The organism is Runella sp. CRIBMP (genome assembly GCF_009905605.1).
GTDB lineage: Bacteria > Bacteroidota > Bacteroidia > Cytophagales > Spirosomataceae > Runella.
Genome location: NZ_JAAAKZ010000003.1, coordinates 115344 through 173014, shown reverse-complemented (window position 1 = coordinate 173014; position 57671 = coordinate 115344). Strand labels below are relative to the sequence as shown.

Sequence of the window (57671 nt, the reverse complement as noted above, 5' to 3'; positions counted from 1 at the left end):
TCTTTGAAATAAAACACAAAAATCCCTTCTACCACAATGATGGGCGTAGGTCTAAAGGTAAGCATCTGCGGAATAATGGCAGGATTGTTAAAGGTATATTCCATCTGCTCAACGGTCTTGCCCTCCCGAAGGTCGATGATGTGCTCGGCGTACTTGCGGTGGTTGATAGCGGAGGGTAAGTCGAAATTATGTACGCCGTTTTCGTCGACCGGCACTTCATTACGAGAACGGTAATAATGGTCTTGCGAAATCAGACAGATTTCATCTTCGCCAAAAGCGCCCATCAGGCTGTTAAGAAAATAGGTCTTTCCCGATGCACTCCCGCCCGTGATTCCGACGATAAAAGGTTTTTTCATGCGGTAAAGTTACGTGGCCCCGTCTAAATACCGAACTTCTGGCACCGAAATTGTAAAAGAACCCGCAACAAATTGTTAGTTTTGCATTTAAATTACATTTTCTCCTGCTATGTTTTTGAAAAATTTTAGGGTTGACCTCTTTCGATGTTGCTGATACTGCGTTTCAGGAAATCAATTTCATAAACGAGTATTTAGTATTCTCTTATCATGACACAACCACTCAAAATCTATAATTCTCTCACCCGCCAAAAAGAACTTTTTCAACCCCTTAGCCCTCCTCACGTAGGGCTATATGTATGCGGGCCAACGGTTTATAATTACGTACACTTGGGCAATGTTCGTACGTTTCTGACTTTCGATATTCTTTTTCGCTACCTGACACACATTGGTTACAAGGTCCGTTATGTGCGCAATATCACGGATGTAGGCCACCTTGTTGGCGATGGCGACGAAGGTGAAGATAAAATTGGACGGATGGCCAAATTAGAAAAGCTGGAGCCGATGGAAATTGTGCAGCGCTACACCAACGATTTTCATCAGGTGCTGGAGCAACTTAATTTTCGCACGCCCAGCATTGAGCCCACCGCTACTGGACATTTGATTGAACAGATAGAAGCCGTCAAAGACCTGATTGACAAGGGACTGGCTTATGAATCCAATGGCTCGGTTTATTTTGACATCAATCAATACAACGCAAACGGCAATAATTACGGCAAACTTTCTGGCCGGGTATTGGAAGACCTGTTGACCGAGACTCGCGAGTTAGAGGGTACTTCGGAGAAGCGAAATCCGCTGGATTTTGCCATTTGGAAGAAAGCCGCCCCCGAGCATATAATGCAGTGGGAATCGCCTTGGGGCAAAGGTTTTCCAGGCTGGCACTTGGAATGTACTTGCATGAGTACCAAATACTTAGGAAAACAATTTGATATTCATGGCGGTGGCATGGACTTAAAATTCCCTCACCACGAATGCGAAATTGCGCAGGGGACAGGATTGAACGGAACGGAGCCCGTACGCTATTGGATGCATTCTAATATGTTGACGGTCAACGGACAAAAAATGTCAAAATCATTAGGCAATTCATTTTTGCCCGTTGAGTTGTTTTCTGGCAATCATCCGTTGCTTGAACAGGCCTACAGCCCCATGACGTCTCGATTCTTTATGCTCCAGAGTCAATACCGAAGCACGCTTGATTTCTCAAACGATGCGCTGAAAGGTTCTCAAAAAGCGTACAAGCGAATCATCAATGGCCTTAAAGCCATCAAAGCATTGACCTACATCCCCGCAGAGGTCGAAAGTTATTCCAATGAAGCAGGCTTGAAGGTTTCAACCCCTGGTGTTACGATTGATGAAAAGAAAGTAGCCGACATTCAAAAAACCGTGCAGGCGTTTTATGATGCCATGAACGACGACCTCAACACCGCCGTTGCGATTGCGCAGTTGTTTAACCTCTTAAAATACGTCAACATGATTTACCTCAACCAATTAAATCCTGCGGCGTTGGGGAAAGAAGGTTTTGCCCTGTTGAAAGAAAAATACATCACCTTTACCGAAGAAATTCTGGGTCTGAAGGAAGAAACAACGGAAAACAACGCCGTATTGAGCGGAATGCTAGATTTATATCGCGAATACAAGTCGGCCCAGCAATACGACAAAGTTAACCAAATTCGTTCTTATTTTAAGGCACAAAATTTAGTAATTCGGGACATGAAACACCAGATTGATTGGGCTTACGAAGAATAATTTCAACCAACCCGATATTCATTGCATTATTTCATCAAGGTATTTTATGGAGAAGAGTCGTTCATATATAAGTTATATTTTATTAGCAGTTTTTGTGCTAGCGGGGGCTTTGTATCTTTTAAGACCCCTGCTAGTTTCCAACAGCAGCGCCTCGGTTTCGGCCGAAACTGAGGCGCCCGCTTCTTCGTCAGCGGCACCCGCAGCCCCCACGAGCGGCATTACAAAAGAGGGTGAAGTAACGTTTTTAAAAGGCGGCAAAACCTTTCGGAAGATTGACGTTGAAATCGCCGAAAACGACGCCGATCGCCAAAAAGGGCTGATGTTCCGGCCCTATCTTTCCGATTCGGTGGGAATGCTGTTTGTTTTTGAAGAACCGACTCCGCAAAGTTTTTGGATGAAAAATACCATGATTTCGTTGGATATCATCTACGTTGACCAAAACAAAAAAATTGTTTCTATCCAGAAAAAAGCCAAACCCTATTCCGAAGAAAGCCTCCCATCCTTTGGTGACGCACAATACGTAGTAGAAGTAAACGGCGGTTACTGTGATAAATACGGCATTCAGGTAGGCGACACTATCGTTTTTTAAGGCTTCTTTCATTTTGGAACAATAGTTGTAAAGGATTAAGAAAAAGAACCTTACATGAAGTGGTGGATAACGTGCGGGCTATTGTTGATGTGGAATGCGGTGGCATGGGCCAATCACATTATTGGGGGAGATATTGCGCTTACTAAACAAAATGGCTCCTCTACCAGCTACCTCATTACTTTAACCCTGATATACGACGGCGTACTGGGTAGTACAAACGACAAAGCATTTGTTTCTTCTTTTCGCAAAAGTACCAACGCCCGCATTGAAGATTTTACGCTGACCCGCGCTGCACTGGAGGAAATCCCCTATTCCAACCCTCGCTGCGTTCCCAATCCCCGAGAATCTCGCATTACGTTGGCTCGCTACACGGCCACCATTTCTTTTCCTACGACTACCTACAACGACCCAGAAGGCTATTATTTTTCGTGGGAAGAATGTTGCCGCAACGGCGAAATTGTCAATATTCAAACACCCAATAGGGTAGGCTTAGCCTTTTATGCTGAAATTCCGCTCAACAACATTTCAGCCGGTTTGCCCCAATTTAAAACTCCCGAAGTCAAATATGTGTGTGTAGGAAAAAATTTCGAAGCTGATTTTGGAGCAACAAGTTCTTCGGGAAATGAACTACGCTACAGCATTGTCACGCCTCTCATTGGCTCCACCGACCAAGGCGGCACTTTTCCCGATAAATCCAAAGCAGGCCCTTATAGTCGGGCAGTTTGGAGCGCAGGTTTTGACAGTACGAAAGCTATTCTAGGCGCTAATCCATTGAGAATTGACTCAAAAACGGGCAAAATAACGCTTAATGCTTCTAAGATTGGTTTTTTTGCCTTTGCGGTTCGTTGTGAAGAATGGCGGCAAAACGTAAAAGTAGGAGAAATACGACGCGAATTTGTGTTTAACGTTGTGGATTGTATTTCTTCAGTCCCCTCCCCTGTTTTTATTGAAATCTTGACGGCATCGCCTTCAGTTACTTACCAATCCTCTGCAGGCAATATCTCTTCGGTAGAAATGTGTCAAGGCGATTCTGTAGTTCTGAAAGCCAACGATGAAAACCCGCAATGGGCATATCAATGGCTAAAAGACGACCAACCCATCGCTAATGCCAACCAATCTTATTTGGGCATTTATCAGCCCGGAAACTATAGCCTTGTCAAACGTTTTGCCGAAAGCTGCGGAACGGAGGAGTCCACCTTAAACTTCACCCGCGTCAATGTAAAAAACGCCAACCCAGTCCGGATTTCTTCTAGTCGCCCGCTGCCATTGTGCTCCAACGACAGCACCAATCTAAGCATTGATTTACCCTCAAACGCTACCATCAGCTGGCAGCAAAACGGGGTCACTACCGACAATCCAGGTCAGGTTTTTTCCAACGTAAAACAACCGGGTGTTTACAGTGTGTTTGTAACCGAAAAAACGACCAAATGCGTAAGTAAAGACAGTGTAATCATAAAGCTTATTTCGGCCCCAACGGCCCCCCTGACGATTGACGGTACGCCTATTTTCTGCGCCAACGATTCCATAAAACTCATTACTCCCCACAATAATGCGTACGATTATGCGTGGTATCAGGAAGATACCCCCTTGTTTGCTTCGTTCGGAAACGTGTTTTCTCCAACGCAAACTGGCCGGTATTCCGTAGCCGTGTCTGATACTGTCACTAAATGTACCACCCGGTCTGTTTCAGTCAATGTTATCGTAAAACCCTCCCCTACGGTCACTATTGCTCCCATACAGGCATTGTGTACCTCTGCTTTACAGGCAGTTACCTTAGAAGGCTCACCCGCAGGAGGCACTTTTAGCGGGCAGGGTGTGGTAGGAAATCGGTTTGTAACGCAGGACCTATCGGCAGGTACGTATCCGATTACCTACACCTACACCAACAGCCAAGGATGTTCGGGAAAAGATACTAAACCTGCCTACATCGCCCCGCCTCCGCGCTTAGAAGTACCAAGAAAACTGGTAGTTGTACGCGGTGATAGCATTCAAATTAAAACCACGGTACCCCTCAACGCAACCGCCGCCTGGTTCCCGAGCATTGGGCTCAACAATTCAACCGCCACCAGCCCAACCGTAAGTCCCGACCGAACCACTACCTATACCGTAACCGTGACCACTACGGAAGGGTGTATTGTAAAGGGCGAAGTGCTCATTACCGTTATTGACCTCTCGATCCCCAACGGCTTTACGCCTAACAATGACGGTGCCAACGATACTTGGGAAATTGCAGGCATTCGGGATTTCCCCAATTGCACCATCGAAATTTTCAACCGTTGGGGCAACCTAATTTTTACCACCAAAGGCTACGAAACTCCGTGGGACGGCCGTTGGAACGGCGACTTTGTACCCGTCGGAACCTACTATTATCACATCTACCTGCGCGAGGTGGAGTATAAATTGACGGGAAGTTTGAACGTGATTCGGTAATATTGTTGTAAAATCGCACCAACAAACCCCATCATATTCCATGCAAACTTTTCTACGGCCATTCTTTCTGGCTTTTCTCGTGGTACAAACCGCTTTTGCTCAATCTCCCAACAGTGATTATACCCAATACGTCAACCCATTGATGGGGACCGATTCTCGGCATGAACTTTCGGCTGGCAACACCTATCCCGCCATCGCCACGCCCTGGGGAATGAATTTTTGGTGCCCCCAAACGGGCAAAAATGGCGACGGATGGATGTACATGTATACCGCCAACAAAATCCGTGGCTTTAAACAAACCCACCAGCCCAGCCCCTGGATTAATGACTACGGGATGTTTTCGATTATGCCCGTGACAGGCAAATTGAAATTTACGGAAGACGAACGCCAAAGCTGGTTTTCGCACAAAGCCGAGGTGGTAAAGCCGCATTATTACAGCGTTTATCTAGCCGACCACGACACCCAAGTTGAAATCGCACCCACCGAGCGCGCCGCGCAATTTCGACTGACGTTCCCCAAAACCGACAGCGCGTTTGTGGTCATTGATGCCTTTGCCAAAGGCTCATACATCAAGATTATTCCCGAACAACAAAAAATAATTGGTTATAGTACCCAAAACAGCGGCGGTGTTCCGCTCAATTTTCGCAATTATTTTGAATTGCATTTCGACAAACCCTTTACTTATAACGCCACTTGGTCAGGCAAAAAACTATCCAAGGGAAATCTGGAACAAAAAGACGAGCACGTAGGAGCCGTGATTGGTTTCAAAACCAAAAAAGGGGAAGTGGTTCACATCAGAGTAGCCTCTTCGTTTATCAGCGCCGAGCAAGCCGCCTTGAATCTTTCGCGGGAATTGGGAAATGACACCTTCACCACCACGATGCAAAAAGGCCAAAAAGCTTGGAATCAAGAACTGGGCAGATTGGCAGTAGAAGGCGGCACCGACGCCCAACTCCGCACGTTTTATTCGTGCTTGTATCGTGCGTTGTTGTTTCCCCGCAAGTTTTATGAGTACAACGCCCAAAACAAAGTCGTTCACTACAGTCCTTACAACGGACAAGTATTGCCTGGATACATGTTTACCGACAATGGTTTTTGGGATACCTTCCGCTCAGCCATTCCGTTTTTCACGTTGATGTACCCCACCCTCAACAGCCAAATCATGGAAGGATTGGTCAACGCGTATAAAGAGAGCGGATTTTTGCCAGAATGGGCCAGCCCAGGTCACCGCGATTGTATGATTGGCTCCAACTCCGCATCGTTGATTGCTGATTCGTACATCAAAGGTATTCGCGGGTATGACATCAATACGCTATACGAAGCCATTTTGAAAAATACCGAAAATGCAGGGCCCGTCAACTCCGTTGGGCGCTTTGGTCACGAATATTACAACGAACTCGGCTACGTGCCCTACGACGTCAAAATCAACGAAAATGCGGCCCGTACGCTCGAATATGCTTATGCTGATTTCTGTATTTGGGAATTGGCCAAAGCGCTGAAACGTCCTGAAAGTGAAATTGCGCTGTTTGCCAAACGCAACCAAAACTACCGCAACCTGTTTGACCCCGAAACCAAACTCATGCGTGGCAAAAACAAAGCAGGCGATTTTCAGAAACCGTTTAATCCCTTCAAATGGGGTGATGCCTTTACGGAAGGAAACAGCTGGCATTATACTTGGTCCGTGTTCCACGACATCCACGGTCTTTCCAACCTCATGGGCGGCAAAGCGGCCTTTGCGCAAAAACTCGATAGCGTGTTTGTCTTACCACCGGTATACGATGAGTCGTACTATGGATTTGTAATTCACGAAATCCGCGAAATGCAAATCATGAACATGGGTCAGTACGCCCACGGCAACCAGCCGATTCAGCACATGCCGTATCTGTACAACTACGCCGGACAGCCGTGGAAATCGCAGTATTGGATTCGTCAAATCATGGACAAACTCTACCAACCCACTCCTGATGGCTATTGCGGCGACGAAGACAACGGCCAAACCTCGGCATGGTATGTATTCAGTGCCTTGGGTTTTTATCCCGTTTGCCCTGGCACCACGCAGTACGTTATCGGAAGTCCACTGTTCAAACGCATGACCATGACCTTTGAAAACGGCAAAAAACTCACTATCAATGCCCCCAACAACGGCGCGCAACAAGTGTACGTGGACCAAGTAACCCTCAACGGCAAACCGCACAACCTTAACTACTTAGAGCACAACACGCTCCAACAGGGCGGCACCTTGGACTTTAAAATGTCGGCGCAGCCCAACCAAACGCGCGGCACGCAGGCAAGCAGTTTTCCGTATTCGTTTTCGGGGAAATAGGGGGATAAATATTATGGCTCCGTTGGTGGAAAAATACCATCAACGGAGTAGTTTATTAGATTATAACTCTCTCTAAAACGACGCCGAAGCATTTTTCCAACCTTTCATCCTTCGAAAACGTCTTTGTAATAAACCATCCTCAAAGGCCATGAAAAGTGCAATCCTTATTTTATTCTTCCTGCTTATCACTGGTGCCTGTACCAAAGAAAGTATACCCGCCGATACTCCTGCTTGTATCAAAGAGAAGATTGAGCAAATGGAAAAAGCATCTGTCTCAAACCCTCCGTCAAGCGTCTGGCAATACACATTCAATAACCAAACCGTCTATTATATTCCGCCTGTTTGCTGTGATGTATTTAGCAATCTTTATGATGACAAATGCAACCTCATCTGCCATCCCGATGGCGGGCTGTCAGGAATGGGCGACGGAAAATGTCCTAATTTCTTTGAAAAGCGGAAGAATGAGAAGCTTATTTGGCGCGATGACAGAAAATAAACTATCGTATTAACAGCTTCCTGACTAAAATTACAACTAATCCGAAAATGCTGTACCACGCAAAGAAAGGCAGTATCATTTCTGGTAGTCTCAAGCAAAGAAACACGCAGATAACCAACAGCTGAAAGCCTAAACCCAACAACGAAATAAGGCTCATAAACCATTGAGGAAAAGTCCGAACGAAGAGGGCTTGCTTGTCTAAATAAAGCACCACCACATCAAAAATGAGGTATAAACTCAAAAAAATGGCGTGCAAAACATTAACGACTTTTTGGCTTTCGTAGTGGTAAGCGATGGGTTTTCGGTATTCGATGATTCGGCTGGTTTCTTCGTTGTTCAGCCTTCTTCTCAGAATAACGTAATAATAGTTGTAAATAGAGCACTGAAATTCAATTCCTAAAAACGCCCACAATAACAGCGAGTTGGAAGCCGCCCCCGTAAGAAACAGTATACTGAAAATGAGGAGATTGATGATAAAATCAAACACCGAATCCAGATAACGGCCAATCAGGGAAGGGTGTTGGGTGATTCGCGCGATTTCGCCATCTACCGCATCCAGAATGTTTTTTATCATCAAAAACACCGCCGCCCAAACCAATTCATTGATGTAGATGCAATAGGCGCACAAAAGCCCCGCCAACAAAAACACAATCGTAACCTGAACCGCCGTGATTTTTATGCGAGACAAGTGATGGGCCAGAAAAGTAGCAACAGGACGTCCATAATCAGAAAAATCAATAAAGCTATCTTCTTTCGAAAGTTTCGGCATTTTAAAATAAGTCAGTTTACATCTGTAATAACTATCAACTCAAACGCCCTTCGGTTGTTCAAATAAGCACCACCATACCATACCCGTTTTTTTCCATTAATACACTTTTATCGTACTTTTCAAACGCAAGCCATCAACAAACAACCCGTTTTTTTATAACTTACTGCATCTAAAACATACACTATGCTTTGCTATTTAGGTCTTGGCGGACAGGAAGTGATTTTCATATTTCTCCTTTTGGGGCTAACGATTGTACCACAAATCATCGCTATCGTACACATTGTACGGAGTACGTTAGAAAATACGTTAAAACTGATTTGGGTATTGGTTACCCTTTTTATCCCTTTTGGGTGGCTGGTTTATTTTTTGGCGGGAAGGCCCAAAGAATAGGATTATACATATTGATGCGCCCACCAAATAAGCACCAATTGAAGTGGCAAACGTAAAACGAGAAGAATTTGGGGAATTCGGTAAAACTTTCCCGACGTCAGCATGTAGACGTTGGCGGGAAAAATGGCAATCAATAATAAGATAATTCCCCAGGCCGATGGCGAACGGGTGGCAGCGAATAACAAGCCGATGGCAAAAGCCATCTCCAATACGCCCGAAACTAGCACAGCGGCCAGTGGCATTGGCACCCACGGCGGCATCATGCGCAGGTATATGCGGGGCTTGAGCAAGTGAACTACTCCCGCCGCAAAATACAACGCCGCCATGAGGTATAACCCAAAGTTATTCATTTTTTTCGCGGTTGGCCAATTGCCCACAGGCCGCATCAATGTCTTTCCCACGACTGCGCCGTACGTTGACAATCACCCCTTTGCTATCTAAAAACCGAGCAAATTGCTCTAATTTATCCACGCCCGTATTTTTGAAGTCAGCCTCTGCAATGGGGTTATATTCAATGATATTGACCTTGGCGGGCACTTTTTTGGTAAACTCCCACAACTCTTTCGCGTCTTGCAGTGTATCGTTGAAGTTGTTAAAGACAATGTACTCAAACGTAATCCGATTCTTGGTTTTACGGTAGAAATACTGCAATGCTTCTGCCAGATTTTCCAACGAGTTAGACTCGTTGATGGGCATGATTTGGTTGCGCTTTAAGTCATTGGCTGCGTGAAGCGAGAGCGCCAGATTGAATTTCACCTCATCGTCGCCCAGTTTTTTAATCATTTTGGCAATGCCCGCTGTCGAAACCGTAATCCTTTTAGGCGACATACCCAATCCCTCGGGCGAAGTGATTTTTTCAATGGATTCAAGCACGTTGGCGTAGTTGAGCAACGGCTCGCCCATGCCCATATACACAATATTGGTCAGCGGCACGCTGAAATTTTCTTTTGCTTGCCGGTCTATCGCCACTACTTGGTCGTACATTTCGGCGGCATCTAAGTTGCGCTTACGGTCCATGTAGCCCGTGGCGCAAAACTTACACGTAAGCGAGCAACCCACTTGGCTAGATACGCAGGCCGTCATGCGGTCGTCGGCAGGAATCAACACGCCCTCAATGAGGTGGCCGTCGTGGAGTTTAAACGCCGATTTGACGGTTCCGTCGTTGCTTTTTTGCGATTTGGCGTTGGAAATAGCCCGAATTTCAAAGTGTTCGGTCAACAACTCACGCGTTTTGAGCGAGAGATTGCTCATTTCATCAAAGGAGGTGGCAGATTTTTTCCACAACCATTCTACAATTTGTTTGGCTCGAAAGCCCTGTTCGCCGTGTTGCGTCAACCAATCTTTGAGTTGAACAACGGTGAGTTTACGAATATCCTGCTTGGAAAGAGAGATTGTTTCTGTCATTAGTAAGAGAAACCTGACGGCTTATAGCCAGTCAGGTTATATTGTCAAGCACAAAATTACTGATTTACAGGTGGATTACCCAATCTTCAACACAATCTTCCCAAACTGCGTTCCGTTGTCCATACGTCGCAGCGCCATTTCGGTATCATCGAGCGCAAAGGTCTCATCCAGAATCGGTTGAATTTGTTTTTCTTCGATAAACTGAATCATTGCTTCAAACTCCGCTTCGGTTCCCATAGTAGAGCCGTAGATATTAAGTTGTTTAAAGAATACTTTTCCAGGAATAATATCGGTGATGTTGCCCGTGGTTCCCCCAAAAAAACAAATGCGGCCCCCAGCGGTGGCAACGTCGATGAGTTTGGCAAAATGTGGGCCGCCCGCACTATCGATGATAACATCAAAATAACCACTACGGTCGCCGCCCGTGGCAGCAATCAAGTTTTTGGTCCAATTTGGATCTTTGTAGTTCACCCCACCTTTGGCACCTAATGCAATGGCCTTCTCAATTTTTTCATCCGAGCCCGACGTTACCCATACTTCAGCCCCCGACGCCACGGCAAATTGCAGCACAAACAGTGCCACGCCCCCACCGATGCCTGTCACCAAGACGCGCTCGCTGGGTTTCATGCCTGCCCTTGTCATCAGCGCCCGCCACGCCGTAAGCCCGCCGAGCGGAATCGCGGCCGCCGCTTCAAAACTCAAATGCTGGGGCTTTGGGTGCAAATACTTCGCTTCTACTTTAAGGTATTCGGCAAAAGTACCGTTGTCGGGCATTCCCAAAATTTTGAAGGATTTGCTGTAAAAACGGTCGTCGGGACCCCAATTATGCGACGGATTGATGATTACTTCTTTGCCCAACCATTCTTCAGAAACCCCTTCTCCAATTTCTGACACCACTCCCGCGCCGTCGGAACCGATGATGACCGGCAGCTTCATGCCGGGGTATTTTCCCTGCTGTACAAAAACATCTCGGTGATTGAGCGCGGCAGCTTTGAGCTGAACAATGACTTCGCCCGGACCCGCCTGCGGTTTTTCTACTTCCTGAACATAAACGGGTTGATTGACTTCCTGAATGATTGCGGCCTTCATTGGTTGATTTTTGGTTGAATGATGTACTTTAATAAGTAAAGAAGTAAACACAAATTCCTCCTGCTTGGTTGAAGCAGGTGCCATTTTTATTGGTAAATTACGTACAAAAAATCACGACGTAACGTTATGATTGAGCCAGAAAATCGTAATGCCATGAAACAAATACATTTACTCCTACCTTTATTGATTTTCATACTATACGGCTGTGCAAGAGGAGAAAAAGCCTTACAAAAGGGTAAATACGACCAAGCATTACGGGTTTCGGCCAATCGCCTAAAGCGACACTCAAGTGACACAAAAGCCCAAAAAGTATTTATGGCCGCTCACAAAGAAACTGAACGAATATACCAAAGCAACATTCAACGGTACATAGCCGAAAATCAGCCCTTCAAATGGGAAAGTGTTTTGTATCAGTACCAGCAACTACAAAAAAATCAAGAGGCCTTAACAAAATGTAAAGCTTGCCTTGAATTGCTCAATTCACCCCCAAATTCCTACGCAGAGATTATTGAAAAAGTAAAAACACTGGCTGCCGACGAGCGCTATCAAGCAGGCTTAGAAGCTTTTAAACACAAAGACAATCGGGCATTTGCCGAGGAAGCCTTCGATCATTTTTTGAAGGTAAAACAGCTTTCTAAAAGCTACAAAGACGTTGACGACAACCTCATTTCGGCCAAGGAATACGCCGTTTTGCGAATAGTAATTGAGCCATTAACTGAAGACGAACGCCTGTCTGACGCTGAATATGAGTATTTACAGAAACAAATGGACGAAGAATTCTTCGAGAACCGCTCCCCGCACGAATTAGTCCGTTTTCAAAATCCAGCCGCTGCTCAGGAGGACAGTCTTCCCTCCCATCATGTACTTCGGATTTATTTTACGGGCCAATCCTCCCTGAGAGAGTCGACTGGAAGCACGGACGTTACTGTTGAAAGTAGCACTAAATACAAAGTCGGCACGAAAAAAATCAACGATACCACCTTGGTAGACGTCATGGAACCCGTCAAAGGAACGCTCACAACAAACTATCGAAAGCGGGAGAAAAATGCGGAGCTAGAATATGAAATCATCGACTTGGACAATGATTGTGTGATTCATCGGGATGGCTTTCGGGGCAGTGCGGAATGGAAAGAAGAATGGGAAACATTTAGCGGCGATGAACGGGCCTTAAACGGAAAAGTACTTACGTCATCACCTACTTTGTTTCCAGCTTCCGATTGGGATCTTTTTAAAGACATAAGTCGCTCGGCGGCTCGCCAAATTTATTACCGAATACACTACTTTTACAAAAAACCGTTGCCTGTATATACTTGCCTACCAAAAAACTCGCGGTGACGAATAATGGCTACTGCTTCCTAACGTAAGCCCCAGCGTAATTTCGTGCGAGCCTTGAGCACGAGATTGAAGGGAAGAAAGGACATATTCGTAGGTGTAGCTGACCGTAAATTTCTGCGCCACGCGCGTGCCCACCCACCCCAAAAACGCATCGCTTTTCCGATAAGACATGCCAAACCACAGCTGATTTAAGTAGCTGAATTTGAAATTCAAATCCCAAGACATGGGTGCTTTGGCCGATTTTTTAAACAGCACCGAAGGCGTAAAGTCCCAGTCATCGGTGATGGGTAGTCGATAGCCTGCCGTGAGGAAATAATGTGGAACGAGTTGTCCCTGCCAATCGTAACTCGTAGAACGAAATCGCAATTTTCCACCCAATACTTGCTGCACCGAAAAACCCGCAAAAAAGTCGGTGGAATAAACCCACAGCCCCGCGTGCAAATCGGGCCGAAATGTATTGACTTTGCCCACCGACACAACAGGGTCCAAAGGGTTGGCCAAGCGAATGCGGTCAAAATCAAGCGTGTGCTGGGTAACGCCCGCTGCAAGACCAGCACTTACCTGCCACTCATCGTTCAATGGATAATGATACGCCCCGGCAACACTCATCGAAAACCGCGTCCAAGGGCCTGTTTGGTCACGAATGAGCGAAACACCCGCCCCACCATGCGCATCTGGCAAAATCGGCCCTCGCTGACGCCCGTAGCTGAATCGCGGCGAAGCAGGCGCCACTTCAAAATCAGGATTTCCGATGGGCAAATGCGCCGTCATGTATAAGGTTCGCGGCGCATCCTCCAAGCCCGCCCATTGCTGCCGATAACCTATTTTGGCATCGGCATAGCTTTCAATGCCCGCCAGGGCTGGATTGAGCAAAAAGTTGTTTTGGAGGTATTGAGAATACTGCGTCAGTTGTTGCCCCCGAATAATGGTTGAATAGCAAACCACGGAGAAACAGAGGCACACGGGGAGCATTTTCGTGTATCTCATCTCTCTTATTTTTTTGTGTAAAAAATCTTTTAAAAGGTAACCTTGCCGCATTTATTTTAGAATCAAAACACCCCCTCTGTGTCACTCAGTTTCTCTATGGTTAATTGAAAATCACCCTTGCTTTCACTAGCAAAAACCGCACCTAAAATAGATTAACTCTAAGAATCAATCAAATCTGTCGCAATCTTTGCCGATAGGATGGCCAGCGGAATGCCGCCACCGGGATGCACGCTACCTCCGACAAAGTAAAGGTTTTTAAATTCCCGAGAAAAATTGGCATGACGCAAAAACGCCGCAAAGCGGTTGTTGGAACTGTTGCCATATAACGCTCCCTGCGAACTTGACGTTTTGGATTCAATGCTGCGCGGGTCTAGGATTTCTTCACATTCGATAAAATCTGCGATGTTTACACCTAAATTGTGTGATACTTTCCTGAGTACATCTTGGCGACTTTGTTCAATCAGCGCTTCCCAGTCTTGCCCTTCATTGTTGGGCGCATTGACCAGAATAAACCAGTTTTCGCCTCCTTCAGGGGCATCATCGGGTTTGTGTTTTGATGTAATATTTATATAAACGGTTGGGTCAGAATACAACGTTTTTTGTCGGAACAAATACTCAAATTCGGCGCGATAATCATTCGAAAAAAAGATATTATGCAAGCCCAATTCAGCAAAGCTTTTCTTAACGCCCCAATAAAAAATCAGCGCCGAACTTGACTTGGGTTGCCGCAAAATACGCTCGGGCTGTTTGGCTTCGGGGAGCAATTTGCGGAAGGTATTTACCACGTCCATGTTGGAAACAACAATGTCGTAAGAGTCAGGTGCGGGAGTATTTGCGTCAAAAATCAGTTTAGTAACCCAATTTTCCTGCGTTTCCAGTTTCGTAATTTTCGTATTATAATAGAATTTCACCCCTAGTTCTTCGGCCAATTTAACCAAACTTTCCGTGATATCCACCATTCCTTTTTTGGGAAAGAACGCGCCGATATTGTACTCCAAATGCGGAATAATATTCATCGTGGCGGGGGTTTGGTAGGGATCTGAGCCGTTGTAAGTAGCATATCGGTTGAAAAGCTGCACCACACGCGGATTTTGGAAACGCCGTTCGTTGGAGCTGTTCATGGTCGTAAAAGCATCCAAGCGGTGCATATTGGCGTAACCTTTGAAGGCATCGCGATTGAAATAGGTGCTAATTTTGTGTAACGAACGGTGCAGAAACAGTTTTTCGGTGACGTTGTATTTGACGGCACTATCTTTTAAATGGGCCAAAACATGCGCCGACGGTTCGCCCAATTTTTCTTCTATCTCTTGCGCAAACGCCCGTTGACTGGCGTGGGCGGTAAGGCGAACACCGTCGTCCCAGAAATAGCGACAGGCTTCGTCTAAGCGAATATAGTCAAAATACGCTTTCGGAGTTTTGCCCGAAATCTCAAACAACTCTTCCACCAAATGAGGTAAAGTAAACAATGATGGTCCTGCGTCGAATCGGTAGCCTTTCACTTCAAAACTAGACAATTTTCCACCTGGATAGCTGTTGGCTTCAAAAACGTGAACGTCGTAGCCTTTGTTGGCCAAACGAATGGCGGAGGCGATGCCTGCAATGCCTGCCCCGATAATGGCTGCTGTTTTTTTCATACTTTTCGTTACATGGGGTTCTGAGAAACCCCTCAGTCGATTTCTCAAAACCGACTACACCTTTACTTCAAAACCTTCTGCTTTTTTTTATTCACTCATCGTTTGCCGTGATTTGCGGCTCACTACTTGTATCTCGTCACCAATCTTTAAAACTCCACTCTGATTGGTCATTACATTTTGTCCAAAGAAAATCTTGTTGTTAAGCTTGCGGTACGTCGAAAGCGTTTTGAGCGGTTCTTTGCCCACAATTTCACCTTTTTCTGGGTCAACGGTGGTCAGAATACAACGTGCGCAGGGTTTTACCCCAAAAAATGTCAACTTACCAATCGTAAACTCGTACCATTGGTCTTCGTCATAAGGCATTCCACCTTCAAAAACCAGATTGGGACGAAACCGTATCATAGAAACTGGTTCGGGCAGGCGAGTGTTTAAATCATCTAAGGACGATTGGCCAATTATCAAAAACGGAAACCCATCCGCAAAGCTCACATTTGCATCGAAAGGGGCATAATTGGAATCAGCAAGGCGAGGCGAAGTATCGGGTAGATACACCAACCGCGCCGAAAAACCGAGCGCTTCACTCAACCAACGGTTTGAGGCATCATTGACGATGACGGCCTCCATTTGGTCGTCCCACACGGTCACCGTTACCAAATCAAAAGTTTCGGGCTGAAAAGGAACAATTAGCGCACTCAAATCCCGCGAGCGATGGCGTAACTGCAAACCCATGTCCGTCATAGTTACCTCAATTAGCGCCATGTTTGGGTAGCTGCGCTGGGTTACAAAGCGGTTGTTATCGTCAATAATCAACCAGCGGCGGTCGTAGCGCAGGCCGCGCTCTTCCACCTGAGCGTGCGTGAGGCGGATCGCCCCCAACGATTTTATAGGATAAATGAAGATTTCGGAGAGGATGAGAGCAGACGTCATTCTTGTTTGTAGATTTGCACAAAACTCGTTATTCAATGCCAAAATACAAACACCTATTTTTTGATCTTGACCACACGCTGTGGGATTTTGAGCGCAATTCGGCCGAATCATTGACCGATATTTACCACGGCTTTGAACTCATCAATCACGGGGTGATGTCGCTGGGGGATTTTGTGCGGGCATTCCTCGAAATCAACACAAAACTGTGGGACGATTTTGATCATGGCCGTATTGCCCATAGTTATATTCGTGAGCACCGCTTCCGGCTCGTTTTTGAAGCTCTGAACGTTAAAAATGTAGCTTTTGGCAGCGCTTTGGGCGAAGAATATTTAAAATTACTTCCGCAAAAATCGCACTTGCTCGACGGAGCCGTTGAGCTGTTGGAGTATTGTGCAAGCAAAGATTACCAACTCCACATCGTTACAAACGGTTTTGATTCAATTCAGGCGTCTAAAATGCAAAGTTCGGGCATTCATCATTATTTTCAACAGGTGGTGACCAATGAAAAAGCGGGAGCAAAAAAACCTGACGCACAGATTTTTGCGTATGCATTACAAGCCGCTAACGCCCAACCCCACGAAAGTCTGATGATTGGTGACAATTGGCAAGCGGACATTCTAGGTGCATTACGTTTTGGGATGGACGCCGCCTTTTATAACCCCAAGAAATTGGTTTTTGACCAACAAGCTACCTACGACGTACAGCATCTGGATGAACTGAAATCAGTTTTGTGAAACGACGGTCGAAGGAGTGCAAAAATCACCCACACATTTTTTGCCGCTCCCAATCAACACATTTTTCTCGGCCTCTGATAGCTTTCGCACTTTAGCCCCAATGTTCTGAAAATCAATCGAAATGGTCCGTTTCAAATCTTCGGGGCGAAAATTGTAGCGGTTGGCCGCCTCAGACACCAAGGTATAGAAGGCACCCATGTAAGTTTTGAAACTTCGAATGGGATAAGACGCCAACTCAAAATTTTGGGAATCTGCTTTGATTTGCTCGGCACTTTCAAGCCTCAACCCCAAGGTTTCGGCGTTGAAAACGGGCGTTTCGGGCATCAGATTAGGCTGCGGGGTGCTTAAATAACGATTTTGGTCAAAAAGCCCGATGGGATAATTCATCAACAAGCCGCCATCGACCAACACATCGGCTGGAATCGTGCGCGGCGGGCGTTGATGAAATCGACCCGTACTATCCATAAAAACGGCGCAATAATACAACGGAATCGACATAGAGGCCCGCACGGCATCGGCAATGGCTAAGTCGGGGAATTTCTCGTACGAAAGCACCATCGACTTTTGTTTGGTCAGGTTCGTTACCGTCACATACAAGTCTTTGTAGCAACTATCTCGTTGGGTAAGCGCGTGCAATTGACCAAAAGTCAAATGGGTAACACCCGTTTTTTGTTCTATCTTCTGGGCTATCCACTTACGAAAAGCGTCTCCCTTATACCAACCAAAACGTTCAATCAAACGCTGTGTGCCACCCACAAAAATGTATTGCCCATCGTTAAAGGATTGAATTTTCATTTCCGAAACCAACTCAGTCAGCTCCGCCGCCGAATAGCCCACCGCTAGCAACGACGCCTGAATAGCTCCTGCCGACGTGCCGCCCACACGGCGAATATCTTTCAAAAAGCCGCGCTGTTCCAATTCTTGAATCGCTCCGCAGTAGGCAATCCCGCGAATACCACCGCCTTCCAAGACCAGATTATGGTATTTTTGTTGGGCAACAGAAGAATATGAAAGGAGAAAAAATACGCAAACAAGCCCTGTTTTGACCCACAGGACGAACACTTTTTGGAACATAAAAACGTTTTTTGTTTAGAACGGTTTATTATAGAAAAAATTGAATGCGAATGAGGCAGATTATACATCCTAAGATGATTTTACGTGGTTTTCTGCGCTGGTCTGTGCCGCTGAGCCTTTGCTCCATTTGCGTGCTGATTGGGTTTAAATCGTTTGGTCAAACGTTTTCATTTCGTTGGGATAACTCCGCTAAAGTTCTCAAAAACAACGCCCCCATCGTCAACCCTTGGGCGGGCGGCCTCAACAGTGCCCAATTCTCAAAAATGCACCTCAACGACGACGGCACGGAAGATTTGGTCATCTTCGACCGTGGCAATCAGCAGGTGTCTACTTTTTTGGCCGTTCGCCAAGCCAACGCAATCACTTGGCAGCATGCTCCCCAATACGAAGCAAAATTCCCATCCAATATGCTGTATTGGATGTTGCTGGTCGATTATGACCGCGATGGCCGCAAAGATTTGTTTACCAGCACGGTGGCGGGTATTCGTGTTTTCCGCAATATTCCCGCCGCTGATGGTTTTTCCTGGTCGCTTGTAGCCGACCCTCTTCTGACGCAGGGTTTTTCTGGAAACATCAATCTTTACGTTCCGTCCACCGATTTACCTGCTATTACCGACGTCGACGATGATGGCGATATCGACATTCTTACCTTCGATTTTACGGGCGCTTCTTTGGAACTACACCAAAATTTAAGCAAAGAGCAAAACAGCACGCAGCCGTTTGTCTTCCGAAAAGTAACCACCAATTGGGGCCGTTTTGCGGCTACGTCTTCGTGCGACAAATATGAACTCAATCTGGAACCCGCCGACACAGAAGTGCAAGCTCCAGAACAAGTACGCACAAACGCTGCAACCCTCAGCGAAGCCTTGGGCGGGCCTTTGTCAAACGCCAAAATTCAGCACGCTGGCAATACCCTTTGGGTTGGCGATATTGACGGCGATGGCCGCAAGGATATTTTACACGGCCACGTTGCCTGCGATAACCTGACGTTGCTCAAAAACGTAGGTGGCAACGGCATGGCGGCGCTGATTGGCAGTGTACAATCAAATTTTCCAGCCCAAGCCTCCATTAACTATCCCATTTTCCCTTCGGCCTACATCGAAGATTTGGACGGCGACGGGATTCAGGATTTGGTAGCCTCGCCAAGCAGTACGGATATTGCCAGCAATTCACTCATCAATTTACGGCAATCCAATTGGTTTTACCGTAACGAAGGCACGGTACTAAAGCCTAACTTTGTGTATCGCCAACCTGACTTCTTACAAGACGGGATGATTGATCTAGGAGAAAACGCCACGCCGGCCCTTGCCGATATTGACGGCGACGGCGACTTAGATTTAGTGGTAGGTTATGGGGGGGCGCGTACGCAAACTGGCTATCGGTCAAGTCTTCAATTGTATCGAAATACGGGAACGGCCACCCAAGCTCAGTTTGAGTTGGTTAGCACCGATTTTCTGAACCTGAGCAACCAACTTTTTAGCAAAGAAAACCTCATGCCAGTCAATACCAAGCCGTTTTTTGCCGACCTAAACGGCGACGGAACACTTGATTTGGGCTTTTGGGCCAATACTTTTAAAGGCATGGACATTCGATTTGTGCCCAACAAAGCCCCCCGAGGAGCGGCGATGCAACTCGACACCACCCGTTTGAGCAAACTTCCCAATCCAACCAACTTCTCCAACGGCGAAAATTTGCTTTACTACGACATTGACCAAGATGGGAATTTGGATGTGCTGGTCAGTAAAAACTCGGGCAATGTAGAATTTCATCGAAACACTGGCAGTACCCTTGCGCCCGTGTATGAACTCAAAACGAATGTATTTGGTGGTTTGGATGTCGATTTCAACAAACGTTCACAAGGGATGGCCGTAGCCGACCTCAACGGCGACCGAAAGCCTGAACTTGTTCTGGGAGATTTGTTGGGACGATTGCGGGTATATCAAAATTTCACCACGCCCAACGCAACGTTAAAGAGGGATACCAATTTGATTTTTAACGAATTTGTAGGAAAAACAGCGTTTTTGAGAATAGGAGCTGGACTCTTTCCCGCCGTCGGAGATTTGGATGGCGACCAACTTCCCGAATTACTCATCGGTAGCAACACAGGCGGCATCAAGTACTTAAAAAACACTTCGCCCAAAGTCAATCCTCCCGTCGAAACACTGGAATTAATCGTTTACCCCAATCCAACTTCAAACTTTCTCTATGCACAAGTTCCTGTAACGGGGCAATTAGAAATCATCACCATCAACGGACAAATCATTAAAAGTCAATCAGTTGCTCAATTTACATCAGAAGTTTCTTTCGATGTAAGTAGGTTAGCGCAAGGCATTTACTTCATTCGACTCATCGGAACTGATGGCTCCCAAACGACGCGAAAGGTAGTAATAGCCCGCTAAAACAGCGACGGCATACACCCAATACCCCCAACTTTCGGTCATCGACCAACATTCAACACACCATTGCGGCATCTCATTTGGATAGCGCCCCAAATCGGGTTCTAATTGAAACAATCTCATCAATGGCAACGACGTGAGTAGCACATACCCGCCCATCCAGGTAGGGAGTCGGTTCAGTTTCAGTAATAAAAAAGTCAGCACAAACGGCATTCCGTTGTACAAAATTCGCGCCGTATCGCCCCCACCAAAAACGCTCAGAAAAAGCCAAAGGAAGAAGTGAAGAGCGAGGAGTGATGCATGAGAAGTTCGTAGAAATAAGAGATTAGGCGGGGATTTAGGAGTTGAAAGGAGAGCCAACCAAAATGTTCCGTACGCCATGAACCAACTGACGGGTACACTCAAAAATAAATCGGGATGCTCGGCATAACGCTTCATTCCTCGTAAAACACTGACAATAGAGTTATTTCGCCAGTCGGTATAGGCAGCAGAAAAGAAGAAAACAACAAGGCAGTAAACAGCCATGGACAGAAAAAAAGATAAGAGCAGCGGCTTTGTGATGCCAGCGGTATCTGAATTCTTCCCAGTAAGCAAGGCTGTCATTCCTAAAACGGCGATAAAGGCCTCCTTTTGAAGTGTACCCAAAACAGCGATTAAAACAAACAAGCAATTGAGCCACCCCTTCGAAAGCTTCTTTTCTTCAAGAAGTAAAAGCGCTAAAAAAGACGTCAGCAAAAAATACCCGCCAACATCCGCCGTTACGGGGTCGGGCAAATACATTCGCACTAAGCCTTTCCAATGAAATAAAATCCAGAAAAGGGCAATTGCAATCCAAAAAAGCCTAATGTTGAGTTTTAACCAAATCCAAGTCAACAGCCCGATGGTAGCCAATATAAAGAAGCCATTCAGCCAAACAAATGCCGTAACAAGGTCATTAAAAGGCAAATATGTCGCCAGCCAAGGCATTAGAATTCGCGTATTGAACGGGAATGACACTTTATAATTTACTGTAAATCCTTTGAAATAATCAAAGGCCTTGGCGTATTGATGCGCATCATAGCGCAGGTCGAGCAAGGAGTAAGTATAAATCGGTTGGAAGAAAGCATACAGTAAATATACTGCCAAAGCAGACAAAACGGCTGCAATTACAATCCAACCTTTTTCTTTCACAATTTTAGACGGTTTTCATTTCTGAAACATTCAAGAGACACCCTTTTAGGCCATCCTCCAGGGTTTTCCAAGGCAGTGGATTAGCCGAAATACACTCAACACGGCTGTCGCGGCGGTATGCTAAGTATTCAATCGTAAACTCTCCGCGTACGGCATTGATTAACACCCAATCCACACCCGTTCTGAAAGCGCCTTTTACGCGTTCTACGTTTTTTAGGGAAGCAATCCATGCTTTAAGTTTGGGCAATTCAAAAACTTCATCGGGCGAGAATACCCATCCACAACTATACCGTCCCAACCCGTGACTTTCACGCATAAGCGGCTTGCCCACTTCAGGAATTGGCAATTCTTCCGAAGGGTGATGGTGGTGATGCTCGTGTTCGTGCGCATGAGGATGCAGGGCTTTTCGGTTTGGGAAAGGCTCAATATTGAGCCAGTTGGGGTCAATGTCACCGTGCTCTACGGCCCCGATTAAAATTTTAGGCGGAAAAAGCGCCTTGCCCCATTCCAGAAAATCCTGCGTCAGCGCCTCGCCAGCCAAATCAACCTTGTTAGCAATGAGCACATCGGCCAAGGTAATTTGGTCAATAAACGTTTCGTGTTCCCGATAATCTTCATTGTCCCACTGACGCGGGTCTACCAAGCAGACAGTAGCTCGAATGTCAAGCACATCTTTCAAAAATTTTCCGCGCAGCATATCCAAAATTGCCTCAGGATGCCCCATGCCTGTCGGTTCAATCAAAATACGGTGAGGTTTTACTTGACGCAGTACCAACGTCAGCGTCATTTGCATCGGCAAATTGGCCGTGCAACAAATACATCCACCCGCCACCTCTTTGACCACCAAACCATTCTCATCTGCTCCCGCAAACGGCGTATGGTCGATTGAAACCGCCCCAAATTCATTGATAATGACGGCCCAACGCTCATCGGCAGGTTTGCGTTTAAGAATATTTTGAAGCGCCGTTGTTTTGCCAACGCCCAAAAAACCAGTGATAAGATTGACGGGAATTTTATTGAGAGCCATGGTTAGTTATGATTGTCGATTTAAGACATGATACCCAGTAAACCAATCTTTACCCTTACAGATTCATTTCTCCTCCAAATTGGGTGAAAATACGCCTGATTTTGTTGATTATGGTTCTGTTTTTACTTTTTACAACAATTCTGCCTTACCTTCGTTTTTCAGCAAATTCATTCTGTAGAAGTTTCGATGACTCATTTTCTATCGGGTATTTTCAGGATAGAAAAAACAACCCATCGACCAATGCACATCATAAATTCATTTATAATGTTTCGTCAACTTAGTTTTTTATTTCTGGTAAGTCTTGCAGCGTTGGCGCAAGCTCAAAACCCCACTACCAAATACGACGCGCACGTATTGTTCAATCCCTTATTTAATTACCAACCTGCCAATGAGTCCCGTACGGGCAGCGGCGCGCCAGGCCCTCGCTATTGGCAAAACCGCGCCGATTATAAAATCGCCGTCACCCTCGACGAAGCCGCCAATACCATTGGGGGTGAGGTAGAAATCACTTATACCAACAACAGCCCCGAAGCGCTCCCTTTTGTGTGGCTGCAACTTGACCAAAATGCTTTCAACGACAATTCGCGCAGCGGTAAAACCACCCCCCTCAACGGCGGGCGCTACGGCAATATGGGTTTTGAAGGCGGCTATACCATCAGTGCGGTGAGCATTCAGCAAGGAAAGGGGAAATATGCCCCTGCCGATTTTATCATCGACGATACCCGTATGCAAATCCGCCTCTCCGACGCGGTAAAGCCCACGGGCGATGTGCTGAAAATAAAAGTGAGTTATTCTTTCAAAATTCCCACGTATGCCTCCGACCGCATGGGAAAACTGGACACCAAAAACGGTACCATTTACGAAATCGCCCAATGGTACCCCCGCATGTGCGTATTTGACGACATCGAGGGGTGGAACGTACTTCCGTACATTGGTGCGGGAGAGTTTTACCTCAATTACGGCGACTATGAATACAGTGTAACCGTGCCTTGGGACCACATTGTGGGCGGCTCAGGAGAACTGCTCAACCCGTCGGACGTAATGACCTCAGAGCAAATAAAACGCATGGAAGAAGCCCGCAAAAGCGACAAAACCGTGATGATTCGCAGCGCGAAAGAAATAAAAGAGAAAAAATCTCGCCCCAAAGATTCGGGCATGATTACGTGGAAATTCCGTTGCCAAAACGCCCGCGACGTAGCCTGGGCTACCTCCCGCGCCTTTGTGTGGGATGCCGCCAAAATGAACTTACCAAGCGGTAAACCCGCTATCGCACAATCATTGTACACCGCCGAAAACGACGGTAACGATGGTTGGGGCCGCTCGACAGAATACGTGAAAGGTTGTCTGGAATTTTATTCCAAATACCTCATGGAATTTCCTTATCCCGTGGCCACCAACGTGGCGGGCATCGTGGGCGGCATGGAATACCCAGGCATTGTTTTTTGCGCACACAACGACAAAAAAGAATCACTTTGGGGCGTAACAGACCACGAATTCGGACATACTTGGTTTCCGATGATTGTGGGCAACAACGAACGTAAATTTGCGTGGATGGACGAAGGCTTTAACACCTTTATCAATATGCTTTCGACCGAGGCCTTCAACGATGGCGAATACAACCGCGACCGTCTGGACGATATGCAGAATCTCGCTCCTACGCTGTTCCGCGACGGTGCCGACCCTATCCTAACCGTACCAGATGTAATCAAAGCAACCAATCTGGGCTGGGATGCGTACTATAAACCCGCGATCGGGCTTAAGCTCCTACGTGAAGTGGTACTGGGTCGCGACCGATTTGACTATGCCTTCAAACAATACGTAAAACGCTGGGCTTTCAAACACCCAACACCTTATGACTTCTTCCGAACCATCGAAGATGCCGCTGGCGAAGACCTAGGATGGTACTGGAAAGGGTGGTTTTACGAAAATTATAAACTGGACCAAGGCGTAAAAGAAGTTCAATACGTGGAGCAAACGCCCTCCAAAGGCTCGGTCATCACCATCGAAAACCTTGAGCAATGGGCCATGCCCACCATCGTAGAACTGGAAGAAGCCGGTGGTAAAAAGACCCGCATCACGCTCCCCGTAGAAGTTTGGCAACGCGGCAGCACCTGGACCTTCAAAGCGGCTACCAAAAACCCCTTGAAATCCGTCATCATCGACCCCGACTCCCAATTGCCCGACATCAACCCACGCAACAATACCTGGCACCCCGTGCGGTATATGTCGCCAGACGAGAATTAACACTCGTCAGAACACACATACGTAGCCGAGGCACTGCGCAGTGTCTCGGCTATTTTTTTGCGTACATCTTCTGGTTCTAGCACTTCTACATCCCTCCCAAATTCTAAGATTTTAGACATTCGCTTTTGATTGATACAAAATTTAGTTTCCAAAGAGAAGATATAACTCCAACCTGTATAAAATAGCCATTTGACTGCAGAAGCATATCGTATCCCGACCCCTCCGGCACTGTATTTGTAACTTTGATTCAGCAGTCAAGTACAATTTTTGGAATATTGACGTTACTTTTGTGCGTGTATTTCATTACGTTGTTTTACAACTCCACTTTGTATTGGGGGTTGATTGATTTTCAATTGTGGATAAAGGAACAATGCCCTTGAAAAATCTTCTATTTCTCCTTTTGGTTAGCTTTTCTCTTTTCGCCCAACCCAAGCGCGAATTTAGGGGGGTGTGGATTGCCAATGTCGGAAACGTGGACTGGCCTTCTACCAAAGGGCTTTCTGCCGCCCGACAACAACAAGAATTGATTGATTTGCTGGATATGATTCAACGACGCGGACTCAACGCCGTGTTTTTTCAGATACGAAATGCCTGTGATGCAGTTTACGAAAGCAAGCTAGAACCTTGGTCCGAATGGCTTACGGGGCAACAGGGACAATCGCCCGGTTATGACCCACTGGCGTTTATGATACAAGAATGTCGCAAACGTAATCTCGAAATCCACGCGTGGATGAACCCATATCGTGCCGTGACGGATATCCGTACGGCTTCGCTCGCGTCCAATCACGTTGCCAAAGTCCGCCCTGATGTACTGCTATCTTATGGCCCGTTACGGATTCTGGACCCGGGCCGCCCCGAAGTGCGCTCATTTGTGACCCGTGTGGTCATGGACGTAGTACGCCGCTACGACGTAGACGGCATTCATTTCGATGATTATTTTTATCCTTACCCCCAAACGGGCGTCACGCTCAACGACAACGCTACTTTTGCCGAGCACAATCGCGGGTTTACCAACCGCGCCGACTGGCGTCGCGACAATGTTAACTTGCTCATTGAAGCCGTCGCCGACAGCCTGAGAAGAGTAAAACCTTGGGTCAAATTTGGGGTATCTCCTTTTGGTATTTGGAAAAACCGCAGCAGCTCAGCAGAAGGCTCAAACTCTCGCGGTTTTGAAGCTTATTCGGGAAATTTTGCCGATGCCCGCAAATGGATACAAGAAGGCTGGGTAGACTATATTGCTCCGCAGGTGTATTGGAGCATGGGCAACGGGTCGGCAAATTATACGCATTTGGTGCCTTGGTGGAGCGAAAATGTATCGGAGCAACACCTTTACATTGGCCACGGAGTGTACAAAGTCAACAGCGATGCCAACTGGCGTAGACCCATGGAGGTTTCTAATCAAATACGCTTTAACCGAACCTTTGCCAATGTGCACGGAAGTATTCTTTTCAGCGCCAAAACCCTTCGCAACAACCCAAATCAGTTATGCGATATCCTCTGTCAGGAAGTATATCAATCTCCAGCGCTTGTTCCAGCCATGCCTTGGAAAAGCACCACTCCTCCGCCCGTACCTACTAACCTCGAAACAGAACTCAACGATAACAACACTATTACCTTAACGTGGTCTTATCCTTATACTCCCACTTCTGAGCGCGACAAAGCCCGGTATTTCGTTGTCTACAGAAGCATTAACAAAACCTCCCTCGACCTCCGAACGGGGCTATCCATTCGGGCCATTGTGGTAAACGAAGCAGGAAAAAACACGTTTACCTTTACCGATTTACAAGTCACCCCTGGCACTAAATACAACTACACCGTCAGTGCATTTAACCGACTTCATAATGAAAGTAAACCAACTGATGTGGTTAGTATCTCCACCGCGCAACGGGCGGTAGAAGTGGTGGAAGAAGCCCCCAAGCCGATTTTACCTTTGGCTTCGCAATTACAGGCTCCGATTACTCCCCACGAAGAGCCTACGGAAGCCGTTGCGGCCGCCGAAGAAGAAAAAGAAGAGGCTGAGCCTGAAACTACCGAAACACCCGCCACTGAATCAGACGAGTTGTTAGAAGTTTTCCCCAATCCATTCAACCAACAGATAGACATTCGGTACCGACTTACCGAAGCCACCGAGGTGTCGCTCTATGTGTACGATTCGCACGGCACGCGCGTGGGGGCGTTGGTGGTGAACAAACCTCAGGAAATAGGCACTTATTCTGTTAAATTCAATGGGCAATTCCTGAGCGAAGGTGCGTATTACGCCCGTTTGATGGCGGGTCCCGTACAAAAAACCGTTAAGATGGTTTTGAAACGTTAGGAAGTATTAACAAAAATCAGGGCAAGAATCTAGCCCCATTCTTCGTTGATAGCCCACAAACAAATTATAATTACAACCATGAAACAATTCGTATTAAGTGCCTTGTTGCTTGCTGCAAGTGCCGCTACTTTTGCCCAAACTACTACAGCCGTGGAAAAAGACCCCATCAAAAAAATCGAAGTAACGGGCACCGCCGAATTGGAGGTCGTTCCCGACGAACTGTATTTTACCATTTCGTTGAAGGAATATTTCAAAGACGAAAAAAATCAAAAAGACAAAATTGGTCTTGAAACCCTTGAAAAACAACTCATTGAGGCCGTAAAAAGCGCTGGTTTACCCAAAGAAAATCTTAGCATCAGCGGCGTAACGGGTTACCGTGAATGGACTGGCAAGAAAAAACCTCAACATTTTCTGGCAGGGAAGCAGTTTCAACTCAAACTTTCAAATGCCAATAACATCAATGAGCTAATGTCCAAAGTGGACGACCGAGGAGTAGAGTATGTCAACATGAGCCGCGTGGAGCATTCCAAAAAAGAGGAATTTCGTCGGCAGGTCAAAGTCAATGCGCTCAAAGCAGCCAAAGAAAAAGCGGGTTATTTGCTAGAATCCATTGGTGAGAAATTGGGCGAAGTACTCGAAATTCACGAAGTGGAAGAAGGCAGCGTATATCCGATGTACAAACAGGCGCAATACAATGTGCGCATGATGGCCGCCGATGCTGCACCCGAAGGAGGCGAAGCCCTTGAATACCAAAAGATTAAATACAGCTACCGCATGAACGCCACGTTCAGAATCAAATAGTTATTTTCAATTCACTCAAAGAGGCAAGGTTTCTCTGCGTCTTTGAGTGAATATCTTATTTTTTTCTTCTTACGTCCAGTCCATACCCTTTCAGGATACTACGCGCCAGAGCCGATTTATGCACTTCGTCGGCACCGTCATAAATACGGGCGGCCCGCTCGTGGGCGTACCAATACGAGAGTAGAATATCGCTGGTCATGCCCAGCCCGCCGTGGGTTTGAATAGAGCGGTCAATGACGCGTAACATCATATTGGCCGTAAAAAACTTAATCATCGAAATCTCATCCCGCACAGATGCCGCACCGAATTGGTCAATATTATGTGCCGTCCGCAAAACCAGCAACCGCGCGGCATCTATTTCCGCCCGACTTTCGGCAATGAATCCCTGAATAAACTGCGTGTCGCCCAGTACCTTTCCTTCTTCCAATTCCCGACTGACCGCATAACGGCACATCAGGTCAAAGCTACGCTCGGCAATACCAATAAACCGCATACAGTGATGAATCCGCCCAGGTCCGAGGCGTTCTTGTGCCAATAGAAACCCTGCTCCTTCAGCACCAATCAGGTTGGCCTGTGGTACGCGCACGTTTTCGTAAAGCATCTCTGCATGACTCGCCCAGCTATCACCTGCATGACCCATAATGGGAATATTCCGTACCAATTTCACCCCTGGGGTTTCCATCGGCACCAAAATCTGACTGGCGCGCTTGTGCGGCGCGGCTTCTGGATTAGTCACGGCCATGACCACGGCAAACGCTGCACCGTCGGCCGAACTGGTAAACCATTTATGGCCGTTAATGACATAATCGTTACCGTCTTTTACCGCCGTTGTTCCCATCCGAGTAGGATTAGAACCCGCAAATTCAGGCTCGGTCATGCTGAAACAACTCCGAATTTCGCCGTTCATCAGTGGCTTTAAATAACGCTTTTTGAGGTGTTGGGGCGCATATTTGTGCATGAGTTCAGTGTTGCCGATGTCAGGAGCTTGCGTGTTAAATACAAAATGCCCGAACGGCGAACTAGCCAGCACTTCGCTAATTTGTCCAAATTCACACAGCGTCAGGTTCAGGCCACCGTCTTCTTCGGGCAAATGTAATCCCCAGAGTCCTGCTTGTTTGACGAGCTGACGTTTCTGCTGCAAAATAGGCTCTACGTGCGAAAAATCATGGGCGAGGTATTCGGTAGTTTCGAGCGGATACAGCTCTTTTTCAATAAATACTTTGATTTTTGGCAATAACTCCCGAGTACGGTCGGTGGCAAAGATTGGTTCCATTGAGTTGGTTAAGGTTTATTATGCACGCAGAATGACTCCCCAAATATAAAAAATAAAGCTTTACGGAAGTTGGGTTATTTATCAGCCCAATAGTTCAATTCTTATAAAATTATTGGCAACAAAATCAACTATTTGCCCTAATTTTAACCGCTAATTACCGTTTTTCCTCATGCTCATTTCTCTTCAAAACGCCTTTGTTCGTCGTTACGACACCGTGATACTTTCTGAGTTAGATTTCCAAATTCTCCCCGGCGAACAATGGGCCATTGTGGGGGAAAACGGCAGTGGAAAAACTACCTTATTGGAAGTTTTGGCGGGAAAATGGCCCGTTTGGCGGGGGAAACTTACTCATTCGTACGGAGAAGTGCTGCTTTCAAAAGTTGCCGAGCTAGTCCCTTCCGATTATTCATTCAATCGAATCGTAGCTTCGGCTGCCCAATATTATCAACAGCGTTTCCACAGCTTTGAAGCTGAAATAGCACCTACCGTACGGGAAGTATTGACCAATCAACTCAAACCCGTTGGTACGGTAGATGAGCATTCGGTACAATTGCCCGAATCGACTGTTTCAGAAGAGGATTTACTAAAAACCACCCGCCTGCTTTCTATTGAACACCTGCTCGACCGTCCTTTTGTCACGCTTTCTAATGGCGAAACTCGGCGGATGATGCTCACGCGGTCGTTGCTCAAAAAACCGAAGCTGTTATTGTTAGATAATCCTTTTGCGGGCTTGGATGTACACTCGCGTGATGTCTTACGCGAGGCATTGAAGCAATTAAAACACGAAGGAATTTTGGTCATTCTGGTAACGTCTTCGGTCGAAATTCCAGAAAGCGTAACGAATGTATTGGAATTGAAAAATGGAAAAATCGTAGGTGTGACTTCGGGCAGTGCGTCTACTGATGATGCATCCAGTAAGATGTTAGGTACGGATTTAAAGGTAAAATATAGACCCTTGCAGGCTGACAAAAATTCAGTATCGGTCCATCAGGATTTTGAATTGGCGGTCAATCTGCGAAATATCAACGTGACTTATGGTAGTAAGAAAGTTTTGATAAACGTAGATTGGAAAATCAAAAAAGGAGAAAAATGGGCATTAGTAGGACCCAACGGTTCAGGGAAATCAACGCTACTGAGCCTCCTTACCGCCGACAACCCTCAGCGTTTTGCCAACGACTATGACCTTTTTGGTGTCAAACGTGGTGGCGTCTCGATGTGGGATGTAAAAGGAAAGATAGGTCACGTTTCGCCCGAATTACATTTGTATTTTCCGCAGGAAACCACCGTTTTTAAGGCCATTGCGTCTGGTTTTTTTGATGCTACGGGGGTTTATTTCAGGAAGTTGACCGAGGAGCAGATTCAACGCACACACGTGGTGGCCGAATGGCTGAATGTAACCGCATTTATTGAAAAACCCTTTAAAAATATTTCGAAAGGACAACAAAGATTGGTGCTTTTGGCCCGTGCCTTGGTCAAAAACCCGCCCCTTTTGATTTTGGATGAACCCTGCCAGGGATTGGATTTTGCGGCAGTCGAACATTTCAAAGAAGTCGTTGATGTCATTTGTGATACGCCCGAGCGCACACTCATCTATGTATCGCATTACGCCCACGAAATCCCGAGTTGCGTTACCCAAACGTTGCGTTTGGAAGAAGGAAAAGTAATTTAAGTTGGAATATTATTGACCGCTTTCTATCAAGCGATTGGTCCGAAATACCCGTGGCGTTTGTCCTCTTCGTGCATTTACCAAAAAGAGTTGGTAGGTTCCAGGTTCAAGAAAACAGGCGGCAATATCCCCCGCAAAACCTGGTCTAAAATACTCCCGTTTGGTTAAGAACTGAATCGGATTGGTTTTGGTGGCCGTGGCCGAAATAAAGTAGAAGCGTCGGTTATTTTTTAGCATCCACAACCAAGCCTCTCCTTGGTTCATTTGAAACCTGACCGTGTCGGTTTTTACGGTAGCTACGCGTCTACACCGGGCAGCATCTTCCGAAACAGTTTCCCATTCTAGCGTCGTTTGAATAAAAGGTTGCAATGAATCTGTTTTCAGCATCGCAACATCCACCAAAGGAGAATCTGTTTGGCAAACTCTATTTTGAGACTGAGCAGTTTGATAGATTTCGGGCAAACCGTTTTGTGCTTTCCAGTTTAAGTACAGCAGGTTATTGTGTTGCATGTTGTAAGTATCTGCCCAAAATTTCTGATAGTCCATGTAGCGGTAGCCCCAATCACGGTAATACGATAATCCCAAAATACCCATGCTGACTCCTAAAAACATAAGAAAGAGTCGGTGAAGAATGACTTTATTATTTTGTAATTGAGTGAGTAAAATAAGGTATCCAATCCCTACCAGCAAGGCAGAATAATGCCGATAACGCCCCAGCAACGCAGCATCAGAGCCCATTGGCTCAGTACGCAAAAGAGCCACTGCCGCCGCAGTCAGTAACGCAAACAACGCATAAACCGTTAGCTTAAAGGTCGGTGACGTCCAATATCGTGATTGTTGAATAGCTTTGAAATTGCTTAAAAACAAAACCATCACCATCGCGGCTCCTAAAACAGCCGCTACCCATTTAAAACTCCCCGAAATAAAATCTCCGTAGCCGCCAATAAATAGACAAAACCCCAAGAGCCACTGCACAGGGTTAGTTTGAATGCCGTATGTATCATCGGGCATCCCAAAAGATTTTGCCCACCAGTAACCCCCTAAAAAAATAACCCCAAAAAGGGACCACAGCGCCATTCGTGCCAAAGATGTCTGTTGCACAATTAAAATTACGAGGCCAATAAATATACTTAACAGCCCATTTCCATTGGAGAAGGTCGCCCCTACGGCACAAAGGAAGGCCAAGGTAAAGCGCCAATGACTTAGCTTTTGCTCATTATTTATCAACAGATGAATGGATTCAAATGCGAGCCAAATCACTACCATGTTTGACCAGACGGCCATTGGCCACAGTGCCGTTTCGGTAAATTGGAGTTGAAATAGGATAAAAAGAACTGGCAAAAAGTATAGGGAAGGTATTTTGGCTTCTTTCGAACCCCTATAAAGCAACCACGCCACCCGAATCCAACAAAGATTGCCGACCACAACCATGGCTTTGAGATTCACACAACCACTGATTATAACCTGTAAATAGGCAATTATTTTAGCCGGTAATATGACATGCTCACGAAATGGCGTAAAAAAAAGCTTCAAAGATTGGTCATCAAAGGGGAAGGCGTGATTGATAAACCCAAAAATCACGGGAAGGTCATCCTCGTTGGGAAATGGAATACTGAAGCGAAGTAGATATATAAAATAGGCAAAAACGGGGGTTGCGGCGACAAGAGCTAAAATAATTCGTTTGGGCATACGCTTACGCTATAACGTGAAAAACCTGACAGATTTTGCAGGAAAGAAATAGTCATGCAAATCCGTCAGGTTTTGGAAAGTCACCGCCCAACACAAGTTTGGGATGGTTTTGCACGGAACAAATATACAAAACCAACGAAATTCATCGCGTAATTTTACCCATTCTTTGGCTTGGCTTTTTTGGCATCAATCACTGTTTGAAAAGTACTGACCCCCGATGCCCCAAAAAAACCAAGCGCCTTGCGCCCATTGGGGTTGACATTGGTAACGTTAGTAAAAATATTGGAAGGTGGCGTGGCAAAAAGCCCGCCATTGGTAGATTCGATACGTACTTGATTGAGAAAGTAATACGCTTCCAGCGACACACTTAGCAGCTCTACTTTGATTGTATCTTTCTCAAGCGCAAACTCAATCTGAGGTACCACCGATTGGCGAATCGGAAGAATAAAAATCAAGCCGTCGCTGTTGGCACCAGGACTAAACGCTGCATCAAAAGCCGTTGAGATGTTGCTTGCACTATTGTAATACTTGCCGTTTCGGTATGATTTTATCCAATAACAATCTCCCGCGCCCGTAGGGTCACGCGCAAAAAACTCGGGCTTATAGCCTTCTTGGGGCGAGCCATCGGTGGGTGCAACGGGAAGTTTATCAAAAAAATAAGTCATTGAATCAATCTTGGGTACGCGATTGAGTTTGGTTGTAGCCCGATATTCTTCTGTACCAAATTTAACATTGAGCGTATACGTGCCCCCGATGCGCCCTAGCGAATCGCTTGCCGAAGCGGGTTTCCATACATAGTACCCGTTGTTTTTGAGGTCTTTAAATGTAAAAACTTTGCCTTTGTCGTCGGTAACAATAACGGTAGCATTTAGTACTGGCTTGGCGGGGCTATTGTCAAAATAAGGGGCCGATTCTGTCAGGCGAATGGTATGCTCGGTGGCTTGATTGGTTACCCAACCATCTACCACCAACTGAGGGTCTCCAGAGGGTATATCTAAGTTTACTACATCTTCACAGCTCGTCAAGGCACTAAGAGTCAGCGACAAAATGAATAATTGGGCGAATATTTTTTTCATAGCATGTATATCTTGTCAAAATTCAATAATCAGAATTTAAAATTATAAGTAACCGCAGGAATTACACTTCCAATAATGGAATAACGTATTGCCTCGGTTTGGAGGTTATTGTCTTCATTTTGCTGTACATAAGTTGAGAACGGATTCCGACGGTTGTACGCGTTATACACGCTAAAAACCCATTCCCCCTGCCCTTTGCCAAACAGCTTTTTCTTGGATTTGAGCGTAGCGCCCAAATCCAAACGGTGATAGGAAGGAATCCGGGACGCATTGCGCGAATCATTTACATTTTGCGGCAACGCCCATCCTCCCCATTCAAAGCGGTTGGTAGGAAAAGAGGCTGGTGTGCCCGTGTTGAAGGCGAAATTGGTCGAAAAACTCCAACGCTCATTCAGTTGGTATAAACCTACCACCGAAAGATTGTGGGTTTTATCAAAACGGGCGGGAAACCAGCCATTGTTGTTAATTCCTTCTATTTTTCGTTCTGTACGCGCCAACGTGTAGCTCAGCCAGCCCGTTAGTTTGCCACGATTTTTCTTTACGTAAAATTCTGCTCCATAGGCCCGACCATTGCCGAAGAGCAAATCTCCTTCGAGGTATTTATTGAGCAATAAATCCGAATTACGAACATAATCAATTTGGTTTTGGAGGTCTTTATAATACACCTCTACGGAAGCTTCGTAGGTATTGTCCTGAAAATTTTGGAACCACCCCAAAGCCACTTGGTCGGCAATTTGAGGCTTTATGATTTTTGAGCTTAACGTCCACACATCCAACGGCGAGCTTGCAGCGGTGTTGGACAATAGATGCAAATACTGCACAGTGCGGTTATAACTGGCTTTGATAGAAGTCGATGGCGAAAGTTCAATTTTTGTCGAAAAACGCGGCTCCCAATTTCCGTATTCATTGATTACACCCGTTTCATATTTGGTTTCTGAAACGGGAATTTTACGTTCTCCTTTGACGATTTCCTGAAATTCAAAATTAGTTCCAGGCCCCAAATTCCTAAAATACGAATAGCGAATTCCGTACTGAAACGATAACCAATCGTTTACTTTTTGTTCATTGCCAATGTACAGCGCCGATTCATCGGCGTAGCGCTCGTCGAGGCTAATATTGCGTGATTCCCCGCTCGAAATCGCCAATGCCGTTCCGGGCTTTGAAGTATAGTTGATGTATTGCCCCCCAAACGTAACCGTGTTGTTTGGCGTCAAGTAATACGTAAAATCAGGTTTAAGGCTCCACGTCTGAATGTTTGAATTCCACTTGAATTTATCGCCCGTTTTGCTCGTATTGTTGCGGTCTGATTCCAATCCGTAGTCATAGTTCGAATAAAACGTGGTAAAATTCATGAAAAGTTTGTTGTTGAAAACGTGGTTCCAACGCGCCGTAGCGGTTTGGTTTCCCCAATCAAAACCGAAGTCAGCCCCAAACACATCCCGACCAAAGTAACCAGAGGCATAAACGGTGTTTTTGTCGTCAATCCGATAATTGGCTTTGGCCGTAAAGTCATAGAAATAAAACCGCGACCCTTTCAAATCTCCGCTCAAAAATGGCTTGGCCAACACATCAATATACGACCGACGACCCGCTACAATAAACGACCCCTTTCCTTTGGCAAAAGGCCGTTCATAGCTCAACCGAGAGAAGATTGTGCCCACGCCGCCGTTAATTTCTGTCTTTTTTGAATTCCCTTCTTTGAGCCTCACGTCCAGAATAGAGGAAATACGCCCACCGTATTGTGCAGGAATCCCTCCTTTCACCAGCTTGACGTCTTTGATGGCATCGGGATTAAAAACCGAGAAAAAGCCAAACAAATGAGAAGAATTAAAGACGGGGGCTTCATCCAAGAGAACCAAATTTTGGTCAATATTGCCCCCGCGAACGTTAAAACCGCTCGCCCCCTCTCCTACGCTTGTCACTCCTGGCAACAACTGAATACTGCGCACTAAATCTACCTCACCCAGCAAGGCTGGCATTTGGCGGATGGTCTTCATTTCTACCTTATTGACCGACATTTCAATGTTTTTGACGTTCTCGTCCTCTTTTGTGGCCTTGACAACTACTTCCTGAAGTTTGAGGCTTTCATCTTTGAGTTCAAGATTCAGTTTTAAGTCGGCGGTAAGCTCAATTTTCTTTTCAATTTTTTCGTAACCGATGTAATTGAAAACCAAGGTGTAATTTCCAGTCGGCAGATTGAGCGCATAGTAGCCGTAATCGTTGGTGACGGTTCCGTTGCCAATCTCGCGCACGTAGACCGATACACCAATCAGGCTTTCACCGTCAGAAGCATCTTTGATGTACCCGCTTACGGTTTTTCGCTCTTGGCCATATCCGTAGGTAAGCGTTAAAAGAAAGACCAGACTCGTTAAGATTTGTTTCATAGCTGATGATGGGTTATTGATTGTTTTTAAAATGACAATCTGCGGGGAGGGTTCCCCTATCTATATGTTTGTACTTTTCTGATATAGAAACGTTGCAAACCTACTTCATTGTTCAAAAAAATAAGATAAAATTGGGATGAACTGCCTGAAAAACGGCGTAAACGGGAAGAATGCAGGTATTAAAAATGCAAAAGCACCGCCAAGGCAGTGCTTTTGCTGTATCTTTAAAAAATTGTTAATCTACCACAACTTCATCCATTGCAATCGTTGTAGGCCGTCCTGCGGCGGGATGTCCTGCGGGAGCTGGGCCAGCGTTTTTGGCACGAATTCGAATATAACGGGCCCGGGCCGTTTTGAAATCTGCTACTATGGGCATAATCTCCCACGGCCCTTCCAGTTCGTACTTTACAGGCTGAGCCAGTGCGTCTTTAAAGCTTTCACCATCGCGTGAAAGGCCAATTTCAACCGACGTAGGTGGAAATACATTGTTCATGATTACTTTGAGAAAATTGGCAGAGACTTTGGTAACGGGTTTTACCTCCCCTAAATCAATCGTGATTTCAAAATCTTTGCCCGACATACGGACCCATTCGGCACTGTTTCGGGGGCTTTGCGCTACTTGGCCGTCCGTGAGTTTCTTTTTGTCTGCATCTACGCCTTCAACTAGTGCATTGGCATAGGTGTAGGGTTTTCCTTTGGCGCGGTGAATAAAGAATTTCTCTTCAAACGTGGCGCCTGCCGTAGTGATAGCTTTAATTGTGGTGATTTTATCCAACGTAATGGGCATCAAATATTCGGTCGAGCTCGTCGAAGGTTCTTTGCCATCAGTGGTATAATATATTTTGCTATCGGAGTCAAGTTTTTCCAACCGAACCTGCAATTGTCCTTGATTATTAAATTGCGTCACCGCCCGCACGTCCAACATTCTTTTTGAATAATTGACTTTCAGATAATTCAATCGTTTTAAATGCTCTTTCAGGCGTGTGGCAAAATCTTCAAAATTCTTTCCGCCCGAAGGTACCCAAGCCACTTCTGCAATGGCCGTCGCGCGTGGGAACGTCATGTATTCTACCTGTGCGGGGCTAGGCATGTATTCGGTCCAAACATTGCCTTGCACCCCCAAAATGTATTTTTGTTCTTCAGGAGAAAACCCTGCTCCTGGGTCATATTCATAGACTTTTTCAATGGGTAAATATCCCCCGATAGCCAAGGGTTCTTTGGCTGGATTGGCCTGATAATAGTCTAGGTAGTAATAAGTGTTGGGCGTCATGATGACGTTATGCTTTTGCTTGGCGGCTTCAATGCCCCCTTTGGTACCACGCCAACTCATCACCGTGGCATTGGGCGCTACGCCGCCTTCCAAAATCTCGTCCCAACCGATAATGGCTCGCCCTTTCGAATTAACAAACTTTTCGATGCGCTTGATGAAATAGCTTTGGAGTTCATGCTCATCTTTAAGATTCAATTTTTTGATTAAATCTTGACAAAAACTACTCTGCTTCCAAGCATCTTTGGGGGCTTCATCCCCACCGATATGAACGTATTTCCCTGGAAACAAGGCAAATACTTCCGTCAACACATCCTGTAAAAACGTGAAGGTTTTCTCATTGGGACAATAAATGTCGTTCATTACGCCCCATTTGGTAGCTACCTCGTATTTTTTAGAAGGCTCACAACCCAACTCGGGATACGCCGCCAACGCCGCCAACGAGTGCCCCGGCAGTTCGATTTCGGGAATAATGGTCACGTATTTTGATTGGGCATACTTCACCACCTCTTTGATTTCGGCTTGGGTATAAAAACCGCCGATTTCTTTTCCATCAAACTTTTGCGGATAGTTTTCTGAATACTGACCCACGAGCGTTTCTTTGCGTTTTGAGCCTATTTGCGTCAGTTTTGGATATTTCTTTATCTCAATGCGCCAGCCTTGATCATCTGTTAAATGCCAATGAAAAATGTTCATTTTGTGCAAGGCCAACAAATCAATGTATTTTTTAATAAACGAAACGGGCATAAAATGCCGACTGACATCCAGCATAAGGCCACGATGGACAAAACGGGGCTTGTCCTGAATCTGACACACGGGCATCGACCATGCCACGTTTTCGACTGGCACGGGACTAAAAACAGCCGTCGGCAATAGTTGCAGAATGGTTTGTACTCCGTAGAAAGCGCCTTGCGGTGTTGCCGCTTCCAACGTAATTCGGTCAGTGCTTACGCTAAGCTTATAGCCTTCTGTACCAAGGCCTAATGCTTTATTTAGACGAATATAAATTACGTTTTTGGCCGTTGGGGCAGCTGTGGCAGCAATGGCCAAAGGTAGTTTTGAAGCCATTTTCAACGTCGTTGCCAAACTTTGCGCAACTACTTTCAGCGGTGCATCTTTGGGCGTGACAATAATTTTGGTTTGCGCATTTAATACAAACGTCCCCTCGCCGCCATTGAACTGCGCAGGAAAAGGAATCAGATTGTAGGTATTTTCTTGTGCTTGAAGAAGTGTAAAGCGTAAGGTGAAAAATGTAAAGAAGAAAATTAGTTTTTTCATGCTCATAATAAATCATTTAAAAAACAAAGGAACTAAAAAACGGCTGGAATCGAAAAAAAGTATTCTCCCATCAAAAGCAAAAAAACGCCCCAACCTAGGTCGGGGCGTTTTACTATATAAACTAATTGGAAACCTATTAATTTGCCAATTCACGTTTCCCACGGCGTGAACCGCTGCGCTCGCGTGACTCGCTCACTGTTTCGAGTTCTTCTTTCGAACCAATGATGAGTTTTTGATAACGACGCGCACCCGTACCAGCAGGAATTAAGTGACCTACAATCACGTTTTCTTTCAAGCCTTCGAGGGTATCGCGTTTCCCGCGTACGGCCGCTTCGCTCAATACTTTGGTCGTTTCCTGGAACGACGCCGCAGAGATAAAGCTTTCAGTACCCAAAGACGCTTGCGTAATACCCATCAGGGTTGGCTGAGCAACCGCAGGTTTGGCATCACGGGCAGTCACCAAACGTTGGTCACGGCGCTTAAGCGTTGAGTTTTCGTCACGCAAACGGCGTGCAGAAATCAACATACCCGGTTTGAGAGATTCTGAATCACCAGCATCTTCTACCACTTTCATGTCGAGTACACGATCGTTTTCTTCGCGGAATGTCCACTTATCAACGGCCTGCATTTCGAGGAAGTTAGTATCACCTGGATCCATAATTTCAACTTTCTGCATCATTTGGCGTACGATACACTCGATGTGCTTATCGTTGATTTTTACCCCTTGTAAGCGGTAAACCTCTTGGATTTCGTTTACGAGATACTCCTGTACGGCGGTTGGCCCTTTGATGGAAAGAATATCACTCGGCGTGATGGCTCCGTCAGAAAGCGGCTCACCAGCTTTTACGTAGTCACCGTCTTGTACCAGAATGTGTTTCGACAATGGCACAAGGTATTTTTTACGGGTACCGTCTTTCGACTCGATGTTGATTTCACGGTTACCACGTTTGATAATACCGTAGATAACTACACCATCGATTTCAGATACTACCGCAGGGTTAGACGGGTTACGAGCTTCGAACAATTCAGTTACTCGTGGCAAACCTCCCGTAATATCGCGGGTTTTACCCAACGTACGAGGAATTTTTGCTAAAGGCTGACCTGTTCTTACCACGGCACCATCTTTGATTACCAGGCGAGCACCCACAGGTAAGTTGTATATTTTCTCTTCGATGTCAGTCAAAAGCGGGCTTTTTCCTTTCACCAAAATGCCTGGATTCTTGGTACGGTCACGACTTTCGATGATTACCATTTCCTGGAAGCCCGACTGCTCGTCGATTTCTTCACGGAACGTAATACCTTCTTCAATCGCTTCGTATTCGATTACCCCGTTGAATTCTGATAAGATAACGGCGTTGTACGGATCCCAGTTACAAAGTTCCTGTCCTTTGGTTACTTTTTGTCCTTCTTTTACCAACAATGTAGCCCCGTAAGGTACGTTGTTTGCAATCAGTACTTGTCCGTTGGCTTCGCTAATGATACGAATTTCGCCCGAGCGTCCCATTACGATGGTGGCAGGGTTTCCTTCGTTATCGGTAGAATCTACCGTACGCATATCTTCAAATTCCACTTTACCGTCAAACTTGGTTTTGATGGAGGCTTCCTGCGCAATGTTTTGCGCAACCCCACCCACGTGGAATGTACGAAGGGTCAGCTGGGTTCCTGGCTCACCGATTGACTGTGAGGCAATTACCCCAACAGCTTCGCCGTTTTCTGCCATACGTCCCGAAGCCAAGTTACGTCCGTAGCATTTCGAGCAAACTCCGTTACGGGTTTCGCAAGTTAATACCGAACGGATTTCAACGGCTTCAATGCTGGTTTCGTCGATACGAGACGCAATTTCTTCCGTGATTTCGCTTCCAGAGGCGATGATTAGCTCACCAGTAAGCGGATCTAAAATATCATGAACCGATACCCGGCCCAAGATACGTTCTGCCAATGGTTCAACGATGTCTTCGTTGTCTTTCAACGCTGAAATTTCAATACCGCGCAGGGTACCGCAATCTTCTTCGTTTACGACGACATCCTGCGCCACATCGTGCAAACGACGAGTCAGGTAACCTGCATCGGCCGTTTTCAAAGCGGTATCCGCCAAACCTTTACGTGCACCGTGGGTAGAAATGAAGTACTCCAATACGTCAAGACCTTCTTTAAAGTTTGACAAAATTGGGTTTTCAATGATTTCACCTACGCCACCTGCCAGGTTTTTCTGAGGCTTAGCCATCAGACCGCGCATACCACCCAACTGACGTACCTGCTCCCGAGAACCACGCGCTCCCGAGTGCATCATCATATATACTGAGTTAAATCCTTGCTGATCATTTTCCAATTGCGTCAGGAGCGTGTTGGCCAACTTGGTGTTGGTACGCGTCCAAACGTCAATGATTTGGTTATAACGCTCGTTTTCGGTGATCAGACCCATCATGAAGTTGTCCATTACACCTTGCACTTCACCTTTGGCTCCGTCGATAAGCTGCCATTTTTCGTCTGGGATTTTGATATCACCCAAACCAATTGACAACCCACCTTTGAATGCCGTTTGGAAACCTAAGTGTTTGATTTCATCCAAGAACTGAGCACAACGTGCATTACCTGCAATTTTGAATACGTGACCGATGATTTGCTGCAATTTTTTCTTTGTCAACAATTCATTGATGTATCCTACTGATTCAGGAACAAACTGGTTGAAAAGGATTCGACCAGCTACGGTATCGATCAATTTCTTCTCCAGCGTACCATCCTCGTTACGAACCGTCACGCGGCATTTGATATGAGCATGCTTCGACAACTTGCCTTCGTTGATGGCAATGATGACCTCATCCGCTCCATAAAATATACCACCCTCTCCAATGATTGGAATCTCAGGCGTTGATTTACGTCCTTTTGTTACGTAATACAAGCCCAAAACCATGTCTTGTGAAGGTACCGTGATTGGCGCACCGTTGGCTGGGTTCAAGATGTTGTGTGACGAAAGCATCAACATGGATGCCTCCAAAACTGCTTCTTGTCCTAGTGGTACGTGAACCGCCATCTGGTCACCGTCAAAGTCAGCATTGAACGCCGTACAAACGAGTGGGTGCAGCTGAATGGCTTTTCCTTCAATCAATTTAGGCTGGAACGCCTGAATCCCCAAACGGTGAAGCGTTGGAGCACGGTTGAGCAACACTGGGTGTCCTTTCAACACGTTTTCCAAAATATCCCAAACCACAGGGTCTTTGCGGTCAACGATTTTCTTCGCAGATTTTACCGTTTTTACGATTCCGCGTTCGATTAGTTTACGGATAATAAACGGTTTGAATAACTCCGCCGCCATGTCTTTAGGGAGTCCGCACTCGTGCAATTTGAGCTCCGGACCTACCACGATAACCGAACGACCAGAATAGTCAACACGCTTACCCAATAAGTTTTGACGGAAACGGCCCTGCTTACCTTTCAACATATCGGAAAGGGATTTCAGCGCGCGGTTACCTTCTGAACGAACGGCGTTTACTTTACGGCTGTTATCAAACAATGAGTCAACCGCTTCTTGCAACATCCGTTTTTCGTTACGCAAAATCACCTCAGGAGCTTTGATTTCGATCAAACGCTTCAATCGGTTGTTACGAATAATTACGCGACGATACAAATCATTTAAGTCCGACGTAGCAAAACGTCCACCATCCAATGGCACCAATGGACGCAATTCTGGTGGAATCACGGGAACCATACGAATCACCATCCACTCGGGGCGGTTTTCGATACGGGTGTTGGCGTCGCGGAGGGCTTCGACTACTTTCAGACGTTTCAGCGCTTCCGCTTTACGCTGTTGTGAGGTATCATTGGCTGCGTTGTGGCGCAGTTCGTACGACAATTCGTCCAATTGTGTCCGTGACAACAACATTTCCAACCCGTCGGCACCCATCTTAGCGATGAATTTATTGGGGTCTGTGTCAGGCAACATTTGGTTTTCGCGTGGCAGTTTGTCCACAATGTCCAAGTATTCATCTTCGGTCAAGAAGTCCATTTTATTGACTCCATCTTCCGCTTTGATACCCGGCTGAACAACTACATAACGCTCATAATAAATGATTTGGTCCAATTTCTTGGTAGAAAGGCCCAAGAGATAACCGATTTTGTTTGGCAAGCTACGGAAATACCAGATATGAGCTACGGGCACAACCAACTCGATGTGTCCCATCCGTTCGCGGCGTACTTTTTTCTCCGTTACTTCAACTCCGCAACGGTCGCAAATAATACCCTTGTAACGAATACGCTTATATTTACCACAGTGACATTCCCAGTCTTTTACCGGCCCGAAGATGCGCTCGCAGAAAAGCCCGCCCATTTCAGGTTTATAAGTCCGATAATTGATTGTCTCCGGCTGGGTTACCTCGCCATAAGAGCTCTCCAAGATAGACTCTGGCGACGCCAAGCTGATGGTAATCCGCGAAAAGTCACTATTGATTTTCTTGTTTTTCTTGAATGACATTTCGGATATTGTTTTTGTGAAAATGATTTTTGAAAGCTTCTGACAGAAGTTCTTTTAGTTTTCCGAAGGTTTTAAACCTTCGGAAAACTACCTCTGAAAGAACGAAAATTAATCCATTGTGATTTCGAGAGCGAGACCTCGTAACTCGTGAATCAATACGTTGAATGATTCAGGAATATTTGGTTTCGGAAGGTTTTCACCTTTCACAATCGCTTCGTACGCTTTTGCACGTCCGATAACGTCATCCGATTTCACGGTCAAAATCTCTTGCAGAATATGCGACGCTCCAAATGCTTCGAGTGCCCACACTTCCATTTCTCCAAAACGCTGACCCCCAAACTGGGCTTTCCCACCCAATGGTTGTTGCGTAATGAGTGAGTATGGCCCAATCGAACGGGCGTGCATTTTATCATCCACTAAGTGACCTAATTTCAGCATGTACATGATACCTACTGTTACGTTTTGGTCAAACATATCTCCTGATTGACCATCGTAAAGCGGTGTACGTCCGAATTCAGGAATTCCGGCTTCGTTCAATTCAGCAACAACCTGATCCTCAGTAGCTCCGTCGAAAATCGGTGTCGCATATTTACGGCCCAATCTTCTACCAGCCCAAGCCAAAATGGTTTCATAAATCTGACCGATGTTCATACGTGAAGGTACCCCAAGTGGGTTCAACACGATATCCATTGGTGTTCCATCAGCAAGGAAAGGCATATCTTCATCGCGAACGATTTTTGCCACAACCCCTTTGTTTCCGTGGCGACCAGCCATTTTATCACCTACTTTCAGCTTGCGCTTCTTGGCGATATATACTTTGGCCAACTTCACGATACCCGCAGGGAGTTCATCTCCAACTTCCAACGTAAAGCGGTCGCGTTTAAAGCGTCCAGCAATTTCGTTGCGACGTTTTTGATAGTTTTTCACCATTTCAAACAACATCTTGTTGGTAGTAGGATCTTCTGTCCAACCTTCGATAATTAAATCGCCCAACAAGTTTACTTCTTCCGCAACAACATAACCTGCCTCATCCCGGTAAGGGTTTTTGTCAGGGAACACGTTATTGATGATGTTAACACGGCTGAATTTCACCCCTTTGCTGATGATATCTTCGCCAAATTTATGTTTTACTCCCGCACTTGTTTTGCCGTCGAGAAGTTCTACCATTTTATCAATGATTACTTCACGAAGTTTGGTCAAATCGCGGCTGTAGGCTTTCATTAACACTTTTAGCTCATCCTTCTGCTTAACGCGCTCATCACGACCTGGGCGAGAGAACAGCTTAGTGTCAACGACCACACCTTTCATCGATGGAGGTGCTTTACGAGAAGCATCTTTCACGTCGCCCGCTTTGTCACCAAAGATGGCACGCAATAGTTTCTCTTCTGGCGTTGGGTCAGACTCTCCTTTGGGAGTAATCTTACCAATCAAAATATCTCCTTCTTTTACTTCTGTTCCGATGCGAACGATCCCGTTTTCGTCAAGATTCTTAACGGCCTCCTCACTTACGTTCGGAATTTCAGCCGTCAATTCTTCTTCTCCGCGTTTGGTATCCCGTACTTCCAAATCAAATTCTTCGATGTGGATTGAAGTAAAGATATCATCACGAACAACTCTCTCTGAGATTACGATAGCATCCTCAAAGTTGTATCCTTGCCAAGGCATGAAGGCTACAAGTAAGTTACGTCCCAAAGCCAATTCTCCAGCTTCTGTCGCGTATCCTTCGCTCAAAATGTCACCTTTTTCAACTTTTTGGCCTTTCAGCACCATTGGACGAAGGTTGATACAAGTATCTTGGTTGGTACGACGGAACTTAACCAAGTTATAAGTAACAACATCACTGTCAAAACTTACAAGGCGTTCTTCATGGGTGCGCTCATAGCGAACAACAATTTTGGTTGCGTCCACAAATTCAATCACTCCATTTCCAGTCGCGACAACCAATGCACGCGAGTCACGGGCCACACGTCCTTCCAAACCAGTACCTACGATAGGTGCCTGAGGACGGAGAAGAGGCACAGCCTGACGTTGCATGTTTGAACCCATCAAAGCACGGTTAGCATCATCGTGTTCCAAGAATGGAATCATAGAAGCGGCCACCGATACAATCTGGTTAGCGGCAATATCCATCAATGACGCCTGCGAAGGATCCACCATTGGGAAGTCACCTTCAAAACGTGTCTTGATTTTATCGATCAAGAAGTTTCCTTTATCATCAACAAACGCATTGGCCTGTGCGATGTAACGTGAATCTTCTTCCTCTGCCGTCAGATAAACCAGTTCATTGGTCAATTTACCATTATCAATTACGCGGTAAGGCGTTTCGATAAAGCCCATGCTGTTTGTTTTGGCATACACGCAAAGGGAAGAAATCAAACCGATGTTTGGACCTTCGGGAGTTTCAATCGTACAAAGACGTCCGTAGTGCGTATAGTGAACGTCACGAACCTCAAAACCAGCGCGTTCGCGGCTCAAACCACCTGGCCCCAGTGCAGACATACGACGCTTGTGCGTAATTTCTGCCAGCGGGTTGGTCTGGTCCATAAACTGCGATAGCTGGTTTGTACCAAAGAAAGAATTAATAACCGACGATAAAGTACGGGCATTGATCAAATCTATTGGCTTAAAATCTTCGTTATCGCGAACGTTCATACGCTCTTTGATGGTACGAGACATACGCGCCAAACCTACCCCAAATTGAGCCCATAGTTGCTCTCCCACGGTACGAACACGGCGGTTCGACAAGTGGTCAATATCATCAACTACGGCTTTGGCGTTGATAAGGCCGATTAAGTATTTTACAATGGAAACAATGTCTTGGGTAGTTAACACCTTGGTCGACATTGAAATATCCAATTGCAATTTTTTATTTACTCGGTAGCGTCCTACATCTCCTAGGTCATAACGCTTATCTGAGAAGAACAGGCTTTGAATTACTTCGCGGGCCGTTTGTTCGTCGGGAGCTTCTGCGTTACGCAATTGGCGATAAATCTGCTCAACCGCTTCTTTTTCTGAGTTAGAACTGTCTTTTTGTAGCGTATTATAGATGATATTGTAATCCGCCATGTTCATATCCTCACGGTGCAGAATGATAGATTTCTGTCCTGAGTCAAGGATTACGTCTAGGTCATCGGCTGATACAATAGAATCACGCTCTAGCAAAACTTCGTTACGGCTGATAGATACTACTTCACCAGTATCTTCATCTACGAAATCTTCCGTCCATGTACGCAAAACCCGCGCCGCCAAGCGACGACCCACGGCTTTTTTCAAGCTTGCCTGAGTCGCTGGAATTTCTTCTGAGAGCTCAAACAAATCAAGGATTTCTTTGTCAGAACCAAAGCCGATAGCGCGCAAAAGGGTAGTAACGGGAAATTTCTTTTTCCGATCAATATACGCATACATTACGTTGTTGACGTCGGTTGAGAATTCAATCCATGACCCTTTGAACGGGATAATACGGGCAGAATATAGTTTTGTTCCGTTGGTGTGTTTGCTCATTGAGAAAAACACACCTGGTGAACGGTGCAATTGCGAAACAATTACGCGCTCGGCACCATTGATAACAAACGAGCCTTTTTCGGTCATGTATGGGATCGCTCCCAAAAACACTTCCTGCTCAATGGTTTCAAAATCTTCGTTGTCAGCATCATTACACTTAAGACGCAATTTTGCTTTCAACGGCACAGAATACGTTAATCCGCGCGAGATACATTCGTCTACCGAATATTTTGGTGGATCAAGTGCATAATCGACAAATTCAAGTACGAAGTTTTCGCGGGAATCTGAAATAGGAAAGTTTTCCTGAAATACTTTATACAAGCCTTCTTTGTGACGTTCTTCAGATGCGGTATCTAAATTAACGAATTCACGATAAGAACGAACTTGTACATCCAAGAAGTCCGGATAGTCAATAACAGGTTTGATCCGGGCGAAATTTTTACGTGGAGGTTGTTTGGTTACCAAGGCTTTATAAGTTTTTTTGGTGGATAGAGCCCAACGTCAGTGTGACAATGTATAACGCTGGAAATCAATGATTAGTTTACAAAAAACTTAGCACGCCTCGTAGTTTTCAAAAAGTTTTCATCCCTCTGCATCGCTCCTACGAGTGGCGAAGTGTTTCAGATGAAACTCAACTCTCATCCCCAGCGGAGAGTTTTAAAGGAGTCCCCTTTGGGGTAAGGGGCTTAAAACAGGAAAAGACCTGACGCAAGGTCAGGCCTATCCCTCAGGAATTTGGATGGAGAAAATAGAAATTACTTAACTTCTACTTCAGCACCAGCTTCTTCCAATTGTTTTTTCAAAGCTTCTGCTTCGTCTTTAGAAACACCTTCTTTCAAAGGTTTCGGTGCTCCGTCAACGAGTTCTTTCGCTTCTTTCAAGCCAAGGCCTGTCAAATCTTTAACAAGTTTCACAACTTGAAGTTTAGCAGCTCCAGCTGATTTCAAGATTACGTCAAAAGAAGTTTTTTCTTCTACTACAGGAGCTGCATCACCACCACCTGCGGCGGCTACCATTACAGGAGCTGCGGCTGCGGGTTCGATACCATACTCATCTTTCAAGATTGCTGCAAGTTCGTTTACTTCTTTTACAGTAAGGTTAACAAGTTGCTCAGCGAATGCTTTCAAATCTGCCATTTTATTGAAAGTTAAAATTGTTTCTGTTTATGTTTTGATTGATTAATGTTTGCTGCTGTTGTCAGTCGTAAAAAATACGTTCCAAAAGCAACGTCTTGGTCAAAGACGATGGATTATCCTTCGCGTTCTGACAAAGTTTTGAGGATACCAGCCAATTTGCCTCCGCTGCTTTGCAATGCCGATACGACATTTTTGGCAGGTGATTGCAACAGACCAATAATTTCCCCGATTAATTCCTGTTTTGACTTCAGGGTCAAGAGCGTGTCAAGCTGATCAGCACCGATGAAAAGGCTATATTCAACCGAAGCACCTTTAAGCTTCAATTTGTCATTGCCTGACTCTTTACGGAATTCTTTGATCAATTTTGCCGCAGCTTTACCTGACTCCGGATGGAACATGATTCCTGAGAAACCCTTCAAAACAGTATCGTTGAAAGGAGTATAATCAGTATCTAATGTTTCCAATGCTTTTGCAATCAGCGTATTTTTAAAGACACGATACTCCACGCCTTGTGTAAAACACTTACGGCGCAGATTGTTTGTTTCACTCACTGTCATGCCGGTAGCATCAACAATATAGAAATAAGGTATCGCCTTGAACTTCTCGCTGAGTTCGTCTATGATAACGGCTTTTTCTTCGCGTGTCATAATTATATTCCTGCAATCGTGCTTTTATCAATCACTACACCCGGACTCATTGTACTCGATAGGTGTACGGTTTTTACATAGGTACCTTTAGCCGAAGATGGTTTGAGCTTCATCAAAGTAGCAATCAATTCTTGGGCGTTTTGGGCAATTTTATCAGAACCAAAAGACACACGGCCAATGCTGGTATGGATAATACCGAACTTATCAACCTTGAAGTCAATTTTACCCGCTTTTACCTCTTTTACAGCCTTACCGACTTCAAGGGTTACAGTTCCTGATTTGGGGTTTGGCATCAAACCGCGAGGTCCTAAGATTTTACCTAATTTACCGATTTTAGCCATTACAGTAGGCATCGTGATAATCACGTCTACGTCTGTCCAGCCTTGTTCGATTTTTTTTACGTATTCATCCAAACCTACATAATCAGCACCTGCCTCTTTGGCTTCGGCTTCTTTATCAGGAGAGCAAAGTACCAAAACGCGTACTTCACGACCTGTACCGTGCGGTAAGGCCACCACACCGCGAACCATCTGGTCTGCTTTGCGGGGGTCAACACCCAAGCGAACATCGATATCTACTGAAGCATCAAACTTAGTATATGAGATGTCTTTCAGAATTTCTGCTGCTTTTTCGAACGAATACTCCTGGCTGGAGTCATATTTCGCTAAAGCATCTTTTCTTTTTTTTGTCAATTTTGCCATTGTTCAAAATGTCTTTACGTCCGCTTGTGATTAGTTATCCCAAGGAGCTTGCCCTGATACTGTAATACCCATACTACGCGCCGTTCCCGCAATCATTTTCATTGCAGACTCAATTGTGAAGCAGTTCAAATCTGGCATTTTGGTTTCAGCGATTACTTTTACTTGATCCCAACTTACCGATCCTACTTTTTTACGGTTTGGCTCTGCCGAACCGAGTTTCACTTTTGCAGCCTCCATAAGCATAATGGGAGCCGGTGGAGTTTTGATGACAAATTCAAATGATTTGTCTTTGTAGTAGGTAATTACTACGGGCAATACCATTCCCATTTTGTCCTGCGTACGACCGTTAAATTGCTTGCAGAACTCCATGATGTTCAAACCTTTCGAACCTAATGCGGGTCCGATTGGGGGAGAAGGATTGGCCTGGCCACCTTTCACTTGCAGTTTGACGTAACCTGCTACTTCTTTCGCCATCGTTATTAAACGTTTAAGTTGGCGTTACCGGTTCAAGCGTACGGCTGACAGACGAAAGTGGAAGCTTTTCGTCTCGTACTCCCGGCAACATTCTGATAAATCAGCTTTCTTTTTCTACTTGTGCGTAACTCAGCTCCACGGGCGTACTACGCCCGAATATTTTCACAACGACATTTAGCTTCTTCTTGTCGTCAAAAATTTCTTCAACTGTACCGATAAATCCGCTGAAAGGTCCGTCAATAATTTTGACGCTTTCGCCTTTCATGAAACTTACTTTTGGTGCTTCAACTTCCTCTACTGCGTCTTCTACTTTACCCAAAATCCGATTAATCTCGGCTTGCCGCAACGGCACTGGCACTTTAGAATTTCCAGTAGTATTACCCAGAAAACCTAAAACACCTGGCATAGTAGTAATCAAGTGATAAGCATCACCCTTAGACAAATCAGCAGAAATGATGATATAACCTGGAAAAAAATTCTTTTCACGTATCCGTTTTTTACCGTTACGCATTTCAACAATTTTCTCGGTTGGAATCAGGATTTCAGGAATTGACTCTTGAATACCTTGTCTGGTGATTTCGTTTTCGAGATAAGTTTTAATCTTTTTCTCCTGACCAGACACTGCCCGGATAACATACCAATTCAGATTGCTCATACCTGCTCAATGTTTGGGTGACAGGGACAAATACCCTTAAAATGACTGATAAAGAAAAGAGAGGGCATTCTCGAAGATGAAGTCCATAAGACCTACCACGGCAGCAAAGATTAACGACCCCAACAGTACCAAAGTAGTGCTAGACTGTAAATCTGTAAGTTTGGGCCATGTGACATTATGTCTTACCTCGTCCCAGGAGGCGGTTACGAATTCTATAAATGAGTTCATTTTGCGCAAAAAATAGCACGGGCACCAGGACTCGAACCCAGACCGACGGTTTTGGAGACCGTAGTTCTACCTTTAAACTATGCCCGTGTAAAGATGTCTTTTCAAATCGGACTGCAAAAGTAGAGATTTATTTTTTCAACTGCAAGACTTTCAGAAGATTTTCAATTTTTTCTTAATAATTTCTTTACTAAAACCAAACTAAAAACGGTTAGTACCGCACCCATCATAAAAGGAGCACCTGCAAACTGAAATGGAGCAGAAGGAGAGGTAAAATAAGCAAAGAGAGAAGTCATCATGATTGGCCCAAAAATCGCCGTTAAACTCATCAGGCCCGTAAGAGCTCCTCGAAGTTCCCCCTGTTCATTGGGAGGCACTTCATTGGACATAATCGCTTGTAGGGCTGGCGTAGCAATTCCTCCAAGTGCCGACAGGACGGTGATGGCAAACATCATCCAACCTTTATCGGCAAATGCATACAACAGGAAACTTAGGGCATAAAGGGAAAGTCCCCAATAGATAGATTTTGTATTTCCTAACCTTGGAATAACCGTTCGCGTTAAACCGCCCTGTACAATAGCGGCCATCAAACCCACAAAAGCCAATGAGTAGCCAACCCATTTTTCATCCCAACCAAATTTTTCCATGGTAAAATAAGTCCAGGTGCTTTGAGTAGCATACCCAGCAATATAAGTCAGAACCAATGGAATAACTAGTCCGAAAATAACTGGGTATCTTTGTAAATGCCGCAATGCGCCTACTGGATTTGCACGTTTCCAATCAAAGGGACGGCGATTTTTTTCATCTAGCGATTCGGGTAGCACAAAATAGCCGTAAATGCAATTCAATAAACTTAACCCTGCCGACACGAAAAAAGGCACACGTGGCCCGTATTGCCCCAATAATCCTCCAATCATTGGACCAAGAATGAATCCTAACCCAAATGCTGCGCCAATCAGCCCAAAGTTTTGAGCCCGTTTATCAGGAGGGCTGACATCCGCAATGTAGGCCCCAGCGGTTGAAAAACTTGCCCCAAATATACCAGCTATAACCCGGGCCAAAAATAACCAACCTATGCTTGAAGCGAAAGCGCTAAAAATATAATCTAATCCAAACCCAAACAAAGACCCTAGTAATATAGGTCTGCGACCGTATTGGTCGCTCAAACCGCCCAAAATCGGCGAAAAGATGAATTGTGCAACAGAGTAGACAAACATCAGCCAACCTCCGTAGAGTGCTGCATCTGAAAGGCCTTCGCTGGTCAGTTCCTGTATAAGTCTTGGTATAACCGGTACAATAATTCCAATACCAGTTATGTCAATTAATAAAGTGATGAAGATAAAAATGAGTGCAGAGTTACGTTTTTCGGCCATGGGCACAGTTTATAAGAGCGCACAAAAGTATAAAAATTTTAAGTCAAAGGTACATGGGCCAATACACTTGTGCCTTTCGTGGTAGATTCAATCTGCCATGTCCCTCCCAATGAAGCAATTCTATCTTGAATATTATACAAACCCTTCCCACGTTTACTTTCACCATTGATTCCTTTTCCATTGTCAAAAACTTCCAGATGAACATACCCATCGAGGTTTTCTAATGAGATATAGGCTTCCGTAGCATTAGCGTGCTTTAATACATTATTAATTAGTTCAAGAAAAATATTATAGAGTTCAAATTCCGTTTTTTTATTCAGTCTCTTATCTAAATGTATATTTAGTTCAAATTTAGTTTTGTTGCTCCGGTTAAGTTTTTCAATCAGTTTTTCAATGCTTACCTGCAATCCATCTTCCTCTAAATCTTCTGGCAGTAAGTTATGACTCAAAAAACGAACCCTTTGGTGTGCATCATTGGTCATTTCAACCAGGCTATCATACACTTGTTTTTCCTGAGTAGACAAATGTTTCGTGTTAAATGACGTCAATGTCCAACGCATAGCAGATAGTGTACCGCCTAAAGAATCGTGCAAATCGGCCGCAACACGCTTACGCTCAAGCGTTTGTCCTCGTATAAGTGCTTCAGATATCTCTTTATTTTGGGATTGTAAAGCGGTAATCAACTCCCTTTGCGTATCCTCTCTTTCTTCTCTTGTGCGGCGATAATCCCGCGCCAGCGCCCATGTAAAAAATATCATTTCAAGCATACTTCCAATATGCATCGAATTGACCACAATCAGCGAAGGGTAGAGGTAACCAAGAGTCCAGATTATTTGCACTAAAATACCAATGAAATAAGCAATGGTACCAAACAAATAATACAAAGCAGAGACATTGCCACGCCTATAACTAACCACACACGAAACAGATACTAAACTAAAAAACACAAAAATCAGCGCACTTGAATACACATTTACGCTGATATCGTAAGGAATAATAAATATCCAACTGCTCAACACAACCGACAGGACCATGTCTGCCAGTAAAAATTTGTAGAGTAGGGGAGATGTATTTTTAAGGCGAAGCGCGTGGGTATAAAATAAGGCTCCCAATACATTACTCAGGACTACTGCAAATACAATTCCGAACCTTTTAAGCCAGATATTTTCGGGCCATACAATACTGTCAATAATACCATACCCCCCTATGATAGCAATAGATAAGTACCCTAGCAGAAAAAGCACATACAACAAAAAATTTCGTTCTTTGGTAACTAGCAAAAATACCACCTGAACTATAATCATACAAAGTGCAAACCCCAAATGTGCGCTCCAAAACCAAAGCTCGTCTAAATAACTACTATAAAAAAAGTGGGTTTCCGAAAGTTTGAGTTTTATCAGTTTAGCATCTGTTCCAACCAGTTGAACGTAGATTGTATAATTTTGATTGGGAAGAATATCAATCGGAATGGCGCATTGATGAACGCTAATCTCACGTTGGTAGGTGGGGAAGGCATCCCTGACCGTTTTTTTGATTATTTCTCCAGATGCCTCATTGATTAAGAATACATTCAACTCATCAATCATAGGGTAATCATTTCTCAAAACCCAATTAATGGGCTTATCGGTTTGTTTTCGCACCCGAAAACGAACCCAATGATATGCCTCTTCAATAAATCCAAAATCTGGCAAATGGCTTTGCGTACTTTTAAAGGAAATGGAAGAATCTTTCAGCAGTTCCTGCATGGTTAGATGACGGGTAGTATCTTCAAAATATTCAATACTATTTTTCCCCCATAAATTTACCTCTATGGATTTTTCATTAAGGATTGTTAGTGGTAACTGAGCTTTTACAAGCTGGCTCAGCAAACAGAAAATCAAAATCCCTGCAATACAACTGTAAAACTTAAATCCCGGCATTTCTTTTTGAAAAAGCGAACGCCAAATTAGTGAGTTAATCGTAAATAAAAAAGGGCACTCGATTGAGTGCCCTTTTTGTATATCTTAAAATATACTAATTAGTCAACGATTTCGGTTACTTTACCAGCACCTACCGTACGTCCACCTTCGCGGATAGCGAAACGAAGACCTTTTTCCATAGCGATTTGGTTGATAAGAACGACATCAATCGTCAAGTTATCACCAGGCATCACCATTTCAACACCAGCAGGTAAAGTAATGATACCTGTTACGTCAGTGGTACGGAAATAGAACTGTGGACGGTAGTTGTTAAAGAATGGAGTGTGACGACCACCTTCTTCTTTTGACAGGATATAAACCTCAGCTTTAAATTTAGCGTGTGGTTTTACTGAACCTGGCTTACAAATAACCATACCACGACGGATATCAGATTTTTCGATACCACGGAGGAGCAAACCAACGTTGTCACCAGCTTCACCACGGTCAAGGATTTTGCGGAACATCTCAACCCCTGTTACAGTAGATTTGAGGTTTTCTGCACCCATACCAAGGATTTCAACAGGATCACCTGTATTGATTACACCACGCTCGATACGACCAGTGGCAACAGTACCACGACCAGTAATCGTAAATACGTCTTCAACTGGCATCAAGAATGGCTTGTCCATGTCACGAGCAGGAGTTGGAATCCAGCTATCTACGGCATCCATCAAATCTTCGATGGTTTTAACCCATTTTGGATCGCCGTTCAAACCACCAAGAGCTGAACCTTGAATTACAGGGATATTATCACCGTCGAATTCATAGAAAGACAACAATTCGCGAATTTCCATTTCAACAAGCTCCAATAACTCAGGGTCGTCTACCATGTCCACTTTGTTCATGAAAACAACCAATTGAGGTACACCTACCTGACGAGCAAGAAGGATGTGCTCACGAGTTTGTGGCATTGGACCGTCAGTAGCTGCTACCACAATGATAGCACCATCCATCTGAGCAGCACCCGTTACCATGTTTTTTACGTAGTCAGCGTGACCTGGGCAGTCAACGTGAGCATAGTGACGATTTTCTGTCTGGTATTCTACGTGAGCCGTGTTGATTGTAATACCGCGTTCTTTTTCTTCCGGCGCATTATCAATTGATGAGAAATCACGCTTTTCTGCCAAGCCTTTTTCTGCGAGTACTTTAGTGATAGCAGCAGTCAAAGTAGTTTTACCGTGGTCAACGTGACCGATAGTACCTACGTTTACGTGGGGTTTGCTACGGTCGAATTGTGCTTTTGCCATTGTTGTATTAACTAAAAGTTGATTTTGAATTTATTATGGATTTACAGAGAAAACTTGCATTCCAGAGTTTTAAGAAGGCAAAAAGACGAGCTATGAAGTACTGAATTTCACGCTCGCATGATTAAACTTATGATTGCCTTCACCTCGAGCCGTTACGGGGATTTGAACCCCGGACCTCTTCCTTACCAAGGAAGTGCTCTACCACTGAGCTATAACGGCTTTCAATAAAAAAGTTAACCGTTATTCGTTAAAAGTTATTAGTTAAGTATTAGTCTCTAAATAACGATTAACAAGTAACAATTAACTTGAAAAATGAGCGGGAGACGGGGCTCGAACCCGCCACCTGAAGCTTGGAAGGCTACCGCTCTACCAAATGAGCTACTCCCGCGTTTTTTAGCTTGTCAGTTTTCGGACGAGCGTTAACAGTGAGAAAACGAATGCCAAAAACCTATTTACTAAAAGTGGGGGCGGATGGATTCGAACCACCGAAGGTATGAACCAGCAGATTTACAGTCTGCCCCATTTGGCCACTCTGGTACACCCCCTTGTTACTCTCAAAAAACACCCAAAAGCTGTTTGATTTTCTTTTGGAGTCGCAAATGTATAAGGTTTTGCTTTTAATTCAAACCTTTAGTGAAAAAAATATTTTACTAAAGCATTTTCGAAACCCAAAAAAAAGTGGTTAAAAGCCCGAAGAGAATTATCGAAAAACTTTTAACCACCTATCTATGAACATTATAGGCGAATACCGAAACTAATCATCCGTACCGCAGGTCCTTTATTTGTTTGGTATAACTCTCCTAAATCATACTGCATAAATAAATCTGGAAAATGACGAATTCCTAATTCAGCCCCGATTCCATAACGAAAATCATTTAAATGAAAATTGGAATGTGTGCGTTCTGAGCGTCCCTTACGTTCTTCCTGAACTTTTGTATAACTGTCCAATCGATACCCTCCGTACATCCCTACACTTAGGTAGGAAATAGGGCCATGATGAATGGCTAAGGTTGGCATCAGCGAAAGGTTCAAGTAAGCCGACGTTAGCTTAGACTTGTGCACCTCACCAGAGGTATTTGCCACGGGAAATGAAATAGCACGCGTATCTTTCTGAACGGTATTGTTTCCATCAAACATCATGTTGTACCATGAAACGTCAATACCTAAATCCAGCCCCAAGGAGGCATCTTTTCCCCTGCTTATAGCCGCTCCCCGAACCCATGTAAGACTTACAAAGCGCGACCCCCATGGCAATAAATCATAATCTGATTCCTGATAGCTAAGCGGCGTATTTTTGGCGTACGTGTTCAGGCCAACAAGTACATCAAATCCATTTCTTGGACTTTTATAACGTCTTGTTACACTGCGCGTAACGGTTCCGTCGTCTTTATTGTTTTCAGAACTTTTCACATCCTCATCCTTAGAATCTGACGATTTTGGGCTGGGCTCATTAATCGTAATTTTAACTTCTCCGTCTTTACGGCTGATAACTAAAACCGTGTCTTTTAAATATTTACGACCGTTTTGTTCATTGATGTAGATGTAGGTTTCTTTGCTGCTAGAATCCAGCGCGGCCCCCATATCCCGAACAATTTTATTGAGGTCATATTGACGAAGACTCTGAATCCCTTCTTTATCCTTGGCCTGAATAATCAGGCGGGTATTGTTACCAAATTGTACAATCAAAGAATCTCCTTTTTGAGTGTATTTTTCGGCTTGCGCAACAAAAGCGATAAACGCTAAAACAAAGGTTACAATTGACTTTTTCATGGCTGTATTGATGTTAAATTTGCTACTTAGTGGTTTCATGGTTGATTTAGTTACGTTCCTTACCAGTGGCTTTAGCCAACATTTTATTCGGATTGAATCCTACTTCGTCCCAGTCTACGCGTTCGCCGTTTTTAGCATTTTTCAATTGCTTCCATACTTTGGCCATACGAGTGGATTTACGGGGTTTGTTGAGAATATCGTCTTCCAGTTCATCCGACATAGATTTAGTATCGTCCGATTTTATTCTGGGTTCAGCAATGGTTTCTTTCGCATTGGCAGCGACTAACGTTTCTTTTAATTCGGGCAACTGCAACACCACGGTCTTTGCTCCAGATGTAATTTCTGGGTGAGTCGACGTCTGAGCAATTATCTGGGGGTTTTCGACTGTAGGCCCTGGCGCGTTTTCGGGTTTGGATTGATTCTCAGGCTTATGTGTATCTGGCAAAACGGCCACCATTGGTTGAGGGCTAGCAGGCGCTGATTTCAATTCAGGTGCAGTGTTGGTGGTATTTTTCCGAGCCGGTTGTTTGATATACTCAGGCTTATTTAGCGTGGCGGCCACTTGGTCTTGTTCAGCGATTGGTGCATTTACCTCCATTTTTATTTCGTCTTTGGGGGCAACTTGTTTTTCTATTGCTTTCGCTTTGGTGC

At 45.1% G+C, this 57671-nt stretch carries 43 protein-coding genes and 4 tRNA genes (2 of these 47 cut by a window edge); 13 read left to right on the top strand and 34 right to left on the bottom strand.

Annotated elements, in window-relative coordinates; genetic code table 11:
- Window positions 1-356, bottom strand: the 5' portion of a protein-coding gene (gene udk, locus GVN20_RS10690) for a uridine kinase (RefSeq protein ID WP_166558319.1). Its footprint begins 265 nt before the window's first position; the window shows 356 of its 621 coding nt (coding positions 1-356); it begins with the start codon at window positions 354-356; its stop codon lies beyond the left edge, outside the window.
- Between the two features lie 207 nt (window positions 357-563).
- Between udk and cysS the strand changes: the two genes are divergently transcribed.
- The 5 genes from cysS to GVN20_RS10665 all read left to right on the top strand — a co-directional run bounded on the left by cysS (window position 564) and on the right by GVN20_RS10665 (window position 7937).
- Window positions 564-2099, top strand: a complete 1536-nt coding sequence (gene cysS, locus GVN20_RS10685; protein ID WP_166558318.1) for a cysteine--tRNA ligase — start codon at window positions 564-566, stop codon at window positions 2097-2099.
- 46 nt (window positions 2100-2145) lie between these two features.
- Entirely contained in the window at window positions 2146-2688 is a 543-nt protein-coding gene (locus GVN20_RS10680) for a DUF192 domain-containing protein (protein WP_166558317.1), read from the top strand.
- 54 nt (window positions 2689-2742) lie between these two features.
- Entirely contained in the window at window positions 2743-5118 is a 2376-nt protein-coding gene (locus GVN20_RS10675) for a gliding motility-associated C-terminal domain-containing protein (protein WP_166558316.1), read from the top strand.
- 40 nt (window positions 5119-5158) lie between these two features.
- A complete protein-coding gene (locus GVN20_RS10670) occupies window positions 5159-7441 on the top strand; it encodes a GH92 family glycosyl hydrolase (protein WP_166558315.1) in 2283 nt (760 codons plus the stop codon).
- Window positions 7442-7589: 148 nt separating this feature from the next.
- Window positions 7590-7937 (top strand): DUF6970 domain-containing protein, encoded by a 348-nt coding sequence (locus GVN20_RS10665; protein WP_166558314.1) that lies wholly within the window; start codon window positions 7590-7592, stop codon window positions 7935-7937.
- Window position 7938: 1 nt separating this feature from the next.
- Here GVN20_RS10665 and GVN20_RS10660 read toward each other — a convergent pair whose 3' ends face one another.
- A complete protein-coding gene (locus GVN20_RS10660; protein ID WP_166558313.1) occupies window positions 7939-8706 on the bottom strand; it encodes a CDP-alcohol phosphatidyltransferase family protein in 768 nt (255 codons plus the stop codon).
- 183 nt (window positions 8707-8889) lie between these two features.
- On the opposite strand from GVN20_RS10660, the gene GVN20_RS10655 reads away from it, so the two are divergent.
- Entirely contained in the window at window positions 8890-9096 is a 207-nt protein-coding gene (locus GVN20_RS10655) for a PLDc N-terminal domain-containing protein (RefSeq protein WP_166558312.1), read from the top strand.
- A 2-nt stretch (window positions 9097-9098) separates the two neighbouring features.
- On the opposite strand, the gene GVN20_RS10650 is transcribed toward GVN20_RS10655, so the two are convergent.
- From GVN20_RS10650 to GVN20_RS10640, 3 genes are all read right to left on the bottom strand, one after another.
- Entirely contained in the window at window positions 9099-9446 is a 348-nt protein-coding gene (locus tag GVN20_RS10650; protein WP_166558311.1) for a DoxX family protein, read from the bottom strand.
- On the bottom strand, window positions 9439-10500 hold the full coding sequence (gene rlmN / locus GVN20_RS10645; protein WP_166558310.1) for a 23S rRNA (adenine(2503)-C(2))-methyltransferase RlmN: 1062 nt from the start codon (window positions 10498-10500) through the stop codon (window positions 9439-9441). The genes GVN20_RS10650 and rlmN overlap by 8 nt, the downstream gene beginning before the upstream one ends.
- Window positions 10501-10575: 75 nt before the next feature.
- Window positions 10576-11589, bottom strand: a complete 1014-nt coding sequence (locus GVN20_RS10640) for a zinc-binding dehydrogenase (protein WP_166558801.1) — start codon at window positions 11587-11589, stop codon at window positions 10576-10578.
- A gap of 153 nt (window positions 11590-11742) precedes the next feature.
- Between GVN20_RS10640 and GVN20_RS10635 the strand changes: the two genes are divergently transcribed.
- Window positions 11743-12924 carry a hypothetical protein gene (locus GVN20_RS10635; protein WP_166558309.1) on the top strand — a complete coding sequence of 394 codons (1182 nt, stop codon included), beginning with the start codon at window positions 11743-11745 and terminating at the stop codon, window positions 12922-12924.
- On the opposite strand, the gene GVN20_RS10630 is transcribed toward GVN20_RS10635, so the two are convergent.
- The 3 genes from GVN20_RS10630 to GVN20_RS10620 form a co-directional block, all read right to left on the bottom strand.
- On the bottom strand, window positions 12904-13911 hold the full coding sequence (locus GVN20_RS10630; protein WP_166558308.1) for a type IX secretion system membrane protein PorP/SprF: 1008 nt from the start codon (window positions 13909-13911) through the stop codon (window positions 12904-12906). The two genes, GVN20_RS10635 and GVN20_RS10630, sit on opposite strands and share 21 nt — an antisense overlap.
- A 158-nt stretch (window positions 13912-14069) precedes the next feature.
- Complete coding sequence (crtD, locus tag GVN20_RS10625) at window positions 14070-15545, bottom strand: 1-hydroxycarotenoid 3,4-desaturase CrtD (protein WP_166558307.1); 1476 nt, start codon at window positions 15543-15545, stop codon at window positions 14070-14072.
- Window positions 15546-15632: 87 nt separating this feature from the next.
- On the bottom strand, window positions 15633-16472 hold the full coding sequence (locus GVN20_RS10620; protein WP_166558306.1) for an MOSC domain-containing protein: 840 nt from the start codon (window positions 16470-16472) through the stop codon (window positions 15633-15635).
- A 35-nt stretch (window positions 16473-16507) separates the two neighbouring features.
- Here GVN20_RS10620 and GVN20_RS10615 point away from each other — a divergent pair, with 35 nt between their 5' ends.
- Window positions 16508-17206 (top strand): YjjG family noncanonical pyrimidine nucleotidase, encoded by a 699-nt coding sequence (locus tag GVN20_RS10615; protein ID WP_166558305.1) that lies wholly within the window; start codon window positions 16508-16510, stop codon window positions 17204-17206.
- On the opposite strand, the gene GVN20_RS10610 is transcribed toward GVN20_RS10615, so the two are convergent.
- Entirely contained in the window at window positions 17195-18280 is a 1086-nt protein-coding gene (locus tag GVN20_RS10610) for a patatin-like phospholipase family protein (protein ID WP_166558304.1), read from the bottom strand. The genes GVN20_RS10615 and GVN20_RS10610 overlap by 12 nt on opposite strands.
- Window positions 18281-18330: 50 nt before the next feature.
- On the opposite strand from GVN20_RS10610, the gene GVN20_RS10605 reads away from it, so the two are divergent.
- Complete coding sequence (locus GVN20_RS10605) at window positions 18331-20679, top strand: T9SS type A sorting domain-containing protein (protein ID WP_166558303.1); 2349 nt, start codon at window positions 18331-18333, stop codon at window positions 20677-20679.
- On the opposite strand, the gene GVN20_RS10600 is transcribed toward GVN20_RS10605, so the two are convergent.
- Window positions 20599-21846, bottom strand: a complete 1248-nt coding sequence (locus GVN20_RS10600; protein WP_166558302.1) for a hypothetical protein — start codon at window positions 21844-21846, stop codon at window positions 20599-20601. The genes GVN20_RS10605 and GVN20_RS10600 overlap by 81 nt on opposite strands.
- A gap of 4 nt (window positions 21847-21850) precedes the next feature.
- Window positions 21851-22873, bottom strand: coding sequence for a GTP-binding protein (locus GVN20_RS10595; protein WP_166558301.1), 1023 nt, complete (start codon window positions 22871-22873; stop codon window positions 21851-21853).
- A gap of 264 nt (window positions 22874-23137) precedes the next feature.
- Here GVN20_RS10595 and GVN20_RS10590 point away from each other — a divergent pair, with 264 nt between their 5' ends.
- Entirely contained in the window at window positions 23138-25117 is a 1980-nt protein-coding gene (locus GVN20_RS10590) for a M1 family metallopeptidase (RefSeq protein ID WP_166558300.1), read from the top strand.
- Here the strand turns inward: GVN20_RS10590 and GVN20_RS10585 are convergent.
- Window positions 25114-25236, bottom strand: coding sequence for a WYL domain-containing protein (locus GVN20_RS10585; protein WP_166558299.1), 123 nt, complete (start codon window positions 25234-25236; stop codon window positions 25114-25116). The genes GVN20_RS10590 and GVN20_RS10585 overlap by 4 nt on opposite strands.
- A gap of 257 nt (window positions 25237-25493) precedes the next feature.
- Between GVN20_RS10585 and GVN20_RS10580 the strand changes: the two genes are divergently transcribed.
- The gene (locus GVN20_RS10580; RefSeq protein ID WP_166558298.1) at window positions 25494-27431 is read left to right on the top strand and encodes a family 10 glycosylhydrolase; all 1938 of its coding nucleotides are present in this window, start codon (window positions 25494-25496) and stop codon (window positions 27429-27431) included.
- Window positions 27432-27509: 78 nt separating this feature from the next.
- Window positions 27510-28232: an SIMPL domain-containing protein gene (locus GVN20_RS10575; RefSeq protein ID WP_166558297.1), complete on the top strand. Its 723-nt coding sequence runs from the start codon at window positions 27510-27512 to the stop codon at window positions 28230-28232.
- A gap of 55 nt (window positions 28233-28287) precedes the next feature.
- Here the strand turns inward: GVN20_RS10575 and GVN20_RS10570 are convergent, their stop codons facing one another.
- The gene (locus GVN20_RS10570; protein WP_166558296.1) at window positions 28288-29505 is read right to left on the bottom strand and encodes an acyl-CoA dehydrogenase family protein; all 1218 of its coding nucleotides are present in this window, start codon (window positions 29503-29505) and stop codon (window positions 28288-28290) included.
- A gap of 169 nt (window positions 29506-29674) precedes the next feature.
- Here GVN20_RS10570 and GVN20_RS10565 point away from each other — a divergent pair, with 169 nt between their 5' ends.
- Window positions 29675-31174, top strand: a complete 1500-nt coding sequence (locus GVN20_RS10565) for an ATP-binding cassette domain-containing protein (protein ID WP_166558295.1) — start codon at window positions 29675-29677, stop codon at window positions 31172-31174.
- A 9-nt stretch (window positions 31175-31183) separates the two neighbouring features.
- Here GVN20_RS10565 and GVN20_RS10560 read toward each other — a convergent pair whose 3' ends face one another.
- The 21 genes from GVN20_RS10560 to GVN20_RS10460 form a co-directional block, all read right to left on the bottom strand.
- Window positions 31184-32860, bottom strand: a complete 1677-nt coding sequence (locus GVN20_RS10560; RefSeq protein ID WP_166558294.1) for a hypothetical protein — start codon at window positions 32858-32860, stop codon at window positions 31184-31186.
- A 155-nt stretch (window positions 32861-33015) separates the two neighbouring features.
- Entirely contained in the window at window positions 33016-33936 is a 921-nt protein-coding gene (locus tag GVN20_RS10555; protein WP_166558293.1) for a DUF4249 domain-containing protein, read from the bottom strand.
- A gap of 29 nt (window positions 33937-33965) precedes the next feature.
- Complete coding sequence (locus tag GVN20_RS10550; RefSeq protein ID WP_166558292.1) at window positions 33966-36320, bottom strand: TonB-dependent receptor; 2355 nt, start codon at window positions 36318-36320, stop codon at window positions 33966-33968.
- Between the two features lie 235 nt (window positions 36321-36555).
- On the bottom strand, window positions 36556-38865 hold the full coding sequence (locus GVN20_RS10545; protein WP_166558291.1) for a family 20 glycosylhydrolase: 2310 nt from the start codon (window positions 38863-38865) through the stop codon (window positions 36556-36558).
- Between the two features lie 136 nt (window positions 38866-39001).
- Window positions 39002-43333 carry a DNA-directed RNA polymerase subunit beta' gene (gene rpoC / locus GVN20_RS10540; protein ID WP_166558290.1) on the bottom strand — a complete coding sequence of 1444 codons (4332 nt, stop codon included), beginning with the start codon at window positions 43331-43333 and terminating at the stop codon, window positions 39002-39004.
- A gap of 108 nt (window positions 43334-43441) precedes the next feature.
- Window positions 43442-47299, bottom strand: a complete 3858-nt coding sequence (gene rpoB, locus GVN20_RS10535; protein ID WP_166558289.1) for a DNA-directed RNA polymerase subunit beta — start codon at window positions 47297-47299, stop codon at window positions 43442-43444.
- Between the two features lie 290 nt (window positions 47300-47589).
- Entirely contained in the window at window positions 47590-47970 is a 381-nt protein-coding gene (gene rplL, locus GVN20_RS10530; RefSeq protein WP_166558288.1) for a 50S ribosomal protein L7/L12, read from the bottom strand.
- Window positions 47971-48083: 113 nt separating this feature from the next.
- Window positions 48084-48617: a 50S ribosomal protein L10 gene (gene rplJ / locus GVN20_RS10525; RefSeq protein WP_166558287.1), complete on the bottom strand. Its 534-nt coding sequence runs from the start codon at window positions 48615-48617 to the stop codon at window positions 48084-48086.
- Between the two features lie 2 nt (window positions 48618-48619).
- Window positions 48620-49318, bottom strand: a complete 699-nt coding sequence (gene rplA / locus GVN20_RS10520; RefSeq protein WP_114068269.1) for a 50S ribosomal protein L1 — start codon at window positions 49316-49318, stop codon at window positions 48620-48622.
- A 30-nt stretch (window positions 49319-49348) separates the two neighbouring features.
- A complete protein-coding gene (gene rplK, locus GVN20_RS10515) occupies window positions 49349-49792 on the bottom strand; it encodes a 50S ribosomal protein L11 (protein WP_114068268.1) in 444 nt (147 codons plus the stop codon).
- 100 nt (window positions 49793-49892) lie between these two features.
- Entirely contained in the window at window positions 49893-50447 is a 555-nt protein-coding gene (gene nusG, locus GVN20_RS10510; protein ID WP_114068267.1) for a transcription termination/antitermination protein NusG, read from the bottom strand.
- A gap of 36 nt (window positions 50448-50483) precedes the next feature.
- Window positions 50484-50675: a preprotein translocase subunit SecE gene (gene secE, locus GVN20_RS10505; protein ID WP_166558286.1), complete on the bottom strand. Its 192-nt coding sequence runs from the start codon at window positions 50673-50675 to the stop codon at window positions 50484-50486.
- A 16-nt stretch (window positions 50676-50691) separates the two neighbouring features.
- Window positions 50692-50762 (bottom strand) — tRNA-Trp (locus GVN20_RS10500).
- Window positions 50763-50836: 74 nt separating this feature from the next.
- Complete coding sequence (locus tag GVN20_RS10495) at window positions 50837-52045, bottom strand: TCR/Tet family MFS transporter (protein ID WP_166558285.1); 1209 nt, start codon at window positions 52043-52045, stop codon at window positions 50837-50839.
- A 38-nt stretch (window positions 52046-52083) separates the two neighbouring features.
- Entirely contained in the window at window positions 52084-53964 is a 1881-nt protein-coding gene (locus GVN20_RS10490; protein ID WP_166558284.1) for a 7TM diverse intracellular signaling domain-containing protein, read from the bottom strand.
- Window positions 53965-54062: 98 nt separating this feature from the next.
- Window positions 54063-55250, bottom strand: coding sequence for an elongation factor Tu (gene tuf / locus GVN20_RS10485; protein ID WP_166558283.1), 1188 nt, complete (start codon window positions 55248-55250; stop codon window positions 54063-54065).
- 147 nt (window positions 55251-55397) lie between these two features.
- Window positions 55398-55469 (bottom strand) — tRNA-Thr (locus GVN20_RS10480).
- 96 nt (window positions 55470-55565) lie between these two features.
- Window positions 55566-55638, bottom strand: a tRNA-Gly gene (locus GVN20_RS10475).
- Between the two features lie 74 nt (window positions 55639-55712).
- A tRNA-Tyr gene (locus GVN20_RS10470) sits at window positions 55713-55795 on the bottom strand.
- A 190-nt stretch (window positions 55796-55985) separates the two neighbouring features.
- Window positions 55986-57020: an outer membrane beta-barrel protein gene (locus tag GVN20_RS10465; protein ID WP_166558282.1), complete on the bottom strand. Its 1035-nt coding sequence runs from the start codon at window positions 57018-57020 to the stop codon at window positions 55986-55988.
- Between the two features lie 46 nt (window positions 57021-57066).
- Window positions 57067-57671 carry the 3' portion of a hypothetical protein gene (locus GVN20_RS10460; protein WP_166558281.1) on the bottom strand. The gene runs 247 nt beyond the window's last position, so 605 of the gene's 852 nt are visible here — the last part of the coding sequence; its start codon lies beyond the right edge, outside the window — the gene reads right to left on this strand; the stop codon is at window positions 57067-57069.

What these genes read in the sequence shown, in the direction of transcription:
- rplJ (WP_166558287.1), bottom strand. Translation starts at nt 48,617, where the DNA reads ATGACACGCGAAGAAAAAGCCGTTATCATAGACGAACTCAGCGAGAAG.
- GVN20_RS10620 (WP_166558306.1), bottom strand. Translation starts at nt 16,472, where the DNA reads ATGACGTCTGCTCTCATCCTCTCCGAAATCTTCATTTATCCTATAAAA.
- GVN20_RS10660 (WP_166558313.1), bottom strand. Translation starts at nt 8,706, where the DNA reads ATGCCGAAACTTTCGAAAGAAGATAGCTTTATTGATTTTTCTGATTAT.
- GVN20_RS10495 (WP_166558285.1), bottom strand. Translation starts at nt 52,045, where the DNA reads ATGGCCGAAAAACGTAACTCTGCACTCATTTTTATCTTCATCACTTTA.
- GVN20_RS10555 (WP_166558293.1), bottom strand. Translation starts at nt 33,936, where the DNA reads ATGAAAAAAATATTCGCCCAATTATTCATTTTGTCGCTGACTCTTAGT.
- GVN20_RS10650 (WP_166558311.1), bottom strand. Translation starts at nt 9,446, where the DNA reads ATGAATAACTTTGGGTTATACCTCATGGCGGCGTTGTATTTTGCGGCG.
- crtD (WP_166558307.1), bottom strand. Translation starts at nt 15,545, where the DNA reads ATGAAAAAAACAGCAGCCATTATCGGGGCAGGCATTGCAGGCATCGCC.
- rplL (WP_166558288.1), bottom strand. Translation starts at nt 47,970, where the DNA reads ATGGCAGATTTGAAAGCATTCGCTGAGCAACTTGTTAACCTTACTGTA.
- rpoC (WP_166558290.1), bottom strand. Translation starts at nt 43,333, where the DNA reads ATGTCATTCAAGAAAAACAAGAAAATCAATAGTGACTTTTCGCGGATT.
- GVN20_RS10465 (WP_166558282.1), bottom strand. Translation starts at nt 57,020, where the DNA reads ATGAAAAAGTCAATTGTAACCTTTGTTTTAGCGTTTATCGCTTTTGTT.
- rlmN (WP_166558310.1), bottom strand. Translation starts at nt 10,500, where the DNA reads ATGACAGAAACAATCTCTCTTTCCAAGCAGGATATTCGTAAACTCACC.
- GVN20_RS10575 (WP_166558297.1), top strand. Translation starts at nt 27,510, where the DNA reads ATGAAACAATTCGTATTAAGTGCCTTGTTGCTTGCTGCAAGTGCCGCT.
- GVN20_RS10560 (WP_166558294.1), bottom strand. Translation starts at nt 32,860, where the DNA reads ATGCCCAAACGAATTATTTTAGCTCTTGTCGCCGCAACCCCCGTTTTT.
- GVN20_RS10665 (WP_166558314.1), top strand. Translation starts at nt 7,590, where the DNA reads ATGAAAAGTGCAATCCTTATTTTATTCTTCCTGCTTATCACTGGTGCC.
- rplA (WP_114068269.1), bottom strand. Translation starts at nt 49,318, where the DNA reads ATGGCAAAATTGACAAAAAAAAGAAAAGATGCTTTAGCGAAATATGAC.
- GVN20_RS10635 (WP_166558309.1), top strand. Translation starts at nt 11,743, where the DNA reads ATGAAACAAATACATTTACTCCTACCTTTATTGATTTTCATACTATAC.
- rplK (WP_114068268.1), bottom strand. Translation starts at nt 49,792, where the DNA reads ATGGCGAAAGAAGTAGCAGGTTACGTCAAACTGCAAGTGAAAGGTGGC.
- cysS (WP_166558318.1), top strand. Translation starts at nt 564, where the DNA reads ATGACACAACCACTCAAAATCTATAATTCTCTCACCCGCCAAAAAGAA.
- GVN20_RS10675 (WP_166558316.1), top strand. Translation starts at nt 2,743, where the DNA reads ATGAAGTGGTGGATAACGTGCGGGCTATTGTTGATGTGGAATGCGGTG.
- GVN20_RS10565 (WP_166558295.1), top strand. Translation starts at nt 29,675, where the DNA reads ATGCTCATTTCTCTTCAAAACGCCTTTGTTCGTCGTTACGACACCGTG.
- nusG (WP_114068267.1), bottom strand. Translation starts at nt 50,447, where the DNA reads ATGAGCAATCTGAATTGGTATGTTATCCGGGCAGTGTCTGGTCAGGAG.
- GVN20_RS10545 (WP_166558291.1), bottom strand. Translation starts at nt 38,865, where the DNA reads ATGAAAAAACTAATTTTCTTCTTTACATTTTTCACCTTACGCTTTACA.
- GVN20_RS10615 (WP_166558305.1), top strand. Translation starts at nt 16,508, where the DNA reads ATGCCAAAATACAAACACCTATTTTTTGATCTTGACCACACGCTGTGG.
- GVN20_RS10610 (WP_166558304.1), bottom strand. Translation starts at nt 18,280, where the DNA reads ATGTTCCAAAAAGTGTTCGTCCTGTGGGTCAAAACAGGGCTTGTTTGC.
- tuf (WP_166558283.1), bottom strand. Translation starts at nt 55,250, where the DNA reads ATGGCAAAAGCACAATTCGACCGTAGCAAACCCCACGTAAACGTAGGT.
- GVN20_RS10630 (WP_166558308.1), bottom strand. Translation starts at nt 13,911, where the DNA reads ATGAGATACACGAAAATGCTCCCCGTGTGCCTCTGTTTCTCCGTGGTT.
- GVN20_RS10655 (WP_166558312.1), top strand. Translation starts at nt 8,890, where the DNA reads ATGCTTTGCTATTTAGGTCTTGGCGGACAGGAAGTGATTTTCATATTT.
- GVN20_RS10550 (WP_166558292.1), bottom strand. Translation starts at nt 36,320, where the DNA reads ATGAAACAAATCTTAACGAGTCTGGTCTTTCTTTTAACGCTTACCTAC.
- GVN20_RS10570 (WP_166558296.1), bottom strand. Translation starts at nt 29,505, where the DNA reads ATGGAACCAATCTTTGCCACCGACCGTACTCGGGAGTTATTGCCAAAA.
- GVN20_RS10640 (WP_166558801.1), bottom strand. Translation starts at nt 11,589, where the DNA reads ATGAAGGCCGCAATCATTCAGGAAGTCAATCAACCCGTTTATGTTCAG.
- secE (WP_166558286.1), bottom strand. Translation starts at nt 50,675, where the DNA reads ATGAACTCATTTATAGAATTCGTAACCGCCTCCTGGGACGAGGTAAGA.
- GVN20_RS10590 (WP_166558300.1), top strand. Translation starts at nt 23,138, where the DNA reads ATGTTTCGTCAACTTAGTTTTTTATTTCTGGTAAGTCTTGCAGCGTTG.
- GVN20_RS10585 (WP_166558299.1), bottom strand. Translation starts at nt 25,236, where the DNA reads ATGTCTAAAATCTTAGAATTTGGGAGGGATGTAGAAGTGCTAGAACCA.
- GVN20_RS10605 (WP_166558303.1), top strand. Translation starts at nt 18,331, where the DNA reads ATGAGGCAGATTATACATCCTAAGATGATTTTACGTGGTTTTCTGCGC.
- GVN20_RS10680 (WP_166558317.1), top strand. Translation starts at nt 2,146, where the DNA reads ATGGAGAAGAGTCGTTCATATATAAGTTATATTTTATTAGCAGTTTTT.
- GVN20_RS10670 (WP_166558315.1), top strand. Translation starts at nt 5,159, where the DNA reads ATGCAAACTTTTCTACGGCCATTCTTTCTGGCTTTTCTCGTGGTACAA.
- GVN20_RS10490 (WP_166558284.1), bottom strand. Translation starts at nt 53,964, where the DNA reads ATGCCGGGATTTAAGTTTTACAGTTGTATTGCAGGGATTTTGATTTTC.
- GVN20_RS10595 (WP_166558301.1), bottom strand. Translation starts at nt 22,873, where the DNA reads ATGGCTCTCAATAAAATTCCCGTCAATCTTATCACTGGTTTTTTGGGC.